Source organism: Billgrantia bachuensis, assembly GCF_011742165.1.
In the GTDB taxonomy this organism is placed as follows: domain Bacteria; phylum Pseudomonadota; class Gammaproteobacteria; order Pseudomonadales; family Halomonadaceae; genus Halomonas; species Halomonas bachuensis.
On the sequence record NZ_JAAQTO010000015.1, the window covers coordinates 1 to 41,264 of the forward strand.

Annotated in this window: 38 protein-coding genes, 3 tRNA genes and 1 pseudogene; 19 read left to right on the top strand and 23 right to left on the bottom strand. The window is 63.1% G+C overall.

Annotated features, from left to right (window positions below; all coding sequences use genetic code 11):
- The first annotated feature begins 3 nt into the window (after window positions 1-3).
- The 5 genes from HBJ55_RS06415 to HBJ55_RS06435 all read left to right on the top strand — a co-directional run bounded on the left by HBJ55_RS06415 (window position 4) and on the right by HBJ55_RS06435 (window position 3,967).
- Window positions 4-468: a LexA family protein gene (locus tag HBJ55_RS06415; RefSeq protein ID WP_167112317.1), complete on the top strand. Its 465-nt coding sequence runs from the start codon at window positions 4-6 to the stop codon at window positions 466-468.
- Window positions 468-1,085, top strand: coding sequence for an IMPACT family protein (locus HBJ55_RS06420; protein WP_167112243.1), 618 nt, complete (start codon window positions 468-470; stop codon window positions 1,083-1,085). Before HBJ55_RS06415 ends, HBJ55_RS06420 begins: the two co-directional genes overlap by 1 nt.
- Before the next feature lie 103 nt (window positions 1,086-1,188).
- Window positions 1,189-1,773 (top strand): chromate transporter, encoded by a 585-nt coding sequence (locus HBJ55_RS06425; protein WP_167112245.1) that lies wholly within the window; start codon window positions 1,189-1,191, stop codon window positions 1,771-1,773.
- The gene (locus tag HBJ55_RS06430) at window positions 1,770-2,300 is read left to right on the top strand and encodes a chromate transporter (protein WP_167112247.1); all 531 of its coding nucleotides are present in this window, start codon (window positions 1,770-1,772) and stop codon (window positions 2,298-2,300) included. Before HBJ55_RS06425 ends, HBJ55_RS06430 begins: the two co-directional genes overlap by 4 nt.
- A 59-nt stretch (window positions 2,301-2,359) precedes the next feature.
- On the top strand, window positions 2,360-3,967 hold the full coding sequence (locus HBJ55_RS06435; protein ID WP_167112249.1) for a gamma-glutamyltransferase family protein: 1,608 nt from the start codon (window positions 2,360-2,362) through the stop codon (window positions 3,965-3,967).
- Window positions 3,968-3,991: 24 nt separating this feature from the next.
- Here HBJ55_RS06435 and HBJ55_RS06440 read toward each other — a convergent pair whose 3' ends face one another.
- A complete protein-coding gene (locus HBJ55_RS06440; protein ID WP_167112251.1) occupies window positions 3,992-5,380 on the bottom strand; it encodes an MFS transporter in 1,389 nt (462 codons plus the stop codon).
- Window positions 5,381-5,879: 499 nt separating this feature from the next.
- Between HBJ55_RS06440 and HBJ55_RS06445 the strand changes: the two genes are divergently transcribed.
- The 6 genes from HBJ55_RS06445 to nadX all read left to right on the top strand — a co-directional run bounded on the left by HBJ55_RS06445 (window position 5,880) and on the right by nadX (window position 11,028).
- Complete coding sequence (locus HBJ55_RS06445) at window positions 5,880-6,611, top strand: iron-containing redox enzyme family protein (RefSeq protein WP_167112253.1); 732 nt, start codon at window positions 5,880-5,882, stop codon at window positions 6,609-6,611.
- A 115-nt stretch (window positions 6,612-6,726) separates the two neighbouring features.
- Complete coding sequence (locus HBJ55_RS06450) at window positions 6,727-8,181, top strand: aldehyde dehydrogenase family protein (protein ID WP_167112255.1); 1,455 nt, start codon at window positions 6,727-6,729, stop codon at window positions 8,179-8,181.
- 43 nt (window positions 8,182-8,224) lie between these two features.
- Window positions 8,225-8,704 (top strand): GlcG/HbpS family heme-binding protein, encoded by a 480-nt coding sequence (locus HBJ55_RS06455; protein ID WP_167112257.1) that lies wholly within the window; start codon window positions 8,225-8,227, stop codon window positions 8,702-8,704.
- Window positions 8,705-8,818: 114 nt separating this feature from the next.
- On the top strand, window positions 8,819-9,835 hold the full coding sequence (locus HBJ55_RS06460) for a 2Fe-2S iron-sulfur cluster-binding protein (protein ID WP_167112259.1): 1,017 nt from the start codon (window positions 8,819-8,821) through the stop codon (window positions 9,833-9,835).
- 30 nt (window positions 9,836-9,865) lie between these two features.
- The gene (locus tag HBJ55_RS06465) at window positions 9,866-10,204 is read left to right on the top strand and encodes a 2Fe-2S iron-sulfur cluster-binding protein (protein ID WP_167112262.1); all 339 of its coding nucleotides are present in this window, start codon (window positions 9,866-9,868) and stop codon (window positions 10,202-10,204) included.
- 8 nt (window positions 10,205-10,212) lie between these two features.
- Window positions 10,213-11,028: an aspartate dehydrogenase gene (nadX, locus tag HBJ55_RS06470; protein WP_167112264.1), complete on the top strand. Its 816-nt coding sequence runs from the start codon at window positions 10,213-10,215 to the stop codon at window positions 11,026-11,028.
- A 95-nt stretch (window positions 11,029-11,123) separates the two neighbouring features.
- Here the strand turns inward: nadX and HBJ55_RS06475 are convergent, their stop codons facing one another.
- The 4 genes from HBJ55_RS06475 to HBJ55_RS06490 form a co-directional block, all read right to left on the bottom strand.
- Entirely contained in the window at window positions 11,124-11,783 is a 660-nt protein-coding gene (locus tag HBJ55_RS06475) for a GntR family transcriptional regulator (protein WP_167112266.1), read from the bottom strand.
- Between the two features lie 156 nt (window positions 11,784-11,939).
- Window positions 11,940-12,275: a ferredoxin gene (locus HBJ55_RS06480; protein WP_206022288.1), complete on the bottom strand. Its 336-nt coding sequence runs from the start codon at window positions 12,273-12,275 to the stop codon at window positions 11,940-11,942.
- 25 nt (window positions 12,276-12,300) lie between these two features.
- Window positions 12,301-13,119, bottom strand: coding sequence for a creatininase family protein (locus HBJ55_RS06485; RefSeq protein WP_167112268.1), 819 nt, complete (start codon window positions 13,117-13,119; stop codon window positions 12,301-12,303).
- Window positions 13,120-13,306: 187 nt separating this feature from the next.
- Entirely contained in the window at window positions 13,307-13,963 is a 657-nt protein-coding gene (locus HBJ55_RS06490; RefSeq protein ID WP_167112270.1) for a GntR family transcriptional regulator, read from the bottom strand.
- A gap of 172 nt (window positions 13,964-14,135) precedes the next feature.
- Between HBJ55_RS06490 and HBJ55_RS06495 the strand changes: the two genes are divergently transcribed.
- The 4 genes from HBJ55_RS06495 to HBJ55_RS06510 all read left to right on the top strand — a co-directional run bounded on the left by HBJ55_RS06495 (window position 14,136) and on the right by HBJ55_RS06510 (window position 18,493).
- Window positions 14,136-14,708, top strand: a complete 573-nt coding sequence (locus HBJ55_RS06495) for a chromate transporter (RefSeq protein WP_167112272.1) — start codon at window positions 14,136-14,138, stop codon at window positions 14,706-14,708.
- The gene (locus HBJ55_RS06500; RefSeq protein WP_167112274.1) at window positions 14,705-15,235 is read left to right on the top strand and encodes a chromate transporter; all 531 of its coding nucleotides are present in this window, start codon (window positions 14,705-14,707) and stop codon (window positions 15,233-15,235) included. The genes HBJ55_RS06495 and HBJ55_RS06500 overlap by 4 nt, the downstream gene beginning before the upstream one ends.
- Window positions 15,236-15,464: 229 nt before the next feature.
- A complete protein-coding gene (locus HBJ55_RS06505; protein ID WP_167112276.1) occupies window positions 15,465-16,943 on the top strand; it encodes a hypothetical protein in 1,479 nt (492 codons plus the stop codon).
- Between the two features lie 416 nt (window positions 16,944-17,359).
- A complete protein-coding gene (locus tag HBJ55_RS06510) occupies window positions 17,360-18,493 on the top strand; it encodes a DcaP family trimeric outer membrane transporter (RefSeq protein WP_167112278.1) in 1,134 nt (377 codons plus the stop codon).
- 252 nt (window positions 18,494-18,745) lie between these two features.
- Here the strand turns inward: HBJ55_RS06510 and HBJ55_RS06515 are convergent, their stop codons facing one another.
- The 3 genes from HBJ55_RS06515 to HBJ55_RS06525 form a co-directional block, all read right to left on the bottom strand.
- The gene (locus HBJ55_RS06515; RefSeq protein ID WP_167112280.1) at window positions 18,746-19,849 is read right to left on the bottom strand and encodes a hypothetical protein; all 1,104 of its coding nucleotides are present in this window, start codon (window positions 19,847-19,849) and stop codon (window positions 18,746-18,748) included.
- An 83-nt stretch (window positions 19,850-19,932) separates the two neighbouring features.
- Window positions 19,933-20,955: a Nif3-like dinuclear metal center hexameric protein gene (locus tag HBJ55_RS06520; RefSeq protein WP_167112282.1), complete on the bottom strand. Its 1,023-nt coding sequence runs from the start codon at window positions 20,953-20,955 to the stop codon at window positions 19,933-19,935.
- Between the two features lie 178 nt (window positions 20,956-21,133).
- The gene (locus HBJ55_RS06525) at window positions 21,134-21,517 is read right to left on the bottom strand and encodes a Na-translocating system protein MpsC family protein (RefSeq protein ID WP_167112284.1); all 384 of its coding nucleotides are present in this window, start codon (window positions 21,515-21,517) and stop codon (window positions 21,134-21,136) included.
- A 400-nt stretch (window positions 21,518-21,917) separates the two neighbouring features.
- Here HBJ55_RS06525 and HBJ55_RS06530 point away from each other — a divergent pair, with 400 nt between their 5' ends.
- Window positions 21,918-22,259 carry a 2Fe-2S iron-sulfur cluster-binding protein gene (locus tag HBJ55_RS06530; RefSeq protein WP_167112286.1) on the top strand — a complete coding sequence of 114 codons (342 nt, stop codon included), beginning with the start codon at window positions 21,918-21,920 and terminating at the stop codon, window positions 22,257-22,259.
- Between the two features lie 88 nt (window positions 22,260-22,347).
- On the opposite strand, the gene HBJ55_RS06535 is transcribed toward HBJ55_RS06530, so the two are convergent.
- The 3 genes from HBJ55_RS06535 to HBJ55_RS06545 are packed head-to-tail and all read right to left on the bottom strand — an operon-like array spanning window position 22,348 to window position 25,823.
- Complete coding sequence (locus HBJ55_RS06535) at window positions 22,348-23,670, bottom strand: sodium ion-translocating decarboxylase subunit beta (protein ID WP_167112288.1); 1,323 nt, start codon at window positions 23,668-23,670, stop codon at window positions 22,348-22,350.
- A 12-nt stretch (window positions 23,671-23,682) separates the two neighbouring features.
- Window positions 23,683-25,515, bottom strand: coding sequence for a sodium-extruding oxaloacetate decarboxylase subunit alpha (gene oadA, locus HBJ55_RS06540; protein WP_167112291.1), 1,833 nt, complete (start codon window positions 25,513-25,515; stop codon window positions 23,683-23,685).
- 56 nt (window positions 25,516-25,571) lie between these two features.
- Window positions 25,572-25,823: an OadG family protein gene (locus tag HBJ55_RS06545; protein WP_167112293.1), complete on the bottom strand. Its 252-nt coding sequence runs from the start codon at window positions 25,821-25,823 to the stop codon at window positions 25,572-25,574.
- 168 nt (window positions 25,824-25,991) lie between these two features.
- On the opposite strand from HBJ55_RS06545, the gene HBJ55_RS06550 reads away from it, so the two are divergent.
- Window positions 25,992-26,954 carry a tRNA dihydrouridine synthase gene (locus tag HBJ55_RS06550; protein WP_167112295.1) on the top strand — a complete coding sequence of 321 codons (963 nt, stop codon included), beginning with the start codon at window positions 25,992-25,994 and terminating at the stop codon, window positions 26,952-26,954.
- Window positions 26,955-27,177: 223 nt separating this feature from the next.
- Here the strand turns inward: HBJ55_RS06550 and HBJ55_RS06555 are convergent.
- The 10 genes from HBJ55_RS06555 to HBJ55_RS06600 form a co-directional block, all read right to left on the bottom strand.
- A tRNA-Arg gene (locus HBJ55_RS06555) sits at window positions 27,178-27,254 on the bottom strand.
- A gap of 102 nt (window positions 27,255-27,356) precedes the next feature.
- A tRNA-Arg gene (locus tag HBJ55_RS06560) sits at window positions 27,357-27,433 on the bottom strand.
- Window positions 27,434-27,476: 43 nt separating this feature from the next.
- Window positions 27,477-27,569 (bottom strand) — tRNA-Ser (locus tag HBJ55_RS06565).
- A 99-nt stretch (window positions 27,570-27,668) separates the two neighbouring features.
- The gene (gene csrA / locus HBJ55_RS06570) at window positions 27,669-27,869 is read right to left on the bottom strand and encodes a carbon storage regulator CsrA (protein WP_167112297.1); all 201 of its coding nucleotides are present in this window, start codon (window positions 27,867-27,869) and stop codon (window positions 27,669-27,671) included.
- Between the two features lie 224 nt (window positions 27,870-28,093).
- Window positions 28,094-29,344, bottom strand: coding sequence for an aspartate kinase (locus HBJ55_RS06575; RefSeq protein ID WP_167112299.1), 1,251 nt, complete (start codon window positions 29,342-29,344; stop codon window positions 28,094-28,096).
- A 101-nt stretch (window positions 29,345-29,445) separates the two neighbouring features.
- The gene (alaS, locus tag HBJ55_RS06580; protein WP_167112301.1) at window positions 29,446-32,055 is read right to left on the bottom strand and encodes an alanine--tRNA ligase; all 2,610 of its coding nucleotides are present in this window, start codon (window positions 32,053-32,055) and stop codon (window positions 29,446-29,448) included.
- Between the two features lie 174 nt (window positions 32,056-32,229).
- Window positions 32,230-32,709, bottom strand: a complete 480-nt coding sequence (locus HBJ55_RS06585) for a regulatory protein RecX (protein ID WP_167112303.1) — start codon at window positions 32,707-32,709, stop codon at window positions 32,230-32,232.
- A 3-nt stretch (window positions 32,710-32,712) separates the two neighbouring features.
- Window positions 32,713-33,777 carry a recombinase RecA gene (gene recA, locus HBJ55_RS06590; protein ID WP_167112305.1) on the bottom strand — a complete coding sequence of 355 codons (1,065 nt, stop codon included), beginning with the start codon at window positions 33,775-33,777 and terminating at the stop codon, window positions 32,713-32,715.
- Between the two features lie 309 nt (window positions 33,778-34,086).
- Window positions 34,087-34,599 carry a CinA family protein gene (locus HBJ55_RS06595; RefSeq protein WP_167112306.1) on the bottom strand — a complete coding sequence of 171 codons (513 nt, stop codon included), beginning with the start codon at window positions 34,597-34,599 and terminating at the stop codon, window positions 34,087-34,089.
- 133 nt (window positions 34,600-34,732) lie between these two features.
- Window positions 34,733-35,851 (bottom strand): mechanosensitive ion channel family protein, encoded by a 1,119-nt coding sequence (locus HBJ55_RS06600; RefSeq protein ID WP_167112308.1) that lies wholly within the window; start codon window positions 35,849-35,851, stop codon window positions 34,733-34,735.
- A gap of 159 nt (window positions 35,852-36,010) precedes the next feature.
- On the opposite strand from HBJ55_RS06600, the gene mutS reads away from it, so the two are divergent.
- Both mutS and fdxA read left to right on the top strand, forming a co-directional pair.
- The gene (mutS, locus tag HBJ55_RS06605) at window positions 36,011-38,599 is read left to right on the top strand and encodes a DNA mismatch repair protein MutS (protein ID WP_167112311.1); all 2,589 of its coding nucleotides are present in this window, start codon (window positions 36,011-36,013) and stop codon (window positions 38,597-38,599) included.
- Between the two features lie 373 nt (window positions 38,600-38,972).
- The gene (fdxA, locus tag HBJ55_RS06610; RefSeq protein ID WP_167112313.1) at window positions 38,973-39,296 is read left to right on the top strand and encodes a ferredoxin FdxA; all 324 of its coding nucleotides are present in this window, start codon (window positions 38,973-38,975) and stop codon (window positions 39,294-39,296) included.
- Between the two features lie 480 nt (window positions 39,297-39,776).
- Here fdxA and eno read toward each other — a convergent pair whose 3' ends face one another.
- Window positions 39,777-41,069, bottom strand: a complete 1,293-nt coding sequence (gene eno, locus HBJ55_RS06615) for a phosphopyruvate hydratase (RefSeq protein ID WP_167112315.1) — start codon at window positions 41,067-41,069, stop codon at window positions 39,777-39,779.
- 86 nt (window positions 41,070-41,155) lie between these two features.
- Window positions 41,156-41,264: pseudogene (locus HBJ55_RS22370) on the bottom strand (3-deoxy-8-phosphooctulonate synthase); the annotation flags it as partial.

Sequence of the window (41,264 nt, forward strand, 5' to 3'; positions counted from 1 at the left end):
TCCATGCAGTACCTGTACCGACGCCCCAACCTGCCCATCGCCACCTCCTGGGCCAGCGTGGATGCCACCGATCTCACCGAGATTCCTTTACTGGGGGACGTCTCGGCGGGCCTGCCGATCGAAGCCTGCCCCAGCGGCGGCACCGTCTATGCCCCCGCCTGCATGGTGCGGCGTAATACCTATGCCCTGCGGGTGCGCGGCGACTCGATGATCGACTGCAACATCTTCGATGGCGACGTGATCATCATCGAGCGCCAGGAGAGTGCGGAGAACGGCGAAACCGCCGTGGTGCTGATCAACCAGCAGGAGGTCACGCTGAAGAAGCTCTATATCGAGAAGAGCGGCGTCCGCCTGCAGCCGGCCAATGAGAACATGGCGCCTATCTATCTCAAGAACAGCGACATCCAGGTACTCGGCATGGTGATGGGCGTGGTGCGCCAGCAGGATCGGCACGAGCTGACCCACTGATGCGCTATCCGGTGCCCGACCTGCCACCCGGCCACTGGCGGGAAAGCGTCACCGAAGTGGAGAAGAGCCGCTTCATCGCCTGGCTCTGCCACGTCCCGGATGCAGCCGCCTTCGAGGCGGTCCTGGCCGAGGCCCGGCGTGCCCACCCCAATGCCAGCCATCACTGCAGCGCCTTCATCGCCGGACCGCCCGGGGAGCAGAACGCCATCGGCTTCTCCGACGACGGTGAGCCAGGCGGCACCGCGGGGCGCCCCATGTTCCAAGTGCTGGAAGGCGCCGGACTGGGTCAGGTGGGCTGCGTGGTGACGCGCTATTTCGGCGGCACCAAGCTCGGCACCGGCGGCCTGGCCCGTGCTTACGCCCAGGCCGTGGCCCGCGGGCTCGATGACCTGCCGCGACGGGAAGTGGTCGAGCGCATCGCACTCAAGCTCAAGGTGGATTTCGCCGGCGAGGCCGAGGCACGCGCGTGGCTGGAGAGCCATGACGTGCCGGTCGAAGCGGCCAGCTACGCAAGCGATGGGGTGCTGCTCACCGTAGGCTGGCCGAGCGACATCGAGGTCGACCTGGCGCCGTTGGAGGCCCGATTGCGCGGCAGGCTTGCCTTGGTCGAAGACTAGCCGCGCCCCGAGCCGGCCCTCCCATTTGCGCGGCGACGAGGCAATAGGGTAAACCTTCCGAAGCAACGACCATGCACTTCGTCCCCGTGAATGAGGAGTCTCCATGACGCCGCATGCCAAGGCGCCACTCGGCGCCCTGTTCTGGGCCTTTACCCGTATCGGCCTGTTCGGTTTCGGCGGCGGCCCGTCGATGATCCCCCTGGTGCAGCAGGAAGTGGTCAAGCATCACGCCTGGCTCAGCGACGAGGAGTTCGCCGACATCCTGGCCATCGCCAACACCCTGCCCGGCCCCATCGCCACCAAGATGCCCGGCTATATCGGCTTTCGGCTGGCCGGCACGCTCGGCTGTGCGGTTGCCGTCGGTGCCGTGATACTGCCCATGATCGTGGCGATGATCGTGCTGCTCACCACCTTGAACCGCTATCGCGACATGGCCTGGATCCGGGGCATGGGCCAGGCCGTAGTACCGGTGGTGATGGTCATGATGGGCCAGCTGACGCTGGACTTCTGGAACAAGTCGCGGCTCGCCCTGGGCTGGATCATCAGCCTGGTCATGGCCGCGGCTGCCGGCGGCCTGATCTATCTGGCAGGAGTGCATCCCGGGCTGATCATCGGCGCGCTGCTGGCGGTTGCCCTGCTGTGCCCGTTGCCCAAGGGACGGGCGAAGCACGAGGAGACGAATCCTTGATCTACTGGCAGCTGTTCCTCGCCTTCTTCATTCCCAACGTCGTCGGCTATGGTGGCGGCCCGGCGATCATCCCGCTGATCGAAGCGGAAGTGGTGGGCCGCTACGGCTGGATGAACGCCCAGGAGTTTGCCGAGACCCTGGCCTTGGGAAACGCCCTGCCGAGTCCCATTGCCACCAAGATGGCCGGCTATGTGGGCTATGATGTGGCCGGCATCGGTGGCGCCCTGATCGCCGTGCTGGCCACCGTGGTGCCATCGCTGCTGCTGATGCTGGGGGCGCTCGGGCTGCTCTATCGCCATCGCGACTCGCCGCGCGTCAAGCGCATGAGCCAGTGGGTACGCCCGGTGATCGCCGTGATGATGGCCTGGCTGACGTGGAGCTTTCTCAGCGCAGGACTGGAAGGCGCCGGCCCGCTGCATATGCTGCTGATCGCTGCGGTTGCCGCCATCGCCCTGCTGCGTTTTCGCACCCACCCGGCTTTCGTGATCCTGGCTGCATTGGTCTACGGGGGCCTCTTTCTCGGCTAACCCGCGGCCAGGCGGCCCATTCGCCGCGAAGTGGCGCAATCTAACGTCAAGGAGTCTCCATGCAGCATGACGCGCACTACTACCCCAGTCCATCGCGGCGCATGGCCACCTACGGTAACCGCGGCATGGTCGCTACCTCGCAGTCCCTGGGTGCCCAGGCCGGGATGCAGATCCTGCAGCAGGGCGGCAACGCCGTGGACGCGGCGATCGCCACCGCCGCGGCGCTGACGGTGGTGGAGCCGACCTCGAACGGCCTGGGCAGTGACGCTTTCGCCATCGTCTGGATCGACGGCAAGCTGCATGGCCTGAATGCCAGCGGCCCGGCACCCCGGGCGGCAACCATCGAGGCGGTCAAGGCGCTGGGCCATGAGCGCATGCCCGAGCAGGGTGTCTTGCCGGTCACCGTGCCCGGCGCCCCGGCAGCCTGGGCGGCGCTGTCCGAGCGTTTCGGCAAGCTGGCCTTCGCCGACCTTCTGGCCCCGGCCATCGCCTTGGCGGAACAAGGCTTCCCCGTCTCGCCGACCGTCAGCCGCATGTGGGAAGACGCCTTCGAGGCCTATCGCGGCAGCAACGATTCCGCCCTGCGTCCCTGGTTCGACGTCTTCGCCCCCGACGGTCGCGCTCCTCGGGCCGGCGAGCGCTGGGCGGCACCCGACCACGCCTACTCGCTGCGCGCCATCGCCGCAACCCACGGTAAAGCGTTCTATCGCGGCGAACTGGCCGAACGCATCGACACCTTCTTTCGCAAACACGGCGGCCTGCTACGCCGCGAGGACCTGGCCGCCTTCGAACCCGAGTGGGTCGAGCCGATCGGCACCCGCTATCGCGGCCATGACATCTGGGAGATCCCGCCCAACGGCAGCGGGCTGATCGCGCTGCAGGCGCTGGGCATGCTCGAACGCCTGGGTGAGGAAGGGCGCGACCCGGTGGAGACCCTGCATCGACGCATCGAGGCGACCAAACTGGGCTACGTCGACGGGCTGCGCTATGTCACCGAGCGTGATGCCATGGGTCCTAGCGTGGAGCAGTTGCTGGCCGACGATTACCTTCAGGTGCGCGCCAACCTGATCGGCCAGCAGGCGCTGGAACCGAAACATGGCAACCCGATCAGGGGCGGTACCGTGTACCTGGCCACCGCCGATGGCGACGGCAACATGGTGTCGTTCATCCAGAGCAATTACATGGGCTTCGGTTCGGGCGTCGTGGTGCCGGGCACCGGCATCAGCCTGCAGAATCGCGGCTGCTCGTTCTCCCTCGACCCCGGCCATGCCAATGCGCTGGCACCGGGCAAGCGTACCTACCACACCATCATCCCGGGCTTCATCACCCGCAATGGCGCGGCGGTGGGGCCGTTCGGCGTGATGGGCGGCTTCATGCAGCCGCAGGGGCACGTTCAGGTGGTCTCCGCCATGCTCGACGATCGCCTCAACCCCCAGGCGGCGCTCGACCTGCCGCGCTGGAAGTGGACCCGGGACAGGACCGTCGAGGTCGAGCCGCACTTCCCCGATCACCTCGCCCAGGCGCTGGCGCGGCGCGGCCACCGCATCGTCAAGCGAGCCGACTCGCTGAGCTTCGGCCGTAGCCAGGTGATCCTGCGCGACAGCGACAGCGGCGTGCTATGCGGCGGCACCGAGCCGCGCACCGACGGCGCCGTACTGGCCTGGTAGTCGATCGACCGCTAGGGGATTATGTCAGGAGGCGACTACCCGCACCGGCTGAGTAAGGCGAAAGAGACTGACCAACAAGGCTACCAGCGCCAGCAGAGCCGCCAACCACAGCGCTAAAGATACATCGCCGAAGGGCAGTGTCATCACCAGCGCAACCATGGCAGAGCCCAGGCACTGGCCGAAGGTGCGCAGCGTCGCCAGCACCCCGGAAGCGTTTGCGCTCAACGCCAAGGGAGCGCTGCCAATGATTTCGCGATTGTTCGGTGCCTGGAAAAAACCGTAGCCCAGCCCGCAGAGCAGCGAAGGCAATATTATATAGATCGCCGAGCCAGCTGCACTCAGCCAGCCCAGTCCTACCATCCCTCCCATAAACAAGGCCAGCCCCCCTGCCGCAAGCAGCGCTGGGTCGCGCTTGTCGGCCAGGCGACCGGCCATGGGCCCAGAGATCAATAGCGCCAGCGGCCACGGGGTGAAGAGCAGGGCCGCCTGCAGTGGCGAGACGCCCATCACGCTCTGGTAGAGAAAGGGCAGCGCGACGAAAGCCGCTCCCTGGGCTGTGAAGGCCAGTACCGTCACCAGGGATGCAGTCGCAAAGCGGGGTTCCGCGAACAACGACAGCGGCACCAACGGAGAGGGCGTGCGTCCTTGCCGCCAGACGAAGATGGCGAGGGAAAGCAGGCTGAGCGCGGCAAGCCCGCCAACCAGAACGTAGTGCCCCGAATGGCCCAGTCGCTCCATGGTCAGCACGAGCCCTCCCATCATCAACGCGGAGAGAAGCGCCCCCGGCCAGTCGAAGCCGCCTCGCTGCCAGGGCTCGAACGACAGCGACCGCCAGGCTAACCCGATGGCCAGCAGACCCACCGGAACATTGACGGCAAAGACCCAGGGCCAGTTAGCCAGTGAGAGCACCACCCCCCCCAGAGTAGGCCCCGAGGCCAAGCCGAAGGCGACGACCATGGCATTGAGGCCGATCGATCTCCCCAGCAGTCGGTGCGGAAAAATGTTCCGATAGAGCGATGGGCCCAAGCTGAGGATCGCCGCCCCGCCCAACCCCTGCACAACACGACACGCTAGCAGCGACTCCAAGTTGGTGGAGAGCGCCGCACCTAACGCGCCCAGAGTGTAGAGCACCAGACCGCACCAGAAGACACGCCACTGCCCTGCCAGACGACTGAAAGCCGCAAAGGAGAGTAGCGAGGCAGCACATGCCAGTTGGTAGGCGGTAGCAACCCATACCGCCCGAGATTCGGGAACGCCCAGGCCTTGTGCCAGTGTCGGTAGAGCGATATTGACGATGCCAAGGTCGAGCACGGCCATCAAGGTAGCCAATACCACTACCAGGGTGGCTACAAGCCGTTGCCTCCCGTCCAGCCCCGCATCTCCGGGCCGCTCATCGAAGAGCTGCTTCAGCATGGCAAACCCTCTCCATGCAAGCACCACCCTGCCCATACCGCTTCCCCACACACCGATCCGGTATGGCAACACTTGCCCATTTTGCTGCCTCAACAAGTCACACCTTCCGGGACAATCAATCTGCCCGGGCCATGTCCATGGTATACCACAAATCATCTCGGTTCTATCCGGCTTGATTAGCCTTGCCATGACGCTCCTGAGCCAATCTCGTGCATGTTAGCAAGCCTGCGAGCAGCGGCACTGCTTCGGTTACCAGGGTATGGCTCACGTTTTCACAGAGCGCTGACTGGCATCGCCCAGGGGAAAACTGACCCAAGTCAGAAATTCCCTTGACAGGACAATCACGGTGAAATTACGCTCACTTCATGGCTTTTGGTATACCAAGAGCCATTTACAAGAAACCCGGTGATTGCCGGACAATGTCGGTTAACTACCCACGGCAAACAACAACAGCGCGGCCTGCCGAACCAGGCGGCGTACAGCAACCAGGAGTCCTCCCATGGCACAGTTGATGAATCGCGACGAATTCCGTACCGCTCTGGAAGAAGCCATCAAGGGCAAGAGCGCGAACAAGGCACCGTTCAGCGTAGCCTGGGCCAGCGGCAAGCTGTCCCGCGACCACCTCGCCCGCTGGGCCGAGAATCACTATCACTATGTAGGCCCATTTGCCGACTACCTGGCTTATATCTATGCCAACACGCCGGAAAACTACACCGAGGCCAAGGACTTCCTGCTGCAGAACATGTACGAGGAAGAGCTGGGCGGTGACCGCCATACCGACCTGCTGATCCGCTTCGCCGAGGCCTGCGGTACCACCCGCGAGCGCGTCGAGAACCCCGATAACATGTCGCCCACCACTCGTGGCCTGCAGAGCTGGTGCTATGCCGTGGCCATGCGTGAGCATCCGGTGGTCGCCGTGGCTGCCCTGGTCGTTGGCCTGGAGTCCCAGGTGCCGTCGATCTATCGCAAGCAGACGCCGACCCTGCGCGAGAAGTACGGCTTCACCGACGAGGAAGTCGAGTTCTTCGATCTGCACATCGTCTCCGACGAAATCCACGGTGAGCGTGGCTACCAGATCGTGCTGGAGCATGCCGATACCGTCGAGCTACAGCAGCGCTGCCTGAAGATCTGCGAGATCGGCGCCCAGATGCGCCTGCTCTACACCACCGCGCTGTACTACGACTACGTTGCCGGCGACCTGCCTATCACCGAGCTCGACATGGCCGCCTGATCCAGGCCCGGTCCCGTCAGGTCATCTGCCGGCGCCACCTGGCAGATGACCCGGCGCGAGCACGAACGCACCCGGTCCAGCATCGGTAGCCAGCAACGACAAAGAGGTAAGCGTCTTGGATAACGCAACCCAATTTCTCAACTACATCGACGGCCAATGGGTCGCGGCCACTTCGGGGGAAACCTTCGAGAACCGCAACCCCGCCGACCAGGACGACCTGATCGGGCGCTTCCAGGCCTCGACGGTGGAAGACGCCCGCCAGGCCATCAGTGCGGCCGACAGCGCCTTCGCCGCCTGGCGCGAGACACCCATCTCGCAGCGCGCCAAGGTTCTCAACCGTGCCGCCGACTACCTGATGGAGAATGTCGAGCAGTTCGCCGAGGAACTGACCCGCGAGGAAGGCAAACTGCTGGCCAACAGCCGCGACGAGATCGCGCGTTCCGCCCAGACCCTGCGCTTCTACGCGATCGAAGGCCAGACCATCACCGGCGAGACCTTCCCCCAGGACGATGCCAAGATGATGGTCTACTCCCAGCGCGAGCCGCTCGGCGTGGCCACCATCATCACGCCGTGGAATTTCCCGATCTCGATCCCGGCGCGCAAGATCGCCCCGGCCCTGATTACCGGCAATACAGTGGTGTTCAAGCCTTCGTCGGATGCGCCGCTGATCGGCTATCGCCTGGCCGAGGCCCTGCATCATGCCGGCGTCCCGGCAGGCGTATTCAACTTCATCACCGGTGCCGCCTCGGCGATAGGCGAGGAGATCACCGCCAACCCCGTGGTGAAGGCGATCTCCTTCACCGGCTCCACCGCCGCTGGCGAGCGCATCCACCGCGCCGCGGCCATGGCCACTCGCACCCAGATGGAGCTTGGCGGCAAAAACCCCCTGATCGTGCTCGAGGACGCCGACGTCGATACCGCGGTGGACCTCACCGTGAAAGGCGGCTTTTCGCTGACTGGTCAGGCCTGCACCGGCACCAGCCGCGTGCTGATCGCCAGTAGCCGCAAGGAGGAGTACCTCACGCGACTGGTGTCAAAGGTCAAGACGCTGAAGATCGGCAACGGCATGACCGAGGGCACCCAGATTGGCCCGCTAGCCACCCGCCAGCAGCTCGACACCGTGCTCGGCTACGTCGAGGCGGGAAAGAAGGAAGCGACCCATGTATACGGCGGCGAACACCTCACCGAAGGCGGCTATGCCAAGGGCTTCTACGTGGCGCCGGCGATCTTCAGCGACGTGACTCAGCAGATGCGCATCGCTCGCGAAGAGATCTTCGGCCCGGTAATCGCGGTGATCGAGATCAATGGCTACGAGGATGCCATCGCCAAGGCCAACGATACGTCCTACGGTCTCGCCGCTGCGCTGGTGACCAACGACATCGGCTACATCCAGCGCTTCCCGCTCGATATCCAGGCCGGCACGGTAAAGGTCAACCGCACCACCACGGGCAACCTGGTCAACGCCCCCTTCGGCGGGCTGAAACAGTCGAGCACCTCCACGTTCCGCGAATCGGGGCGCGCCGGGCTGGACTTCTTTACCCAGACCAAGACCGTCTACCTCGGCCGCTGAGCGCGGCAGATACAACGACAACCCTGACGACAAGGTGACACTCATGAAACAGATTTTTCGACTGGAACTGGAAGAAGCCAAGCTGATGGTGGAAGCCGCCAAGCAGCGCTCCGAGGAGATCGGCGTGCTGGAAACCATCTGCGTGGTCGATGACGGCGGCTATCCCCTGGCGCTGGAGCGCATGAACGGCGCCCGCGTCACCGGCCCGCAGATCGCCTGGAACAAGGCCTTCACCGCTGCCGGTCACAAGCGCTCGACCCATCTGTTCAACACCGCCCCCAACGGCCCCGCCCTGCCCGGCAACGAAGCCTTCGGCATCCAGTGGAGCTTCGAGGGCAAGTTCGCAGTCTTCGTCGGCGGCTTTCCCATCGTCGTCGATGGCGAAGTGATCGGCGGGGTGGGCCTGAGCGGCGGCAACGGCGAGCAGGACACCCAGGCTGGACTGGCAGCCTTGCAAGCGCTGCAGGATCACCTGCGCGACGCCGGCCACGAGATCGTGGTCGAAGCCGACATCAAGAAATAAGCAAGCAACGTCGGCAAGTCCCCTTGCCGACTCCCCTGATGACCGGCCAAGCACCAGCACCCGGCAACAACGACAAGACCTTGCCTTGAAACGGGTGCACTCCAGGAGGCTGCCATGAGCTACCGTATTACTCTCTCCGAGACCTCAGAAAGCTTCGACGCCCAGACGGGTGAGCCACTGCTCGAGGCTGCCGAGCGTGCCGGCTTTCCACTCGCTCACGACTGCCGCTTCGGTGGTTGCGGCGCCTGCCGCATCAAGCTGCTGGAAGGCACGGTCGACTACGAGGAGTTCCCCTTCGGCCTGACAGAAGAGGAAGCCGAGGCGGGCTACGCACTGGCTTGCCAGGCACGTGCCCAGAGCGATCTGACCATCAGTGCCAAGATGCTGCCGTCAGGCTACATACCAGCCGATTTCCATATCGCCACCATCGAACGGATGGAGAAACTCAGCCACGACGTCACCCACCTGGTGCTGCGCATCCCCACCGCTAGCGAAGTGGTCTTTCACCCTGGCCAATACCTCAACGTGATGCTGGATGACGGCAGCCCTCGCAGCTTTTCGATGGCCTCGCCCCACCGCGGCGAGCTGTTCGATTTCCATATCCGCCGCGTCCCCGGCGGCCACTTCACCGGCCGACTCGAGACCCACTACCGGCCCGGCGACACCCTCGACGTGGAGCTGCCGCTGGGCAACTTCCGCCATGACACCGAGAGTCCCCGCGACCTGCTGATGGTTGGCGGCGGCACCGGCCTGGCGCCGCTCAAGAGCATCATCGAGTCGCTGCTGGACGAACCCGAGCGTCCCAGCATCGTGCTCTATTGGGGCGTGCGCCGCGCGGAAGATCTCTATCTCGACGAACAGCTACGCCTGTGGGGACGTACGCTGCCCAACTTTCGCTACGTGGCCGTGCTTTCAGAGCCCGACCCCGAATGGGGCGGCCGTCGCGGTTACGTTCACGAGGCCGTGTGCCAGGACTTCGATGACCTGAGCGCTTTCGATGCCTACCTGTGCGGCCCGCCGCCGATGATCGCCGCCGCCAAGACGAGCTTTTCCCAGCGCGGCCTCGACGTCGAGCGCATCCATGCCGACAGCTTCAATTTCACCCATGAGCTAGAAGGCAGCGTGGCCTGACGCATCACCGGATCCAGCGAGGTAATCGATATGCCGGACATTACTTTCATCACCAACGACGGCAAGGTGGTCAGCGCGCCCAAGGATTCCAACCTGCTGCGCGTGTCGCTGCGCGAGAAGGGTGGCATTCCGTTCAAGTGCGGCGGTGGCCTGTGCGGCACGTGCAAGTGCTTGCTCGAAGAAGGCCGCGAAAATACCGACGCCGTAAAGAAAAAGGAAGAGAAACTGCTCTCGGCCGAAGAGCTGGAACAGGGCTATCGCCTCGCCTGCCAGACCTTCCTCAAGGGCGACATCAAGGTTTCCTGGGAAGAGACATCCAAGGGCGGTGCTACCGGTACGCGTCAGGTCAGACCCAAGGCAGAGGCGTGAGGCAAGCGATGACAGAGAACGCGATTCGAGTTGGACTCATCGGCTACGGTACGGCGGGCAAAGACGTCGCCGAGGCCATCCTCAGCGGCCAGGCTGGCGACACCCGGCTTACCAGCGTATTGGTACGCGATGCGGGCAAGTATGCCGATGCTTCACTGGATAGCTGCACGATCACCGACAACGAAGAGACCTTCTTTGCCTCTCGCCCCGACATGGTGGTCGAGACGGCAGGGCACGAGGCGGTGTTCCGCTACGCTGAGAGATCACTGACCAACGGCAGCGACTTCATGGTGGTATCGGTCGGTGCCTTCTGCGATCAGGCGCTCTACGACCGCGTCATGACCAGCGCCAGCCAACACGGCAGGCGCGTACTGGTACCCTCGGCAGCGATTGCTGGCCTCGACCGCGTCGCAGCCGCCGCCCACGGGCCTCTGGAGCGGGTGACGCTGACCACGCGCAAGCCGGTCAAGGCCTGGCGCGGAACCTTTGCCGAGGAGGTGGTCGACCTCGACACGGTGACGCAGCCGACGGTGATCTTCGAGGGCAACGCCCGCGAGTCGTCCCGCGTCTTCCCTGAGAGCGTCAACGTCTCGGCAGCGCTGAGCCTGGCCGGCGTAGGCTTCGAGGCCACCGAGGTGCGAGTCTTCGTCGACCCCACCATCGACAAGAACGTGCACGAGGTTTCCGCCAAGGGCCTGTTCGGCGAGGTGCGCATCGAGGTACAGAACACGCCGTCGCCGAACAATCCCAAGACCGGCTATATCGTCGCCATGAGCGTGGCTCGGGCGCTGAGGAATCTATCCTCGCCCCTGGTGATCGGCTAGCCAGTTACCGCCGGCCAGTGGCAGGCGTAAAGGAAAGCCGGGCGCTTGCAATGCGGGCGTCCGGCTCTTGGCTGTTCTCTACCTACCATTGCCGATCAGACTTGCGAGCGACTCATGTAGGCCTTGCGCGATTTCTCGAGGTGGATACGGGTAAAGCTCTCGGCCAGGTCCTCCTCGCCCCCGCGGATAGCGCCGAGAATATCCTGGTGTTCGCGCAGCGCCTCCTTGGTACGCCCCGGCAGGGCGGCGCTGAGATTGGAGAAGGCACGCACATAGTCCTTCAGGTCGACCAGCATCTCGTGCAGCTTGGGATTGCCTGAGGCCCGGCCGATCAGGTCGTTGTACTTGACGTTGAGATCCACCTCATCGCCACCATCGTCCTGCAGCGCCTCGTCTATCTCGGCCATGAGCTGATCGATCTCGGCAGCGATCTCTTCATTGACCTTCTGTGCAGCCAGGCGCGCCGCCAGCGACTCCAATGAGGCCAGGATCATGAACACTTCGAGAATCTCAGCCTGGGTAATCTCGTTGACTACCACTCCCTTGCGCGGCACGGTACGCACGAAGCGCTGGGTCTCGAGGCGAAAAAGCGCCTCGCGGATGGGCGTGCGGCTGATATTGAGCTTCTCGGCCAGCACCCTTTCGACCAGACGGTCACCCGCCTTGTACTCGCCGCGCAGTATAGCGTCCTTGAGATAGGCATATACCTTGTCGCGGATCGGTGAGAGGTCTTCCTGAGTCCAGGACTCTGCCATTCGGGCTACCATCAGTTGTCTCGAAGCTAGGATACGATAAAACAGTATTTTATCACATCGCGACAAAACGTTGGCATCTGGTACACAAAGACCCAGAAAAAGCAGAGCCCACGCACCGATGGGCACGGGGGCGTGTATGGCAGGTAGGTAATCGGCTCAGTGCAGCGGTGCCTTTTCCAAGCGTGCTTCTATGCTGCCGAAAGTCACCAGTTGCTCGAGTTCGGCTCGCGCCGCTTCGACTGAGTCGAAGCGTTCGAAGAATTTCAGCGGCACGCTATTGGTCTTGCCGTCCTCCCCGGTCTCGACAATGCTTACCCGGCCCTGGTCACCGCTGACCTCGGCAATGGTGAAATCGGCCTTCTTCCTACCGTAGAAAAAGTATTCGTAAGATTCTACAGGGGCAACACCCTGTCCCGGCCTGGCATCGTATTCGCCCAGCTTGCTTGTCAATATGATGTACATGTCAGCGCTCTCTCGTTGTGATTTGACCAACAGCTCGTTTCTCGTCGATGGCCCTTCAGGTGGCAAGCTCTCTCTCATCCTGCTCAGCCTGGGCCTGGGCAGATTCGGAAAGCAGCGGCCGCAGCGCCTTTGACAGTTCCTCAAGCGCTTCCTCGACGATCGCCTTGCCGATGGCGTGGCTTGCCTGGGTGGCGTCGCCGATGCAGCCGTTGCGGGTCATTTCCTCGTAATAGTAAAAGCCCTGGAGAGATTTGCCCGGGCGCAGTCCCTCCCAACATCCTCCGTGTACGATGTCCCCCTTTTCGAGCCGTTCCGAGCGCACCAGGTGGGGGGCTAGATAGTACGCCTCGGAGACCTCGCGCTCGCAGCTGTGGCCGAACAGGGTTGAGGAAATGTGCTCCTTCATGGCCTTCTTGGCGGAAGCCGTGGTTTTGGCGTAGTAGCATGCCACGCCTAATTCCTGCATAAAGCTGGCGCAGGCCAGGCCAAGCGTGGCTTGATTCCCACCGTGACTGTTGAGGAACAGCACCTTGTCGATCCCGTGACGCTGCAGCGAGACGACCATGTCGCGCAGCACGGCCAGCAGGGTTTCGGGGCGCAGGCTGATGGTGCCGGGAAAGTTCAGGTGATGCGGAGAGACTCCCATGTTGACCGTGGGCGTCACCAGCACCTGCGGATGCAGCGCAGCGGCGAGGCGCCTGGCCATTTCGGTGGCCAGTACCGCATCGCAGCTCTCGTTCATGTGCGGCCCATGTTGCTCGTGCGCTCCGACCGGCACGATGGCCATCTTGACGGTCTTAAGCGCATCCTCGACCTCTGGCCAGGTCATCTCTGTTAGCACATAGCTATCCGCCTGGCCCTTCTGGCTTTTCATCTGACCTTCCATCCCGCTCTCCTTCGGCACCTGCGCAGCGAACCTCAACGACATGTCGCGCGCTGTGATCTATGGCATGATAAGACCAACAAATGGTATACCATAAACCAACACTAGCCGAAGCTAGCCGCCCCTGTAAAGGGGGCTACGTACGGCAAAGGTTTTCAGTACGCCGCGCCAGGGCCGCCTAGCGGCAGCTCTTCTGGGCCACCTCGCTGGAAAGGGTGATGTGTTCCTCCAGCAATTCCCGGGCACGGCGGGCATTACGAGCCAGGGCCAGGTCCACCAGCTCTTGATGCTGGGCGTCGAGCTGATGTCGCAGCTCCTGGGCGCGAGGCGCCACGCGCCGATAGCGATCAAACTGGTCGTGCAGCTGCGAGATGAAGCGCAATAACCAGACCGAACCACAAGGGGCGACGAGGGCATTGTGAAAGCGCGAGTGCAGTTGCTCCCACTCCACGACCGGCGTATGGGAGCAGGCCTTCGATAGCCGATGATTAGCCGCCAAAAGCTGGGATTCCCACTCTTCATCGCCATGCTTGACGGCCAGCTCCAACGCCTTGCCCTCAAGCTGCCGGCGCATCTCGGTGATATCGGCAAGCTCGTCGCGACTCAACTCCAGCACGCGAAAGCCGCGCTGGTTCTCCTGGCGCAGCAGACCATAGGCCGCCAGACGGTTCAGTGCCTCGCGCAGCGGACTCAGACCCACCTGATAGGTTTCTCGTAGTAGTGCGATCGTCAGCCGCTCGCCGGCAGCGTAGCGGCCATCGAGCAGATCCTGGCGGAGCATTTCGTAGATCCTGCTTGCCGTCGTGGCACTGCCCTGCTTGAGCACTTCATTCATGGCGTGACCCCATTCTCTTTATGGAATTTGGTATACCGAACTTGACGCTTGATGCCGTGAGTCATAATCTAGGCCAAATAATCGATTTTTACTAGAAAAATAGCTTTCTCTTATGTTTAAGCGGTTGTTTTTTAAACACCGGACGAGACGTACAGACTAGGACTCGGCTGACATGACAACATCACAACAGGGCAAGTTGTTCTTTTCCTTTCTCAGAATCGGCCTGCTCGGGTTCGGCGGAGGCCCCTCGATGATTCCTCTGGTACACCAAGAGGTCGTCAAGCGGCATGCCTGGATGCGGGATGAAGAGTTCGCCGATGTATTGGCCATTGCCAACACCCTGCCGGGCCCCATCGCCACCAAGATGCCAGGCTATATCGGTTTTCGGGTCGGTGGCACGCTCGGCTGCATCAACGCCGTGCTAGCCGTGATATTGCCAATGATCATCGCCATGATCCTGATGCTGGGTCTCTTCAGCCGCTATCGGGATGTGAGCTGGATTCACGGCATGGGGCAGGGAGTGGTGCCAGTAGTCATGGTGATGATGGGCCAGCTCACCTGGGACTTCCTAAACAAGTCACGAATGGCGCTGGGCTGGGCGGCCAGCCTGATCATGGCCGGCGTGGCGGGCGGGCTGATCTACTGGCTGGGTATTCACCCAGGTCTGGTCATTGGCGCGCTTCTGGCAGCTGCCCTGCTCCCGCCTTTGACGCAAGGCAAGGCCGTCAAAGAGGTGACGCGATGATTTACCTCGAGCTTTTTCTCGCCTTTTTCATCCCCAATATAGTCGGCTACGGCGGGGGCCCGGCCATTATCCCGCTGATCGAGGCGGAGGTAGTGGGCCGCTATGGCTGGATGAGCGGTCAGGAGTTCGCCGAGGTGCTGGGTCTGGGCAATGCGCTACCCAGCCCGATCGCCACCAAGATGGCCGGCTATGTCGGCTATGAGGTGGCGGGTATCGGCGGCGCGACGATCGCCGTCTTCGCCACCGTCGTGCCCACGCTGCTGATCATGCTGGGCGCCCTGGGACTGCTTTATCGCTATCGCGACTCGCCACGCGTGAAGCGCATGAGCCAGTGGGTACGTCCGGTCATCGCCATGATGATGGCCGGCCTGGTGGTGAGCTTCTTCTTCGAGAGCCTGGATGGGGCGGGGCTGCTCCACACGCTGCTGATTGCGGCAATGGCAGCGATCACCCTGCTTCGCTTCAGGCTGCATCCTGCCCTTGTGATCGCCGCTTCGCTGGCTTATGGCGGCTTGCTGCTGGGCTAACCCCATGCAGGCTGCTTTCCACGTGCCTTTACTAAACGACAGGAGATGACATGCGACGACAATAAAACTGGCCACTCTCTATGCACGGAAGACGTCAGCACCACTTTCGTGACATGCAAGGCAAACGCATCCGTGGCAATACAGCAATCGACAACTACAAGCTCCCGATGGTCCTCCCGATACCCTCGGCTCCGCCATCGCCAAGCCTGACGACACGACAAGGTGCAACATGGAACAAATCGAACAGGTACAACTCACCGCGTCGCACTGGGTCTTCCTTCTGGTGATCCTGGCGATCTTCATTTCCATCGGCTTCCGCAAGGGTGTCATCATTCCTTCCATTGCCGGTATCTTCATGCTGGGCCTGTTGGCCGAAGCGCCCCACGATGGCGGGCTCAACCAACTGATCTTCGCCGTTCAGGTAGTCTTCCGTGCCCTGCTCAATGCCGGCAACGAACTCTTCGACATCATGCTGGTCATTGCGCTGATGGTGGCCATGCTCAAGTCTCTGCAGCACCAGGGCGCCGATCGCTTGATGGTGGCACCGATGAAGAAACTAATGGTCGGTCCCTGGACTGCGTTTTTCGCCCTTGGCGTTACCATGTATCTCGCCGCTGCCTTCTTCTGGCCCACACCGGCCGTGGCCCTGGTCGGCACCGTCCTGATCCCTGTCGCCATGCAGGTGGGCCTGCCGGCCATCGGCGCGGCCATGGCGGTCAATCTGTTCGGTCATGGCATGGCGCTTTCCGCTGATCCGGTGATCCAGGGCGCCAGCCGCCTGACCGCCGGTGCCGCGGGTATCGAGACCTCGGCGCTAATCCCCTACACCTTGCTGTTCTCATTGGTGGTAGGCGCCGTGGCAATTACTCTCGCCTGCCTGCATCTACGTCGTGACATGCGCTCCGGCGCCCTGGAAACCCCCAAGAGCGATGCAGTCTTCGCACCTCGCTCGGCAGGAGCCGCCGCCGTCCAGGCCGATACGATCAATGAAGAGAACGAACCGGCTGCCGGTCCCTATGCGCGCCTCTTTGCCATCGCCGTGCCGGCGATCCTGCTTGGCATTGCGGGACTGATGATCTACCGCGCCCTGTTTCTGCCCGACCAGGCGATTCGCGGCGGCGGAGCCACGGCGCTGCTGGGCGGCACGGCCACTTTGCTGCTTGTGCTCTCCTCGCTCGCTTCCCACGGCCACCATGCCCTGGATGGCATCAGCACCTATACCCGTGAAGGCTTCTTCTTCGCCATCAAGATCTTCGCCCCAATCATCCCCATCGCCGGCTTCTTCTTCCTCGGCCACCCCGAGCACTCCGCCCAGGTCATCGGTGCCAATGCCGCCGGCTACCTATTCGATATCGGCCACAATATCGGCCATTACATCGATGGCAACGTCTTCCTGCTGGCCTTCGGCATGGCCTTCATCGGCCTGCTCTCAGGCATGGATGGCTCGGGTTTCTCCGGCCTGCCATTGGTGGGCTCGCTGTCCGGTGCGCTGGGCACCGGTGCCGGGGTCGATGTGCATGTGCTGGCGGCCCTGGGCCAGGTGGCGGCCATTTTCGCCGGTGGTGGCACGCTGGCTGCCTGGGCCTTCGGCGTGGCAGCAGATGCTGGTATCGCAGGCGTCAGCCCAGCGGCACTGGTGCGACGCAACTTCGTGCCGGTGATTTCCGGCATCGTCGTGGCTGCGTTCCTTGCCATCCTGCTGATGTAACTGGCGACCTACCGTGTACACACGCCGAGAGCTATCAGCGTGCTAAAGATGGGTCAAGCCATGAGCATCTTGGTACACCATATGCCATTAGCATCTACTGGCTTATAAGAGCAGCGCTGTTCACCTCTCACTGACTTACCTGTCAGTCCGCCAACACCCAGGTCGGCCCGCTGGTTCCGCAACATCGCCATGCCATTGGAGCCGGGTCGACCTGGATAACGACACAAGCCAACAGGCAACCGCTGCGAAACGCAGCCAAGTTTTCGTCGATGCCCAACATCGAGGAAGGGGATGTTTTTGCCAACAAAAGGAGCCCCGAGAGAGCGCCGTAATTACTCGAACCCTCCCGGGCGCATCGAAGCCATGTTTCGAAACGCTCGGGCAGGACAACCAAGCAGACCGCAAAGGACCAGACAGTGAAAAAACACAACAACGTCAAGCAGATTGCTATTTTCACCTTCGGCACCATGACGCTGGCCGTCTCCGCAGGCACGCTCGCTTACGAGCTCGAAGCGGGAGATACGACTGCGTCCATTTATGGCTACGTCAAGCTGGATGTGATCTACGATTTCGATAACGAACTGGGCGATACGGTCGATCGCTCCGCCCCGCGCCTGGAGGGGGAGGAGGGGTCCGATGGCCATTTCACCACGCATGCGCGCGAAAGCCGCATCGGCTTTGGCACATCCACCCCAGTCGCAGGCAGTGATCTTGAAACCACCATCGAAGGGGATTTCTACGATGATGGTTCCGCCTTTCGGCTACGTCATGCTTATGGCGAATGGAACCACCTGCTGGCCGGCCAGACCTGGACCAACTTCGCGGGTTTCGTCTCCAGCACGCCCCTGATCTCCTTTACCGGTCCGACCGGCCGGCCCGCTGTGGAGCGCCAGCCTCAGCTCCGCTATACCTCAGGCAAGCTCTCCATGGCGCTGGAGAATCCAGCCGATGAAGGCGGTCAGGTGTCGGCTCCCGGCGCCAAGAGTCAACTGCCCGACGTCACGCTTCGCTATACCGAAACTGCAGGCACCTTTCACTATTCCTTCTCGGGGGTCGCCCGCTATCTGGAATTCGATAGTGCCGGCCTTGAAATACCTGCCAACCAGGACAGCGCGCTGGGTTGGGGCTTGGGCTTGGAAGCCGCCCTGCTGGTGGGCGACGCTCTGACACTTCGCGGCGCCCTGACCCATGGTGATGGCATCGGAGGCTATAATCAGGGCAACCCGCAGATTGCGCCCGCCTTTGCCACGGCAGAAGGTGAGCTGGAAACCATCGAGGCCACCGGAGGCACTTTGGGCGCAAGCCTTGCCGTAGGCCCAGGTTCCCTCAACGCCGCCTACAGCCGGATCACAGCCGACCTCGACAGCAATCCCGCCTTCGCAACCAACGACGATACCTATGAAGCCGCCTGGATCAACTATATCTGGTCGCCGACACAGAGCGAGAGCATCACGTACGGCATCGAAGCCAACTGGAACAAGCGCGAGACGGTGGACGGCCGTGAGGGCGATGCCTCTCGCGTGCAGGCGATGGTGATGTATAGCTTCTAAGCTCCGGCAAGACGCGTTATCCACGTGATACTGCGTTACCCCTTCCCCGCCCTCTGGGCGGGGTTTCATTCTGCATTCATGGCAATGACGATACCGCGCACTGCACGGCAGGCCTTGACACCCTGCCACGCATCGTCATGAATGAGGCGCATAAGAACGAGCTGCGCAAGCGCTACTGGAATACCTATTGTCAGAGCTCTGCTTGTCCCAGGCATGACCGGCCGGAGTCCCCTCCGGCCGGCAGCATCGCTCCTACACCACCAGCGGGGTGATGAAGAAGGCGATCAGGAACGCCGTCGCCAGGCGCATGACGATGCCCAGCACGGCGGCACCCATGGCCTCGCGCTCGGATAGGTCGGAGCTTTCCGCCCACACTACCGGCACCTGGCCGAATACGGCGGAGAGCGGCAGGCCCGAGGAAGCCAGCACGAAGGAGCCTACCACCAGCGAAGGATCGAGTTCGGCGGCAATGCTCTGCAGCTGGCCCATGGCCAGGGTCGGGCTCACCAGCACTGACAACACCCCGGTTTCCGGGTGGATGTTGAACAGCAGCATGACCTTGCCGAGCCCCGCCTCGATCGGCGCCCAGATGCCGATGTAATCGAGTACGCCGATCACGGCGAAGACCAGTGCCACGGCGGGAATCAGGATCAGCAACAGCAGCTCGACGCCCTCCCGCGCCGCGCTGAACAGCGTGGGCATGAAGTCGCGATCGGGAGTGAAGGTCGGCAGGTGACCGATCTCGACCCGCTTGACGTCTCTATAGAGCACCTTCGACAGGATCAGCGGCACGATCACCAGGGGCAGGAACACCGCCAGCAGCACCACGGCAAAGACATTTACACCGGCAAAGGTCAGCGCCATCAACCCCAGCATGAAGGTGGAGAACGACTGCTGCGACTGCACCATGGTGGCCACGGCCAGCTTCTGCTCGTCCTTGGTGGCACCCGCCTTCTTCAGGATCGGCCCGGAGATCTTACCCGCCGCGTTGATGTCGCCGAAGATGTTGTAGACACTAGGGATGATTACCGCCGGGTTGACGCCTAACAGCTTCATGGCCGGCACGAAGATGCGAACCAGCGCGTCGGTGAAGCCCAGCCGCTCCAGTAGCCGGCCAATGATCACGCTGACAATGATCGCCGTGCCAACCACACCGGTGAGGAAGACGTCGACCACCACGGGTCGCACAGTATCGAGAATCGAGTTGAACAGGCCAGAAAGGCTGGTCGGAGAGAGCAGCAGCATCAGCAGACAGATGCACAGCAGTACGATGCCAACCACTTCGATGCGCTTCCATGCCCGCTTGCTCGCAGGCAGGGCGGGTTTCGCTTCAGGGGTAGTGATTGAGGTCTTCATGTCGGTGCCTCTGTTGTTTTTAGTGGGCCTTGTTTTTGATCGGACGCTTGTGGATAACTTGTGTCCATTCTGTCATTAACTGTCTAGGTTTCGCTCAATGCATGCTTGCCCAACAGGTGGCTTGACGCCATCTCCCGGGCATAAGCCTGCATTGCCTCATTGCCTACCCGGCGCACCGGCGTGGAGGTGACCCGGTCGCGGAACAGCACCACCTCGACCCCCTCCAGCAGCTCGTCGAGAGCGTGGGCCAGGGGCAGCCCGTTCTCCAGAATCTCCATCACGTGGCAGTTGCCAACCAGGAAGTTGAGCCCCAGCTCACGGGCCGTCTCGATCAGCTCATGCCCGGCGTAGACGCGGCTGATCGAAGCCAGCACGGTATCAACATCGGGGTTCTCGTCCACGGCCTGGCGCAGGTTCTCCGGCGAGAAGCCGGTATGCGGGAAGATGTGCAGCACGTTCTCGACCCGGCTGTCGCGCTCGCCGAGGTGGATGAAGCCGCGGGTCTCCACGCTGGTTTCGCGAATCTCCTCGATGCCGCGCACTAGGCGCTCTTCGGCCAGCAGGGCGTGATCCTGGTCCAGGGCCATGAAGCCGTCCAGACGGTCGAGAATGTCGCCAAGGGTGGCTATACCCGGCAGCGCGCGACCCACGAACATGATATTGCCATGCACGCCGCCGTAAGAAATGCTGCCTTTCAGCACCTTGTGACCGTGCAGGTAGGGAATGCCGGGGTGCAGGCCATGAAAGGCCTCGTGGCACTCCAGCCCCGCCACGTCGTAGAGGTCGAGATAGTTCTTCAGCGTCACCCCACCGCAGCTGGCGGCATCGGCGATGGGGTGATGCGCCACGACGGCATCCACGCCGGTGGCGCCCGCCAGTTCGATCACCAGCTCGGTCATGGTCATGCATACGGCGATCTTCTTCACTTCCTTGTTCGGGTCACCGTAGATCAGCCCCGGGATTTCCAGCACTTCCTTGCCGTAGATGCCGGAGGACTTCAAAATCACGAAGGGATGATCCCCCCGCTTCACCTCCTCCATGGACGACACCGTCCTGCCGCCCGTGATCACGCTCATCGCATTGACGATATCCGCTACCTTGGCCATCGGCTCTCTCCTCTATTCCGGTCGCAACCTCGACCACAAAAAAACCGCCAGCACAGCGGGAGGCCTTTGACTCCCACTGCGCTGACGGTCTCGAGCACTCGTCCTGTCAGGGCGAGTTCACATCACCAGTCAACGGTCTTTCCTGTACGGACTTGCGGCCTATGCCCTGACGTCGGGGTCAGAGGTAGTCGCGCACGTCTCGTTGCAACAACACCACGGTAGCGGAAAGCTCAGCCTGCGCGTCGTAGTCCTTGAAGATGGAAACGATCTCGAAGCCGTACTTCTCTACCAGCAGTTGCTTGAATTCGTTCTTGAAGCCCTTGATCAAATAGTGGTCGGCCAGTTCGCTCACGTTGCTGTTCAGCGTATTCAGATACGCCAGCGAGGGAACCCGCTTGTGCAGCGCGACGATGAGTATCTTGTCACCCTGCACATCGACCTTCTGGCGCACCACACCGATACCGAAGATACGATGGTTGACCTCGTTGTAGTCCTTGATCAGTTCCTGCTTGAACTGCCCCAGTGAATGGGTGCCCGGAGAATGACTGTCCAAGGCGCTCATGGTCTACCTCGCATCGGCTCGGCTGGCTCTCACCACCTGGTATACCAATATCGTACGTCACTGAGGTTAGCCAACCGGTAAAAACCTGTCAACCAGGAATAATCGATTATTCACCTCATTACCGATGTCGGGCAGTAGTGGTATCAAGCTACCGATAGGCCTAAGAAAACCCTGCAGGCTCGCCTTCTCGAAAATTGATATGTCTCGAATCGCTGTCGAGAGTCCGGCCGACAGAAGCCGACTCGCTCCCGCTTGCATAGATGCTTGGCACTGGTGACGACTCGCATACATTTAGTTGACGGCCTCTCAATTTTGGCACATGGTATACCATATAGTTTTGACACGAGTGCAACAAATGCGCCGTGCGAGCCCCGATTCAGCAGTGAGCCAGGTGAACACTATGCCCCTGATCAAGATCTACAAGGATGGCGAAGTCTTCGAAGGCGACGTCCAGCCCAACACCAATCTGGTGGTGCGTGCCGGTATCCGCCAGTTTCCCTATCCTCATCTCAGCTACGGCTGCGGCATGGGCAAATGTGCCAAGTGCATGTGTAAGGTGGTCAAGGGCGGCGAAGCGCTGCCTGAACCCAACTGGAAAGAGAAGAAAATGCTCGGCAGCCGGCTCGAACAGGGCTACCGGCTGGCCTGCCAGTTGTGGGTTGAAGAGGATCTGGAACTGGCCCAGGAGAGCCCTGCCGGCACTGTCGGCCAGCCCCGCCCGGGAGCCGCCAAGACATTCTGAGCAGCCCTCGCGGCGCATGAATAATCGAAAAAAGCGACGCGCCCCCATGCCAGGCTAGTGAGCGTGTCGCTATTCGGCTCAGGCTCGCTCAGCCGAGGTACTTGATCATTACCCCGGCGGCCACCGCCGAACCGATCACGCCGGCGACGTTGGGCCCCATGGCGTGCATCAGCAGGAAGTTGTGCGGATTGGCCTCGAGCCCCACCTTGTTGGAGACCCGCGCCGCCATCGGCACCGCCGAGACGCCTGCCGAGCCGATCAGCGGGTTGATCGGCATGTGGCTGACCAGGTTCATCAGCTTGGCCATCAGCACACCGGCCGCGGTACCGATACCGAAGGCCACGATCCCCAGCCCCAGGATGCCCAGCGTCTCTACCGCCAGGAAGCTCTCGGCCATCAGCTTGGAGCCCACCGAGAGGCCGAGGAAGATGGTGACGATGTTGATCAGCGCATTCTGTGCGGTATCGGAGAGGCGCTCGACCACGCCGCATTCGCGCATCAGGTTGCCGAAGCAGAACATGCCGAGCAGCGGCGCAGCGTCGGGCAGGAACAGCGCCACCAGCAGTAGCAGCGACACCGGGAAGACGATCTTCTCGAGCTTGGACACCGGGCGCAGCTGGGTCATGGCGATCTCGCGCTCGCGCTGGGTGGTGAGCAATCGCATGATCGGCGGCTGGATCAGCGGCACCAACGCCATGTAGGCGTAGGCCGCCACGGCGATGGCCCCCAGCAACTCCGGGGCCAGCACGCTCGATACGTAGATCGAGGTGGGACCGTCGGCGCCGCCGATGATGCCGATGGCGGCGGCCTGGTTGAGCGAGAAGTCCATCCAGCCGAGCGCCGAGAGCCCCACCGCGCCGAGCAGGGTGGCGAAGATGCCGAACTGCGCCGCCGCGCCCAGGAACAGTGTGCGCGGGTTGGCCAGCAGCGGGCCGAAATCGGTCATCGCCCCGACACCCATGAAGATCACCAGCGGCGCGATGCCGGAGGCGATCGCCACACTGTAGAACTGATACAACATGCCGTTGCCGTAGCCGGCATCCATCGCCACGTCGCTGGCCGCCCGATAGGCCTGGGGCGTGATATCGCCATGCAGTGCCGCACTGATGGCGTGGCGCCAGGCGTCGACGGAGGCGCCCGCAGCCAGGTCCACGTCGAGCACTGCGGCCAGTTGCTCCAGCACGCCGGGGCGCGCCAGGTGCGCGGCCTGCTCGGCCGCCGACAGCGCCAGCCCGGCTTCGGGGATGTTGGCCAGGATGCCGCCGAAGCCGATCGGTACCAGCAGCAGCGGCTCGAACTTCTTGTAGATGGCCAGGTAGAGCAGCAGCAGGCCGACCGCGAGCATGACCGCCTGTCCCAGCGTCAGGTTGTAGAGCCCGGAGCCCTCCCACAGGGTCAATAGCTTGTCCATTGGCATCGACCCTTAGAGAACGATCAGTGTGTCGCCGACGGTGACGCTGTCACCCTCGCCAACCTTGACGTCGGAGACGGTCCCGGCACTCGCCGACCGCACCTCGGTCTCCATCTTCATGGCCTCGAGGATGATCACGACATCCCCCTCCTTGACCGTATCGCCGGGGCGCACGTTGACCTTGAAGATGTTGCCGGCCAGCGGCGCGGCGATCGTCGCTCCGGAGGAGGCCGGGGCGCTCTCGGCAGGCTGCGCAGCCGGCTGGCCCGGTTGCTCGGTCACGGCGCCGATCTCGCCGCCCTCGGCGACCTCGACCACGTACTGCTTGCCGTTGACCGTGACGGTGTAGGTCTCGGGACCGGCAGGTGCAGCAGCCTGGGACGCCGGCGCCTTGGCCTCGGCTTTCGCCGGCAGGCCGGCCGCGGCCGCCTCCTTGCCCGGCGCCTGGGGCGCCGGCTCGAAGGCATCGGGGTTGTCGCGGTTCTTGAGGAACTTCAGCCCGATCTGCGGAAACAGCGCATAGGTCAGCACGTCATCGATCTCGCGCTCGCCTTCGGCCAGGCGGATGCCGTCGGCCTTGGCCTTCTCCTTGAGTTCGGCGGCCAGGCGCTCCATCTCGGGCTCGAGCAGGTCGGCGGGGCGGCAGGTAATCGGTTCGCCGCCCTCGAGCACACGGTTCTGCAATTCCTTGTTGAACGGTGCCGGCGCGGCGCCGTACTCGCCCTTGAGCAGCGCCTGGACCTCCTTGGAGATCGACTTGTAGCGTTCGCCCATCATCACGTTCATCACCGCCTGGGTGCCGACGATTTGCGACGTCGGCGTGACCAGCGGGATGAAGCCCAGGTCCTCGCGCACGCGCGGTATCTCGCTGAGCACGTCGTCGAGCTTGTCGCCGGCGCCCTGCTCCTTGAGCTGGCCCTCCATGTTGGTGAGCATGCCGCCCGGCACCTGGGCGATCAGGATGCGCGAGTCGATGCCCTTCAGCGAGCCCTCGAAGGCGGCGTACTTCTTGCGCACCTCGCGGAAATACCCGGCGATGTCCTCGAGCAGTTCGAGGTCGAGATTGGTGTCGCGGTCGGTACCCTTGAGGATCGCCACGACCGATTCGGTGGGGCTATGGCCGTAGGTCATCGACATCGAGGAGATGGCGGTATCGACATTGTCGATGCCGGCCTCCACCGCCTTGACGATAGTGGCGGTGGAGAGGCCGGTAGTGGCGTGGCAGTGAAGTTGAATCGGGATCGACAGCCGCTTCTTCAGCCGCGAGACCAGTTCATAGGCGTCGTAGGGCGCGAGCAGGCCGGCCATATCCTTGATCGCCAGCGAGTCGGCGCCCATGCCGGCGATGGTTTCGGCAAGTTCCACCCAGCTGTCGAGCGTGTGCACCGGGCTCACGGTATAGGAAATGGTGCCTTGGGCATGCCCGTCCACGTCGCGCACGGCCTTGATGGCCCGCTCCAGGTTGCGCGGGTCGTTCATGGCGTCGAACACGCGGAACACGTCGACGCCATTGGTCTTGGCGCGCTCGACGAAGCGGTCGACCACGTCGTCGGCATAATGACGGTAGCCGAGCAGGTTCTGGCCGCGCAGCAGCATCTGTTGGGGCGTGTTGGGCATGGCCTCCTTCAACGCCCGTATCCGCTCCCACGGGTCTTCGCCGAGGTAGCGGATACAGGCGTCGAAGGTCGCGCCGCCCCAGGATTCCAGCGACCAGAAACCAACCCGGTCGAGCTTCTCGGCGATCGGCAGCATATCGTCGAGCCGCATGCGGGTGGCGAACAGCGACTGGTGGGCGTCGCGCAGTACGACGTCGGTGATGCCCAGCGGGCGCTTGGTCTCACTCATGAAGATGACCCCGTAGATGGCGTGTTGTGTAGTAGTATTATCCTTCGCGGCGCCGGTTAGCGGCGATGGCGACGGCGATAGCGATGGACGGCGGCGCTGATGACGGCCGTGAGCTGAGCGTCATCCGCTTTGCCGGAGGAAGTCGATGTCGGCGCGGGGGCCGGAGGCACGGGAGATGGCGCGAAGCGGCAGACGATCCGCGACATCAGGGTCGTGATCAGCACGAGAATCGTAAGAAAAACAAAAACGAACCCCATACCGACCCCCATCAGGGCCAGGCCGTCGAGTAACAACTGCGTGTCCTGCATGCTCACCCCTCCCTCATCCTTCGCGACCTGCCTTCGAACTGACGCAAACATGTCGCCAAGCGGTAAATGTCGGCCATATAAACTGCCACACTCTGGATATATTGCAAGCGCATCATGGTGGAAGACAAAGTTGTTGTTTTACTACAAGGACGGATTGGACTCGCCCCCATGGAGGGGGTAATCGATGCCCATACCCGCGACCTGCTGACTCGCCACCCCGGCTTCGACTGGACGGTGACGGAGTTCGTCCGCGTCGTCGATGCGCGCCTGCCGCCGCGCGTCTTCCTGCGCCACTGCCCCGAGCTCGGCCAGGACGTGACGACGCCCTCTGGCGTTCCGGTGGCGCTGCAACTGCTGGGCAGCGACCCGGCGACGCTGGCGGCCAATGCCGAGCAGGCGCTGCGTCTCGGCGCCCGCGAGATCGACCTCAATTTCGGCTGCCCGGCCAAGCTGGTCAACCGCCATGATGGTGGTGCTTCGCTGCTGCGCGACCCATGCCGCGTGCACGCCGCCGTGGCTGCCGTTTACGATGCCGTGGGCAACGAGGTGCCGGTCACGGCCAAGATTCGCCTGGGCTTCTCCCATCGACGCCTGGCGCTGGACTGCGCCAAGGCCGCGGAAGACGGTGGCGCTTCGCGACTGGTCGTGCACGCGCGCACCCGCGACGAGGGCTATCGTCCTCCGGCCCACTGGGAATGGATTGGCCGAATCCGCCGGCACCTGCGCATCCCGGTCGTTGCCAACGGCGACATCTGGAGCCTCGAGGACTACTGGAAGGCCCGCACGCTCTCCGGATGTCGCGACGTCATGCTCGGGCGCGGCGCTCTCGCCGACCCGTGGCTGGCACCGCGCATACGCCACTGGCTGGCGACCGGCGAGCAGCTTTCGGCAACGCCGTGGCAAGCACGCGCCGCCATCCTGGCTGACTTTGCTGCATTGCAGCGTACCACACTTCCCGACCGGGTTGTCACGTCGCTGATCAAGCAATGGCTGAATCACATGCGCCAGCGAGATGCCGAAGCGGCCAGGCGCTTCCAGGCACTAAAACGCATCAATGAGCTTGAAACACTGCTGGACGGGCTTTGCTCCGAGCGGTCGGAATGCAAGCGCAGCTGCCTCGAGCCCGCCTGAGACCAACGACGCAGGCGAGCAGAGTGAGAAAGGCGGCGTGCAAGGCAAGATAGAGCAGGACAGGACAGACCAAAAAAAGGTGCCCATCGCGTCGCGAGGGCACCCAAACGATCGCGCGACCGGCAACATCCATGCCGGCTCGGCTAGTCAATATGCAGCCCCAGCGAAAAGACGTGGAGCCAAAGCAGAAGACCCGCCCTCGAAACGAGGACGGGTCGCAATCTGGCGCGCCCGGGAGGATTCGAACCTCCGACCACCTGATTCGTAGTCAGGTACTCTATCCAGCTGAGCTACGGGCGCTGACGGCAAGAACGACGCTCTTGCTATTGCTGCCTTGCTTCGAATCGCATGACGAGAAACCACACATCCAAACTCGAATGCACATGTTCCTTTCGTCATTCTTGGCGCGCCCGGGAGGATTCGAACCTCCGACCACCTGATTCGTAGTCAGGTACTCTATCCAGCTGAGCTACGGGCGCATTATCACGCTTCGAACACTTCACGCTTCGGCAACGTGTCGTATGGCGGAGAGGGAGGGATTCGAACCCTCGATGGGGCTATAAACCCCATACTCCCTTAGCAGGGGAGCGCCTTCAGCCACTCGGCCACCTCTCCCTCAACGACACGGCGCATATCCTATCGTTTTCGTGCCCCTTTGTCCAGCGTATTCAGCTATTTGTTCTCTACACCAAACGACAACAAGCGGGCACGAACTCACGAAGAGGAGCTACTCCCCCCTTCTTCATCGGACTTCTCACGCTGAATGCGCTGGTAGATCTCTTCACGATGTACGGCGACATCCTTGGGCGCATTGACGCCAATGCGGACCTGATTGCCCTTGACGCCAAGGACGGTCACGGTGATGTCATCACCAATCATCAGCGTTTCACCGACTCGGCGGGTCAGGATGAGCATGACTGATCTCCTTCTCAGACGACTAGCAACGGGATGCGCGTCGATCCCCGACGCTTAGTTGCATTATGTAACATTTAGACCACTGTGCACCACCACCAACCCCACCATGACACCATGACAGCGTTGAAGGGAAGCTAGGCCGCTCATCGTAGCGGACTTCCCCCAGCGTAGAACAGGCACCCGCTGCTAGTCGTTCATACTTTGTTAAGGTTCTTGTTGCTTCCCTATTCGCTTTCGATGTCGCTCTTGTCCAGACCGAAAGCGGTATGCAGGGCACGCACGGCGAGTTCCATCTGCTTTTCGTCGATCACCACGGAAATCTTGATTTCCGAAGTGGAGACCATGCGGATGTTGATGTTCTCGTCCGCCAGGACGCGGAACATCTTGGAGGCGACACCCGCATGTGAGCGCATGCCGACACCGACCAGCGATACCTTGGCGATGTTGTCATCGCCATTGACCTCTCCACCACCCAGGTCGGGGATCACCTGCTCCTCGAGGATCTTCAAGGTCTTCTTGTAGTCGCCCTTGGCCACGGTGAAAGTGAAATCGGTGTAATCACCGGCCGGTGCCACGTTCTGCACGATCATGTCGACTTCGATGTTGGCATCGGCGATCGGTCCGAGAATACGCGAGGCGACACCCGGTACGTCCGGCGTATTGAGCAGGGTCAGCTTGGCCTCGTTGGCAGTAAAGGCGATACCTGAGATCAGCGGTTCTTCCATGGAGTCCTCGTCTTGGTCGGATTCAGCAACGATCAGGGTGCCGGGGCCATCCTGAAAACTGGACAGCACACGCAGCGGGACATTGTACTTGCCGGCAAACTCCACCGAGCGGATCTGCAGCACCTTGGAGCCGAGGCTCGCCAGTTCCAGCATCTCCTCGACGGTAATGCTGTCGAGGCGCTGGGCCTTGGAACACACCCGAGGATCGGTGGTATAGACCCCATCGACGTCGGTGTAGATCTGGCACTCGTCGGCGCCCAGCGCGGCGGCCAGCGCCACCCCGGTGGTATCGGAGCCGCCGCGGCCGAGGGTAGTAATGTTGCCCTCCTCGTCGACGCCCTGGAAACCGGCCACCACCACCACCTTGCCTTCGTCCAGGTCGTCGCGCATCTCGTCGGTCTCGATACGCTGGATGCGCGCCTTGGTGTGGGCGCTATCGGTGAGGATGCCGACCTGGGAGCCGGTATAGGAGGTAGCCGGCACGCCGAGCTTGTGCAAGGCCAGCGCCAGCAGCGAGATGGTCACCTGCTCGCCGGTGGAAACCAGCATGTCCATCTCGCGCGGCGTGGGTTCGTCGTTGATTTCGTTGGCCATGCCGATCAGGCGGTTGGTCTCGCCGCTCATGGCGGAAACCACGACCACGACCTGATGGCCATCGTCACGGAAGCCCTTGACCTTCTCGGCTACGGCCTTGATGCGCTCCACGGAGCCCACCGAGGTGCCGCCGAATTTCTGTACGTATAGTGCCATCTACGGTTTTCCCTCGCTTGTCGAGCGAAGCACGCTCGTATGAGTGAAAGTCGTCCAAAATCGAAGGGCCGGGACATTTCGGTCGCCGGCCCTGTATCGCCTTACTGAAGCTGCTGTTCGACCCAGGCGGGAACGCTCTCCAGCGCCGCCGGCAAGGCCGCGATGTCGCTGCCACCGGCCTGGGCCATGTCGGGGCGGCCGCCACCCTTGCCGCCGACCTGGGAGGCCACGTGGTTGACCAGCTCGCCGGCCTTGACCCTGGCGGTCAGGTCGTCGGTGACACCCGCGATCAGGCTTACCTTGCCGGCTTCTCCGTCCGTCACGCCGAGCACCACGATGCCCGAGCCCAGCTTGTTCTTGAGCTGGTCCAGCACGCCGCGCAGCTCCTTGGCGGAAACACCCTCGAGCCGGGTGGCCAGAACCTTGACGCCACCCACTTCGCGCGCCTGATTGAGCATGTCGCTGCCGGCGGCACTGGCCAGCTTGGCCTTGAGTCGCTCCAGTTCCTTCTCCAGGCTGCGGTTACGCTCCACCAGTGACTCGACGCGCTCCTCGACCTGCTCCGGCTTGGCCTTCAGCCGCTCACCGATGCGTACCAGGCGAGCCTCCTGTTCGTGGAACCAGGCCAGTGCGCCCTCGCCGGTAATCGCCTCGATGCGGCGCACACCCGCGGCGATGCCCTGCTCGCTGACGATGTGGAAGCAGCCGATGTCGCCGCTGCGGGCGACATGAGTGCCGCCGCACAGCTCGATGGAGAAGTCGTCGGCACCGATGGTCAGCACCCGCACGCTGTCGGCGTACTTGGCCTCGAACAGTGCCGCCGCCCCCTTGGCCTTGGCCTGGTCGAGGGTCATCTGCTCGATACGCGTCGGGGCATTGGCGAGTACCTGTTCGTTGACCAGGCGCTCGACTTCCGCCAGCTGCTCGGGGGTCATCGCCTCGAAGTGGCTGAAATCGAAGCGCAACCGCTCGGGCGTGACCAGCGAGCCCTTCTGCTGCACATGATCGCCCAGCACCAGACGCAGCGCCTTGTGCATCAGGTGGGTCGCGGAGTGATTGCGGATGGTCGCCTCACGCAGTTTGGCGTCGACCTGGGGACGCACCTCGGCACCTACGCTGAGGCGGCCTTCCAGCAGCACACCGTGGTGCAGGTGGTGACCACCCTGCTTCTGGGTATCGGTGACCAGGAAACGACCACCCTCGAGGTGCAGGTAGCCGGTGTCGCCCACCTGGCCACCCGATTCGCCGTAGAAGGGCGTGCGGTCGAGCACCACGATGCCTCGCTGCTCGGGCTCGAGCGCCACCAGGGCATTGCCTTCGCGGTCGACGATGGCGGTAATGGTGGCGCTGTCCTCGAGCCGGTCGTAGCCGGTAAAGGTGGTCTCGCCCTCGAGCTCCAGCGCCGCAGCGTAAGCGGCACCGAACTGGCTGGCGGCCCGGGCGCGCTCGCGCTGCGCCTCGAGCTCACGCTCGAAACCCGCTTCGTCGAGGGTCACGCCGCGTTCGCGGCAGACGTCGGCGGTCAGGTCATAGGGGAAGCCGTAGGTGTCGTAGAGCTTGAACACCGTCTCGCCCGGCAACACGTCGCCAGCGAGAGCGGCAAGCGCCTCCTCGAGCAAGCCCATGCCGTGCTCGAGGGTGCGGGCGAACTGCTCCTCCTCCTTGAGCAGGATGCGCTCGATCTGGTGGCGCGCCTCGCGCAGCTCGGGATAGGCATCGCCCATCTCGGCATCGAGCGCACCGACGAGCTTGTGAAAGAAGCTGCCCTGGGCGCCCAGCTTGTGGCCGTGACGAATGGCGCGCCGGATGATTCGGCGCAGCACATAGCCGCGCCCCTCGTTGGAGGGCAGCACGCCGTCGGCGATGAGGAAGGCGCAGGAACGGATATGATCGGCGATCACCCGCAGCGAAGGCGCGGTGGTATCGCCATGACCGGTGTGACGAGCGGCCGCCTCGAGCAGGTTCTGGAACAGATCGATCTCGTAGTTCGAATGCACGCCCTGCATCACCGCGGAGACCCGCTCGAGTCCCATCCCGGTATCGATCGAGGGCTTGGGCAGCGGATTCAGCTTACCGGCCGCATCGCGGTCGAACTGCATGAACACCAGGTTCCAGATCTCGATGTAGCGATCGCCGTCCTCCTCGGGGCTACCGGGAGGGCCGCCCCATACCTCGGGGCCGTGGTCGAAGAAGATCTCGGAGCTCGGCCCACAGGGGCCGGTGTCGCCCATCTGCCAGAAGTTGTCCTCGTCGAGCTTGGAGAAGCGCTGCGGGTCGACGCCGATCTCCTCCTTCCAGATCTTCTCCGCCTCGTCGTCGCTGACATGCACCGTGACCCACAGCTTTTCGGCCGGCAGCCCCAGGCGCTGAGTCAGGAACTCCCAGGCGAAGCGGATGGCATCGCGCTTGAAATAGTCGCCGAAGCTGAAGTTGCCCAGCATCTCGAAGAAGGTGTGGTGGCGGGCAGTGTAGCCGACGTTGTCCAGGTCGTTGTGCTTGCCGCCGGCGCGCACGCAGCGCTGGGCCGAGGTGGCGCGTACGTAGGGGCGCGGGTCACGGCCGAGGAAGACATCCTTGAACGGCACCATGCCGGCATTGGTGAACAACAGCGTCGGGTCGTTGCCCGGCACCAGGGAACTCGACGGCACGATGGTGTGCCCGTGCTCTTCGAAGTAACTCAGAAAGGCCTGTCTGATGTCTGCGCTTTTCATGGCATATCCGTGGCGATGAGCGTGGTCACCCGACGGGCAGGCGCGCTCGGCGTCGCTTCACATGGCCGAAATCGCACGCCTTGGCGTGTCAGGAGCGCCACCAAGGGCGTTCGCAAAGGGAGGCATTATAGCGCAGTTGTCAAGCGACTAAAGGGGAGGCGCTCAAGCTGGGAGTCATTCTTCAGCGCCGAGACGCTCCAGAGCATGGCGGATCTGCTCGAAATCGAAGCCGCGGGAGGCCAGGAAGCGCTCGCGGCGGGCGCGTTCGCGTGGGGAGTCACCGGGATGGGTGAAGCGCCGGGACAGTGCCTCGGCAGCCAGCTCGAACCAGTCGACCTCGCCTGCCTGCTCGGCCTCGGCCAGGGCCGTGGCGACCAGAGGGCGCTCGATACCGCGCCGCTCGAGCTCGACACGCACCTTGAGCGGCCCCTGGCCTCGCATCACGCGGGAACGCAGGAAACTCTCGGCGAAGCGCGCATCGGACTGCAGCCCTTCGGCTTCCAGCTCGTCGAGACAGGCACCGATCGCTTCCGGAGAATGAGCCCGGGCTGCCAGCCGCTGCGCCAGCTCGGCGCGGGAGTACTCGCGCCGGGCCAGCAGGCGGATGGCGTCGTCCCGTGGGGACGACGTCCGCGCTTCGGATTGGGCAGGCATGGTTTAGAGCAGGTCGTCCTCGCGCTCGGCTTCGGCGGCGACCGGCTCACCGGCCTCCTCCTCCTTGGGCGCGACCGTGGCCAGCAACTGACCGCGGATCTGGCTCTCGATCTCTTCCATCACCGCCGGGTTGTCCTCGAGGAACTGGGCGGCGTTGGCCTTGCCCTGGCCGATCTTGTTGCCCTTGTAGCTGTACCAGGCACCGGCCTTGTCGATCAGGTTGCACTGCACGCCCAGGTCGACCACTTCGCCGGCATGGTAGATGCCCTTGCCGTAGAGGATCTGGAACTCGGCCTGGCGGAACGGCGGCGCCACCTTGTTCTTCACCACCTTGACGCGAGTCTCGTTGCCGGTCACCTCATCGCCCTGCTTGACCGAGCCGGTGCGGCGGATATCCAGGCGCACGCTGGCATAGAACTTGAGCGCGTTGCCGCCGGTGGTGGTCTCGGGGCTGCCGAACATGACGCCGATCTTCATGCGGATCTGGTTGATGAACACCACCATGCAGTTGGCGTTCTTGATGTGGCCGGTGATCTTGCGCAGCGCCTGGGACATCAGGCGCGCCTGCAGGCCGACGTGGGAGTCGCCCATCTCGCCTTCGATCTCGGCGCGCGGGGTCAGCGCTGCCACCGAATCGATGATGATCACGTCGACGCCGCCGGAGCGCACCAGCATGTCGCAGATCTCGAGCGCCTGCTCGCCGGTGTCCGGCTGCGAGACCAGCAGGTCGTCGAGGTTGACGCCGAGCTTCTCGGCGTAGCTCGGGTCGAGTGCGTGCTCGGCATCGATGAAGGCGCAGGTCTTGCCCTGCTTCTGGGCCTGGGCGATCACCGACAGGGTCAGGGTGGTCTTGCCCGAGGACTCCGGGCCGAAGATCTCCACCACGCGGCCATAGGGCAGGCCGCCGATGCCCAGCGCGATGTCGAGCCCCAGCGAGCCGGTCGACACCGAGGGCATCACCACCCGCGGCGTATCGCCCAGGCGCATCACGGTGCCCTTGCCGAACTGGCGCTCGATCTGGGAAAGGGCGGCATTCAATGCCTTGGAACGGTTTTCATCCTGTGCCATGAGGCTCTCCTCGCAGAACTCGCAGACGCTTGCAGGTGCAAAATGGATGGCGGGCTGCCGACGGGGAGCTCGCCTGGACACTGTATGGTTGGACAGTAGTATGACGAAAAATTCACCGCGCGACTAGCCACTCGATGAATACGATCTAGGAGCCTGTCGGATTTGACCGATCGTCGCGAGAGATTGGGATTTCGAGACAAGTTTATCGATCTGATGAGGCGAATAGCCCGCTATTTAACGAATCAGATCGAATCAAATTGGCCGAAAGACCGGATCTCGTAGTAGATCAGCGTTAAGTCCGATAGGTTCCTAGTCGGCCTCCAGGTGACGAATCAGCCCGACGATGGCCTCGCGCACCGCCCGCTCGCGCACTGCGCGGCGGTCGCCGGGAAACTGGAAGCGCTCGGCTTGTTGCCGTGTCTCGCCGCCCCAGGCCAGCCACACGGTGCCCACCGGTTTTTCCGGCGTACCGCCGTCGGGGCCGGCCACTCCGCTGATCGCCACACCAAGCTTGGCCCCGCTGTCGCGGCAGGCGCCCGCCACCATGGCCTCTACCACTGCCTGGCTGACGGCGCCATGCTGGGCGATCAGCGCCTCGGGCACGCCGAGCAGGCGCGCCTTGGCCGCGTTGGAGTAGGTCACATAGCCGGTCTCGAAGTAGTCCGAGCTACCGGCCACCGCGGTGATTGCACTGGCCACCCCGCCGCCGGTGCACGACTCGGCCGCGGTGATGCTGACCCCATGCTCGCGGCAGCGCCGCCCGAGCCGTTCGGCAAGCGTGGTGAGGTCGAGGTTGGCTAGGCTGGAGGCACTGTGAGACATGGTAACGCTCCTTGGTTCGAGAGGATCGGCCAGGCGCCGCGCCACGTATCCTGCGACTGCCTGCCACCATAGCGCATCCTTGCCGCCGACATCAGGCTGCACCGCCAACGACCGTGACCGAGCGCTGACGAGTTCAGCTGCGCGCAGTCTGTTGCTGAACTTGCTGGCCACCTACGCTGCGCTCCAGTGGAACCTCATCGAGGAACTCGATCGAGCGCACCGGCATGGCGAACTTGATGTCGCGCTGTTGGAACTCGGCCAGCAGCCCGAAATTTATCGCCTGCTGAATGTCCATGTAGAGGGTGAAATCCGAACTGAGCACATAGTAGACGATCTCGTATTTCAGCGCGTAATCGTCGAAGAATCGCAGGTGGGCACGATCGAAGCGTGTGTTCTCCACCGACTCGACGACCTGCCTGACCAGCTCCGGCACCTCGCGCACCTTTTCGAGCGAAGTGCGGAAAGAGAGCGATACGTTGAACACGACACGCCGCTCGTGCATGCGATTGTAGTTGTGGATGGTCTGCTGCAGCAGCCGGGTATTGGAGATGAGGACCTGCTCGCCGCTCAGGCTGCGTATGCGGGTGGTCTTGAGCCCGATGTACTCGATGGTGCCGGCGATATCGCCAAAGACGATGAAATGGCCGACCTTGAACGGCTTGTCGATGCCAATGGACGCCGAAGCGAACAGGTCACCGAGCAGTGCCTGTACCGCCAGTGCAATGGCAATGCCGCCAATCCCCAGGCTGGCCACGAAGGCGGTGATGTTGACTCCCAGGTTGGCCAGGACGGAGAGCAGGACCACGGCCCAGAGCCCCGTACGAAACATCAGCGAGACCATGGTGACAGTCAGCTGATTGTCGCGTCCGGCTTCCGACTGGAGGGTGTTCTCCTTCCATAAGTTGAGGGCGGCATCGACCCACAGGCCGAACTGAAACGCCAGCACCAGGAACCACAGGTGGCTGACCCGCTGCTCCCATACGGTATCCAGCTCCACCACGAAGAGGGCGATCTGCAATGCCAGTACGGCCAACAGCAGCCGGCTGGTATGCCTGGCGACATGCGCGGCGTAGTGGCGCCAGTGCCCCCTGCCATGGGAAGACCAGTCGACGATACGGCCGACGAGCAGGCGCAACCCCAACCGCAGAACGAGATAGCTGACAAAGGCAATGATCAGCAGCAGCGTCAGAGTCGCCAGCATCGGCTGGTTCAGCCATGCCTGCCAGTCACGCCAGAATTCCGTTTCCAACATGCTAATGAAACCTCCTGCTTACTCATGACGCCAGTCAGTATGGCCAATGGGACGCCGCCCCTTCTCGTGCGATTTGTTACGGCATGTCGACCACCGGCGGCCCGTGGTAACCTTGTCCCTCCCATTGCCCCACGCAACCGACGAGCCAGCCGAGAAAGCATGAACGACGCGGTCAAGACGGATGTGCCGAGCCATACGCCGATGATGGCCCAGTACCTCAGGATCAAGCGCGAGCACCCCGATGTGCTGCTGTTTTATCGAATGGGCGATTTCTATGAGCTGTTCTTCGACGACGCCAGGCGCGCCGCGGCCCTGCTCGACATCACCCTGACCCAGCGCGGGCAGTCCGCCGGCAAGCCGATCCCCATGGCCGGCGTGCCCTACCACAGCGCCGAAGGCTACCTGGCGCGCCTGGTGAAGGCCGGCGAGTCGGTGGCGATCTGCGAGCAGTTCGGTGACCCTGCGACAAGCAAAGGCCCCGTGGAGCGCAAGGTGGTGCGCATCGTCACGCCCGGCACGCTCTACGACGAGGCACTGCTAGACGCCCGCCGCGACAACCTGCTGGTAGCCGTGCACCCGGCCGGCAACTGCTGGGGCATCGCCTGGCTGGAACTCTCCAGCGGCCGCTTCAGCGTGCTCGAGGTGGAGGGCGAAGGCGACATGCTCGCCGAGCTGCAACGCCTCGACCCCGCCGAGTTGCTCATCCCCGAGAGCCTGTCGCTGCCACCCGCCCTGGAAGGCCGTCAGGGCCTGCGCCGCCAGAGCGACTGGCTGTTCGATCTCGAATCCTCCACTCGTCTGCTATGCGACCAGTTCGAGGTGCAGGACCTGCGCGGCTTCGGCTGCGCCCATCTCGAGGCCGCCCTCACCGCTGCCGGGGTGCTGGTGGAATATGCGCGTGATACCCAGCGCTCGCGTCTGCCTCACGTCACCGCGCTGGGCGTGGAGAATCGCGACGACGCCGTGGTCATCGATGCCGCCAGCCGTCGCAACCTGGAAATCGACATCAACCTCGGCGGCGGCGGCGACAATACGCTGGCAAGCGTACTCGACACCACCGCCACCGCCATGGGCTCAAGGCTGCTCAAGCGTTGGCTCAACCGCCCGCTGCGCGACCGTACCCAGGTGCAGGGCCGCCAGGCGGCGGTCGCCCTGCTACTCGAACAGGAGGGCTTCGTGGCCCTGCGCGAGCTGCTCAAGGCGATCGGCGACGTCGAGCGCATTCTCGCCAGGGTGGCGCTCTACAGTGCCCGACCGCGCGATCTCGCCCGCCTGCGTGACGCCCTGCTGGCGCTACCGGAACTGCAGCGCGAATTGCAGGGCTACAGCGAAGGAACCGCACTGGACGAGTTGGCCCACCAAATCCGGCCCTATCCGGAGCTTACCGACATGCTCGCCCGTGGGCTGGTCGACAACCCGCCGGTGGTGATCCGCGACGGCGGCGTCATTCGCGAGGGCTTCGACGCCGAACTCGACGACTATCGAGGACTGGCCGAGCATGCCGGCGACTATCTGGTGCAGCTCGAGGTTCGCGAGCGTGAGCGCACGGGCCTGGCCGGCCTCAAGGTGGGCTATAACCGGGTGCATGGCTATTACATCGAAATTCCCCGCGCCCAGGCCCGCGAAGCGCCGGTCGACTATGTGCGCCGCCAGACCCTGAAGAATGCCGAGCGCTTCATCATTCCCGAGCTCAAGGAGTTCGAGGACAAGGCACTATCGGCCAAGTCTCGCGCCCTGGCTCGCGAGAAGCTGCTCTACGACGGCCTGCTCGATTCACTCAACGCCGAACTCAATGCGCTCCAGGGCACCGGCCGCGCGCTGGCCGCCCTGGATGTGTTGGCGGCCTTCGCCGAGCGCGCCCAGGCGCTGGGCTTCTCGCGGCCCCGTCTCGCCGAAGCGCCGGGCATCGAGATTCGCGGCGGACGCCACCCGGTGGTGGAGCACGTCAGCGACGCCCCCTTCGTGCCCAACGACCTGGTGCTCGACGACCGCCGCCGCATGCTGGTGATCACCGGCCCCAACATGGGCGGCAAGTCGACCTACATGCGCCAGGCGGCGCTGATCGTCCTGCTCGCCCATACCGGCAGCTTCGTGCCGGCGGACGAGGCGTGCATCGGCCCGGTGGACCGTATCTTCACCCGCATCGGCTCGTCGGACGACCTGGCGGGCGGCCGTTCCACCTTCATGGTGGAAATGACCGAAACCGCCAGTATCCTGCACAACGCCACCGACCATAGCCTGGTGCTGATGGACGAGATCGGGCGTGGCACCAGCACCTTCGATGGTCTGTCACTGGCCTGGGCCAGCGCCGAGCACCTGACCCGCACGCGAGCGTTCACGCTGTTTGCGACGCATTACTTCGAGATGACGGCGCTGTCCGACCAGGCCGAAGGGGTGGCCAACGTGCACCTCACCGCCGCGGAGCACCGCGATGGCATCGTCTTCATGCATCGTGTGGAGGAGGGTCCCGCCAGCCAGAGCTATGGCCTGCAAGTGGCACAGCTGGCCGGCGTGCCGCAGTCGGTCATCGCCCGGGCACGCGACAAGTTGTCTCAGCTCGAGCAGCAGGAGGTCGACCAGAGCAGCCGCGGCAGCATGCATCCGGCGGCCGATGCCAAGCCGCTGCAGAGCGACCTTTTCGCCAGCGCACCGCATCCGCTGCTCGACGCCCTGGCCGATCTGGATCCGGATGGATTGACGCCGCGTCAGGCCCTTGAGCTGATCTATGCCTGGCGTGAGCGACTCTAGGCCTCGTGCGGCTTGCTCAGGCCTTTAGGCATGACTAGAATGAAGCGTCCAATGAATCCATACTTATAAAAAGTTTATTTTTTATAACCCGCAGGCCTAAGGAAACGCTGAACAAATCATCGAGCGAGATGAAGCGCACGGAATACAGAACCGAGCATAGCGACAAACATCCGCAGGATGACCCCCGAAGGGGCGAGAAGTCGAAGGCTTCGAGTCAACCGGAGCATATGGGTCTATATGAGGATCCGACGCCTCGGCACCGCGCAACGCCGCGATTCGCTCGCGCAGGCATTTGTTCAGTGCTTCTCTAAGACTGATACCGAACATGACCAACCGGGAAGGGCACGACCCGGCTGCGAGGAGGGAGACAGGCATGACCTTTGTCGTCACCGAAAACTGCATCAAGTGCAAGTACACCGATTGCGTCGAGGTCTGCCCGGTGGACTGCTTCTACGAGGGGCCCAACTTCCTGGTGATCCACCCGGACGAGTGCATCGACTGCGCACTGTGCGAACCGGAGTGCCCTGCCGAGGCGATTTTCTCGGAGGACGAACTGCCGGAAGGTCAGGAAGAATTCATCGCCATCAATGCGGAGCTCTCCGAGGTATGGCCCAACATCGCGGAGAAGAAGGATCCCCCGGCCGACGCCGAGGATTGGGACGGCAAGCCCGACAAGCTGCAGTACCTCGAGCGCTGAGCCCGCGTAGACGCGACCTGTCTCATGCACCGAATGCCGGCCGGCATCCGGTGCATTGACTCACGCCTGGGCTCGAGCCAAAAAAAAGGCGACCCTAAGGTCGCCCGGCTCCCAGCATTTCCTTGGGCGGTTCCCTCCGCCCTCTCTCCTGCGGCAACGTCCGTGCCCGGAGGCGACTTCCTGTCACACCAGGCGTGCCACGTAAATAGCATCCCGTTGCATCCTGCCGGAGAGCCTCCCGCTCTGCCTTGTCCCATGTGCATTCTGGCATTTTCGCCATAGGACGCAAGCTCCCTCCAAGCAACTTCGCCGCCTGGCCCAGGTTGACAGAAAGAAGTGCAAAAGTAGAAAAAACAATGGGATAGGAAAAAGGCCGACACCTCGGCATCGGCCTTCTTACCCAAAACAGGCTTAGATCGTCGCCTTTTTGTAGTCAATGTCCTACAAGAAAGTCAGCGATGTCGTCGACCGAATGGCCAATCACTGCCCCTTGATCGCCGCACGGCCCGGGTAGGAGACGCGCTCGCCGAGCTGCTGCTCGATCACCAGCAGACGGTTGTACTTGGCGACCCGGTCGGAGCGGCACAGCGATCCGGTCTTGATCTGGCCGGCCGAGGTGCCCACGGCCAGGTCGGCGATGGTGGTATCCTCGGTCTCGCCGCTACGGTGGGAGATCACCGCGGTGAAGCCGGCATCCTGAGCCATCTTGATGGCGTCCAAGGTCTCGGAGAGCGAGCCGATCTGGTTGAACTTGATCAGGATGGAGTTGCCGATCCGCTCGTCGATGCCGCGCTTGAGAATACGGGTGTTGGTCACGAACAGGTCGTCGCCAACCAGTTGCACCTTGTCGCCGAGCTTGTCGGTGAGCGCCTTCCAGCCGTCCCAGTCGGACTCGTCCATGCCATCCTCGATGGAAACGATCGGATACTGGTCGCACAGCTCCGCCAGGTAGTCGACGAAGCCCGCGGCATCGAAGGACTTGCCCTCGCCGGAGAGGCTGTACCGCCCTTCCTTGTAGAACTCCGAGGAGGCGCAGTCGAGCGCCAGCGTGACGTCGCGGCCTAGCTCGTAGCCGGCATCGGCCACGGCCTGCTTGATCACGGCGAGCGCTTCCGCATTGGACGCCAGGTTGGGGGCGAAGCCGCCTTCGTCGCCCACCGCCGTGGCCAGGCCACGCGCGGAGAGCACCTTCTTTAGCGCGTGGAAGATCTCGGCGCCGACACGCAGGGCCTCGCGGAAGTTCGGTGCACCCACCGGCTGGACCATGAACTCCTGAATGTCGACGTTGTTGTCGGCGTGCTCGCCACCGTTGAGGATGTTCATCATCGGCACCGGCATGCTGTACTGGCCCGGCTGACCATAGAGCTCTGCAATGTGCGCATAGAGCGGCATGCCCTTGGCGTTGGCTGCCGCCTTGGCCGCCGCCAGCGACACGGCGAGGATGGCGTTGGCGCCATACTGGGCCTTGTTGTCGGTACCGTCGAGTTCGATCATGGCATTGTCGAGGCCACGCTGATCGCGGGCATCCATGCCGACGAGACGCTCACGGATGGCGCCGTTGACGGCTTCCACCGCCTTCAGAACGCCCTTGCCCAGGTAGCGGGCCTTGTCGCCGTCGCGCAGCTCCAGGGCCTCGCGTGAGCCGGTGGAGGCACCGCTCGGCGCACAGGCCACGCCTACGGCACCGCTCTCCAGGCGCACTTCGGCCTGCACGGTGGGGTTGCCGCGGGAATCGAGCACCTCGAGGGCGTGGATTTCGACAATCTTGGTCATCTGTGTCGTCCTTTCTTTCAGTCAGCGTTGATTGAGTCGATGGGACCGCTTTTCTCTCGGCCTCTCGCGTTGTCTGGACAGCGCTTTTATTCGATCTTCAGTGCAGGGAAGCCCTTGACCAGCTCGTCGAGGGCCTTAAGTTGGGTCAGGAAGGGCTCCAGTTGATCCAGCGGCAGCGCACAGGGGCCATCACAC

Bases quoted from the DNA above. Each gene is read 5' to 3' on its own strand.
- HBJ55_RS06485 (WP_167112268.1), bottom strand. From the start codon at position 13,119: ATGAAAAGCCAGAAGGGCCAGGCGGATAGCTATGTGCTAACAGAGATG.
- HBJ55_RS06520 (WP_167112282.1), bottom strand. From the start codon at position 20,955: ATGGCCAAGGTAGCGGATATCGTCAATGCGATGAGCGTGATCACGGGC.
- HBJ55_RS06415 (WP_167112317.1), top strand. From the start codon at position 4: ATGCAGTACCTGTACCGACGCCCCAACCTGCCCATCGCCACCTCCTGG.
- HBJ55_RS06420 (WP_167112243.1), top strand. From the start codon at position 468: ATGCGCTATCCGGTGCCCGACCTGCCACCCGGCCACTGGCGGGAAAGC.
- nadX (WP_167112264.1), top strand. From the start codon at position 10,213: ATGACAGAGAACGCGATTCGAGTTGGACTCATCGGCTACGGTACGGCG.
- HBJ55_RS06595 (WP_167112306.1), bottom strand. From the start codon at position 34,599: ATGTCTCACAGTGCCTCCAGCCTAGCCAACCTCGACCTCACCACGCTT.
- HBJ55_RS06465 (WP_167112262.1), top strand. From the start codon at position 9,866: ATGCCGGACATTACTTTCATCACCAACGACGGCAAGGTGGTCAGCGCG.
- HBJ55_RS06435 (WP_167112249.1), top strand. From the start codon at position 2,360: ATGCAGCATGACGCGCACTACTACCCCAGTCCATCGCGGCGCATGGCC.
- eno (WP_167112315.1), bottom strand. From the start codon at position 41,069: ATGACCAAGATTGTCGAAATCCACGCCCTCGAGGTGCTCGATTCCCGC.
- HBJ55_RS06585 (WP_167112303.1), bottom strand. From the start codon at position 32,709: ATGCCTGCCCAATCCGAAGCGCGGACGTCGTCCCCACGGGACGACGCC.
- oadA (WP_167112291.1), bottom strand. From the start codon at position 25,515: ATGAGTGAGACCAAGCGCCCGCTGGGCATCACCGACGTCGTACTGCGC.
- HBJ55_RS06495 (WP_167112272.1), top strand. From the start codon at position 14,136: ATGACAACATCACAACAGGGCAAGTTGTTCTTTTCCTTTCTCAGAATC.
- HBJ55_RS06475 (WP_167112266.1), bottom strand. From the start codon at position 11,783: ATGGCAGAGTCCTGGACTCAGGAAGACCTCTCACCGATCCGCGACAAG.
- HBJ55_RS06455 (WP_167112257.1), top strand. From the start codon at position 8,225: ATGAAACAGATTTTTCGACTGGAACTGGAAGAAGCCAAGCTGATGGTG.
- HBJ55_RS06515 (WP_167112280.1), bottom strand. From the start codon at position 19,849: ATGAAGACCTCAATCACTACCCCTGAAGCGAAACCCGCCCTGCCTGCG.
- HBJ55_RS06525 (WP_167112284.1), bottom strand. From the start codon at position 21,517: ATGAGCGCCTTGGACAGTCATTCTCCGGGCACCCATTCACTGGGGCAG.
- HBJ55_RS06575 (WP_167112299.1), bottom strand. From the start codon at position 29,344: ATGGCACTATACGTACAGAAATTCGGCGGCACCTCGGTGGGCTCCGTG.
- HBJ55_RS06425 (WP_167112245.1), top strand. From the start codon at position 1,189: ATGACGCCGCATGCCAAGGCGCCACTCGGCGCCCTGTTCTGGGCCTTT.
- HBJ55_RS06530 (WP_167112286.1), top strand. From the start codon at position 21,918: ATGCCCCTGATCAAGATCTACAAGGATGGCGAAGTCTTCGAAGGCGAC.
- HBJ55_RS06535 (WP_167112288.1), bottom strand. From the start codon at position 23,670: ATGGACAAGCTATTGACCCTGTGGGAGGGCTCCGGGCTCTACAACCTG.
- alaS (WP_167112301.1), bottom strand. From the start codon at position 32,055: ATGAAAAGCGCAGACATCAGACAGGCCTTTCTGAGTTACTTCGAAGAG.
- mutS (WP_167112311.1), top strand. From the start codon at position 36,011: ATGAACGACGCGGTCAAGACGGATGTGCCGAGCCATACGCCGATGATG.
- HBJ55_RS06500 (WP_167112274.1), top strand. From the start codon at position 14,705: ATGATTTACCTCGAGCTTTTTCTCGCCTTTTTCATCCCCAATATAGTC.
- HBJ55_RS06600 (WP_167112308.1), bottom strand. From the start codon at position 35,851: ATGTTGGAAACGGAATTCTGGCGTGACTGGCAGGCATGGCTGAACCAG.
- HBJ55_RS06505 (WP_167112276.1), top strand. From the start codon at position 15,465: ATGGAACAAATCGAACAGGTACAACTCACCGCGTCGCACTGGGTCTTC.
- csrA (WP_167112297.1), bottom strand. From the start codon at position 27,869: ATGCTCATCCTGACCCGCCGAGTCGGTGAAACGCTGATGATTGGTGAT.
- recA (WP_167112305.1), bottom strand. From the start codon at position 33,777: ATGGCACAGGATGAAAACCGTTCCAAGGCATTGAATGCCGCCCTTTCC.
- HBJ55_RS06550 (WP_167112295.1), top strand. From the start codon at position 25,992: ATGGAGGGGGTAATCGATGCCCATACCCGCGACCTGCTGACTCGCCAC.
- HBJ55_RS06440 (WP_167112251.1), bottom strand. From the start codon at position 5,380: ATGCTGAAGCAGCTCTTCGATGAGCGGCCCGGAGATGCGGGGCTGGAC.
- fdxA (WP_167112313.1), top strand. From the start codon at position 38,973: ATGACCTTTGTCGTCACCGAAAACTGCATCAAGTGCAAGTACACCGAT.
- HBJ55_RS06460 (WP_167112259.1), top strand. From the start codon at position 8,819: ATGAGCTACCGTATTACTCTCTCCGAGACCTCAGAAAGCTTCGACGCC.
- HBJ55_RS06445 (WP_167112253.1), top strand. From the start codon at position 5,880: ATGGCACAGTTGATGAATCGCGACGAATTCCGTACCGCTCTGGAAGAA.
- HBJ55_RS06545 (WP_167112293.1), bottom strand. From the start codon at position 25,823: ATGCAGGACACGCAGTTGTTACTCGACGGCCTGGCCCTGATGGGGGTC.
- HBJ55_RS06490 (WP_167112270.1), bottom strand. From the start codon at position 13,963: ATGAATGAAGTGCTCAAGCAGGGCAGTGCCACGACGGCAAGCAGGATC.